The organism is Mesorhizobium sp. BR1-1-4 (genome assembly GCF_020165375.1).
Lineage (GTDB): Bacteria > Pseudomonadota > Alphaproteobacteria > Rhizobiales > Rhizobiaceae > Mesorhizobium > Mesorhizobium australicum.
On record NZ_JAIUIB010000006.1, the window covers coordinates 56474 to 110982 of the forward strand.

At 62.5% G+C, this 54509-nt stretch carries 63 protein-coding genes (1 of these 63 cut by a window edge); 29 read left to right on the plus strand and 34 right to left on the minus strand.

Annotation, left to right across the window (positions count from 1 at the left end; translation table 11 throughout):
- The 4 genes in view from LB571_RS14385 to LB571_RS14400 are tightly spaced (at most 14 nt apart) and all read right to left on the minus strand, a layout consistent with a single transcriptional unit that may run on beyond the window.
- Window positions 1–28, minus strand: partial view of a sugar phosphate nucleotidyltransferase gene (locus LB571_RS14385; RefSeq protein WP_140724260.1) — the 5' portion only. 776 nt of this gene lie to the left of the window's left edge; the window shows 28 of its 804 coding nt (coding positions 1–28); its start codon is at window positions 26–28; its stop codon lies off the left edge, out of view.
- Window positions 28–1128, minus strand: coding sequence for a glycosyltransferase (locus tag LB571_RS14390; RefSeq protein ID WP_224595330.1), 1101 nt, complete (start codon window positions 1126–1128; stop codon window positions 28–30). Before LB571_RS14390 ends, LB571_RS14385 begins: the two co-directional genes overlap by 1 nt.
- 14 nt (window positions 1129–1142) lie before the next feature.
- Window positions 1143–1739, minus strand: a complete 597-nt coding sequence (locus LB571_RS14395) for a histidine phosphatase family protein (protein WP_140617543.1) — start codon at window positions 1737–1739, stop codon at window positions 1143–1145.
- On the minus strand, window positions 1736–2839 hold the full coding sequence (locus LB571_RS14400) for an inositol-3-phosphate synthase (RefSeq protein WP_140665740.1): 1104 nt from the start codon (window positions 2837–2839) through the stop codon (window positions 1736–1738). The genes LB571_RS14395 and LB571_RS14400 overlap by 4 nt, the downstream gene beginning before the upstream one ends.
- Before the next feature lie 156 nt (window positions 2840–2995).
- Here LB571_RS14400 and LB571_RS14405 point away from each other — a divergent pair, with 156 nt between their 5' ends.
- Complete coding sequence (locus LB571_RS14405; protein ID WP_224595334.1) at window positions 2996–4753, plus strand: hypothetical protein; 1758 nt, start codon at window positions 2996–2998, stop codon at window positions 4751–4753.
- Window positions 4754–4759: 6 nt separating this feature from the next.
- On the opposite strand, the gene LB571_RS14410 is transcribed toward LB571_RS14405, so the two are convergent.
- The 9 genes from LB571_RS14410 to LB571_RS14450 form a co-directional block, all read right to left on the minus strand.
- On the minus strand, window positions 4760–4960 hold the full coding sequence (locus tag LB571_RS14410) for a hypothetical protein (protein WP_015319152.1): 201 nt from the start codon (window positions 4958–4960) through the stop codon (window positions 4760–4762).
- Between the two features lie 80 nt (window positions 4961–5040).
- Window positions 5041–6087, minus strand: a complete 1047-nt coding sequence (locus tag LB571_RS14415) for a UDP-glucuronic acid decarboxylase family protein (RefSeq protein WP_015319151.1) — start codon at window positions 6085–6087, stop codon at window positions 5041–5043.
- A 23-nt stretch (window positions 6088–6110) separates the two neighbouring features.
- Complete coding sequence (locus tag LB571_RS14420; protein ID WP_015319150.1) at window positions 6111–7214, minus strand: glycosyltransferase; 1104 nt, start codon at window positions 7212–7214, stop codon at window positions 6111–6113.
- Window positions 7211–8305, minus strand: a complete 1095-nt coding sequence (locus tag LB571_RS14425) for a glycosyltransferase (protein ID WP_015319149.1) — start codon at window positions 8303–8305, stop codon at window positions 7211–7213. The genes LB571_RS14420 and LB571_RS14425 overlap by 4 nt, the downstream gene beginning before the upstream one ends.
- Entirely contained in the window at window positions 8302–9432 is a 1131-nt protein-coding gene (locus tag LB571_RS14430) for a glycosyltransferase (RefSeq protein WP_015319148.1), read from the minus strand. Before LB571_RS14430 ends, LB571_RS14425 begins: the two co-directional genes overlap by 4 nt.
- Window positions 9433–9434: 2 nt before the next feature.
- Window positions 9435–10535, minus strand: a complete 1101-nt coding sequence (locus LB571_RS14435; protein WP_224595337.1) for a glycosyltransferase family 4 protein — start codon at window positions 10533–10535, stop codon at window positions 9435–9437.
- On the minus strand, window positions 10520–11812 hold the full coding sequence (locus tag LB571_RS14440) for a TIGR04295 family B12-binding domain-containing radical SAM protein (protein ID WP_224595339.1): 1293 nt from the start codon (window positions 11810–11812) through the stop codon (window positions 10520–10522). Before LB571_RS14440 ends, LB571_RS14435 begins: the two co-directional genes overlap by 16 nt.
- Window positions 11809–12888 carry an NAD-dependent epimerase/dehydratase family protein gene (locus LB571_RS14445; protein WP_224595343.1) on the minus strand — a complete coding sequence of 360 codons (1080 nt, stop codon included), beginning with the start codon at window positions 12886–12888 and terminating at the stop codon, window positions 11809–11811. The genes LB571_RS14440 and LB571_RS14445 overlap by 4 nt, the downstream gene beginning before the upstream one ends.
- Complete coding sequence (locus LB571_RS14450; protein ID WP_224595345.1) at window positions 12885–13991, minus strand: NAD-dependent epimerase/dehydratase family protein; 1107 nt, start codon at window positions 13989–13991, stop codon at window positions 12885–12887. The genes LB571_RS14445 and LB571_RS14450 overlap by 4 nt, the downstream gene beginning before the upstream one ends.
- 215 nt (window positions 13992–14206) lie before the next feature.
- On the opposite strand from LB571_RS14450, the gene LB571_RS14455 reads away from it, so the two are divergent.
- The gene (locus LB571_RS14455; RefSeq protein WP_224595347.1) at window positions 14207–14479 is read left to right on the plus strand and encodes a hypothetical protein; all 273 of its coding nucleotides are present in this window, start codon (window positions 14207–14209) and stop codon (window positions 14477–14479) included.
- Between the two features lie 135 nt (window positions 14480–14614).
- On the opposite strand, the gene LB571_RS14460 is transcribed toward LB571_RS14455, so the two are convergent.
- Entirely contained in the window at window positions 14615–15211 is a 597-nt protein-coding gene (locus tag LB571_RS14460; protein WP_015319142.1) for a response regulator, read from the minus strand.
- A 4-nt stretch (window positions 15212–15215) separates the two neighbouring features.
- Complete coding sequence (locus tag LB571_RS14465; RefSeq protein WP_157163671.1) at window positions 15216–15443, minus strand: hypothetical protein; 228 nt, start codon at window positions 15441–15443, stop codon at window positions 15216–15218.
- A gap of 69 nt (window positions 15444–15512) precedes the next feature.
- Here LB571_RS14465 and LB571_RS14470 point away from each other — a divergent pair, with 69 nt between their 5' ends.
- On the plus strand, window positions 15513–18653 hold the full coding sequence (locus LB571_RS14470; protein WP_224595349.1) for a CheR family methyltransferase: 3141 nt from the start codon (window positions 15513–15515) through the stop codon (window positions 18651–18653).
- Window positions 18650–19021 carry a response regulator gene (locus tag LB571_RS14475; protein WP_015319140.1) on the plus strand — a complete coding sequence of 124 codons (372 nt, stop codon included), beginning with the start codon at window positions 18650–18652 and terminating at the stop codon, window positions 19019–19021. Before LB571_RS14470 ends, LB571_RS14475 begins: the two co-directional genes overlap by 4 nt.
- 23 nt (window positions 19022–19044) lie before the next feature.
- Here the strand turns inward: LB571_RS14475 and LB571_RS14480 are convergent, their stop codons facing one another.
- From LB571_RS14480 to LB571_RS14490, 3 genes are all read right to left on the minus strand, one after another.
- Entirely contained in the window at window positions 19045–19284 is a 240-nt protein-coding gene (locus LB571_RS14480) for a hypothetical protein (protein WP_224595351.1), read from the minus strand.
- A 126-nt stretch (window positions 19285–19410) separates the two neighbouring features.
- On the minus strand, window positions 19411–20589 hold the full coding sequence (locus LB571_RS14485; RefSeq protein WP_140617532.1) for a zinc-dependent alcohol dehydrogenase: 1179 nt from the start codon (window positions 20587–20589) through the stop codon (window positions 19411–19413).
- Window positions 20590–20715: 126 nt separating this feature from the next.
- Window positions 20716–21501 (minus strand): SDR family NAD(P)-dependent oxidoreductase, encoded by a 786-nt coding sequence (locus LB571_RS14490; RefSeq protein ID WP_140715363.1) that lies wholly within the window; start codon window positions 21499–21501, stop codon window positions 20716–20718.
- 354 nt (window positions 21502–21855) lie between these two features.
- Here LB571_RS14490 and LB571_RS14495 point away from each other — a divergent pair, with 354 nt between their 5' ends.
- The 4 genes from LB571_RS14495 to LB571_RS14510 all read left to right on the plus strand — a co-directional run bounded on the left by LB571_RS14495 (window position 21856) and on the right by LB571_RS14510 (window position 23359).
- Entirely contained in the window at window positions 21856–22122 is a 267-nt protein-coding gene (locus LB571_RS14495; RefSeq protein WP_015319136.1) for a hypothetical protein, read from the plus strand.
- A complete protein-coding gene (locus tag LB571_RS14500) occupies window positions 22119–22343 on the plus strand; it encodes a hypothetical protein (protein ID WP_224595353.1) in 225 nt (74 codons plus the stop codon). Before LB571_RS14495 ends, LB571_RS14500 begins: the two co-directional genes overlap by 4 nt.
- Window positions 22344–22657: 314 nt before the next feature.
- The gene (locus tag LB571_RS14505) at window positions 22658–22876 is read left to right on the plus strand and encodes a hypothetical protein (protein ID WP_015319134.1); all 219 of its coding nucleotides are present in this window, start codon (window positions 22658–22660) and stop codon (window positions 22874–22876) included.
- A gap of 255 nt (window positions 22877–23131) precedes the next feature.
- On the plus strand, window positions 23132–23359 hold the full coding sequence (locus tag LB571_RS14510; RefSeq protein ID WP_181174592.1) for a hypothetical protein: 228 nt from the start codon (window positions 23132–23134) through the stop codon (window positions 23357–23359).
- A gap of 4 nt (window positions 23360–23363) precedes the next feature.
- On the opposite strand, the gene LB571_RS28790 is transcribed toward LB571_RS14510, so the two are convergent.
- Window positions 23364–23498 carry a hypothetical protein gene (locus tag LB571_RS28790; protein WP_263484678.1) on the minus strand — a complete coding sequence of 45 codons (135 nt, stop codon included), beginning with the start codon at window positions 23496–23498 and terminating at the stop codon, window positions 23364–23366.
- Between the two features lie 310 nt (window positions 23499–23808).
- Here LB571_RS28790 and LB571_RS14515 point away from each other — a divergent pair, with 310 nt between their 5' ends.
- The 4 genes from LB571_RS14515 to LB571_RS14530 all read left to right on the plus strand — a co-directional run bounded on the left by LB571_RS14515 (window position 23809) and on the right by LB571_RS14530 (window position 26123).
- On the plus strand, window positions 23809–24213 hold the full coding sequence (locus LB571_RS14515) for a hypothetical protein (protein WP_224595355.1): 405 nt from the start codon (window positions 23809–23811) through the stop codon (window positions 24211–24213).
- Window positions 24210–25430, plus strand: coding sequence for an NRAMP family divalent metal transporter (locus LB571_RS14520; protein WP_015319131.1), 1221 nt, complete (start codon window positions 24210–24212; stop codon window positions 25428–25430). The genes LB571_RS14515 and LB571_RS14520 overlap by 4 nt, the downstream gene beginning before the upstream one ends.
- An 85-nt stretch (window positions 25431–25515) precedes the next feature.
- Window positions 25516–25788 carry a hypothetical protein gene (locus LB571_RS14525; RefSeq protein ID WP_318012398.1) on the plus strand — a complete coding sequence of 91 codons (273 nt, stop codon included), beginning with the start codon at window positions 25516–25518 and terminating at the stop codon, window positions 25786–25788.
- A gap of 2 nt (window positions 25789–25790) precedes the next feature.
- The gene (locus LB571_RS14530) at window positions 25791–26123 is read left to right on the plus strand and encodes a hypothetical protein (RefSeq protein WP_015319129.1); all 333 of its coding nucleotides are present in this window, start codon (window positions 25791–25793) and stop codon (window positions 26121–26123) included.
- 29 nt (window positions 26124–26152) lie between these two features.
- Here LB571_RS14530 and LB571_RS14535 read toward each other — a convergent pair whose 3' ends face one another.
- Both LB571_RS14535 and LB571_RS14540 read right to left on the minus strand, forming a co-directional pair.
- The gene (locus LB571_RS14535) at window positions 26153–26470 is read right to left on the minus strand and encodes a hypothetical protein (protein ID WP_224582907.1); all 318 of its coding nucleotides are present in this window, start codon (window positions 26468–26470) and stop codon (window positions 26153–26155) included.
- 72 nt (window positions 26471–26542) lie between these two features.
- Window positions 26543–26830 (minus strand): DUF982 domain-containing protein, encoded by a 288-nt coding sequence (locus LB571_RS14540; protein WP_224595357.1) that lies wholly within the window; start codon window positions 26828–26830, stop codon window positions 26543–26545.
- A 218-nt stretch (window positions 26831–27048) separates the two neighbouring features.
- Here LB571_RS14540 and LB571_RS14545 point away from each other — a divergent pair, with 218 nt between their 5' ends.
- The 5 genes from LB571_RS14545 to LB571_RS14565 all read left to right on the plus strand — a co-directional run bounded on the left by LB571_RS14545 (window position 27049) and on the right by LB571_RS14565 (window position 30899).
- A complete protein-coding gene (locus LB571_RS14545; protein WP_015319126.1) occupies window positions 27049–27792 on the plus strand; it encodes a DUF4142 domain-containing protein in 744 nt (247 codons plus the stop codon).
- 21 nt (window positions 27793–27813) lie between these two features.
- The gene (locus tag LB571_RS14550) at window positions 27814–28416 is read left to right on the plus strand and encodes a general stress protein (protein WP_015319125.1); all 603 of its coding nucleotides are present in this window, start codon (window positions 27814–27816) and stop codon (window positions 28414–28416) included.
- A gap of 287 nt (window positions 28417–28703) precedes the next feature.
- Window positions 28704–29513, plus strand: a complete 810-nt coding sequence (locus tag LB571_RS14555) for a hypothetical protein (protein WP_015319124.1) — start codon at window positions 28704–28706, stop codon at window positions 29511–29513.
- Window positions 29506–30255: a metallophosphoesterase gene (locus tag LB571_RS14560; protein ID WP_140617525.1), complete on the plus strand. Its 750-nt coding sequence runs from the start codon at window positions 29506–29508 to the stop codon at window positions 30253–30255. The genes LB571_RS14555 and LB571_RS14560 overlap by 8 nt, the downstream gene beginning before the upstream one ends.
- Before the next feature lie 212 nt (window positions 30256–30467).
- On the plus strand, window positions 30468–30899 hold the full coding sequence (locus tag LB571_RS14565) for a hypothetical protein (RefSeq protein WP_023771244.1): 432 nt from the start codon (window positions 30468–30470) through the stop codon (window positions 30897–30899).
- A 57-nt stretch (window positions 30900–30956) separates the two neighbouring features.
- On the opposite strand, the gene LB571_RS14570 is transcribed toward LB571_RS14565, so the two are convergent.
- From LB571_RS14570 to LB571_RS14585, 4 genes are all read right to left on the minus strand, one after another.
- Window positions 30957–31121: a hypothetical protein gene (locus LB571_RS14570; protein WP_015319121.1), complete on the minus strand. Its 165-nt coding sequence runs from the start codon at window positions 31119–31121 to the stop codon at window positions 30957–30959.
- A 91-nt stretch (window positions 31122–31212) separates the two neighbouring features.
- Window positions 31213–32838 carry a DHA2 family efflux MFS transporter permease subunit gene (locus LB571_RS14575; protein ID WP_015319120.1) on the minus strand — a complete coding sequence of 542 codons (1626 nt, stop codon included), beginning with the start codon at window positions 32836–32838 and terminating at the stop codon, window positions 31213–31215.
- The gene (locus LB571_RS14580) at window positions 32835–33887 is read right to left on the minus strand and encodes an HlyD family secretion protein (RefSeq protein WP_140617523.1); all 1053 of its coding nucleotides are present in this window, start codon (window positions 33885–33887) and stop codon (window positions 32835–32837) included. The genes LB571_RS14575 and LB571_RS14580 overlap by 4 nt, the downstream gene beginning before the upstream one ends.
- A 424-nt stretch (window positions 33888–34311) precedes the next feature.
- Window positions 34312–35382 carry a YihY/virulence factor BrkB family protein gene (locus tag LB571_RS14585; RefSeq protein WP_140617522.1) on the minus strand — a complete coding sequence of 357 codons (1071 nt, stop codon included), beginning with the start codon at window positions 35380–35382 and terminating at the stop codon, window positions 34312–34314.
- Window positions 35383–35531: 149 nt separating this feature from the next.
- On the opposite strand from LB571_RS14585, the gene LB571_RS14590 reads away from it, so the two are divergent.
- The 7 genes from LB571_RS14590 to LB571_RS14620 all read left to right on the plus strand — a co-directional run bounded on the left by LB571_RS14590 (window position 35532) and on the right by LB571_RS14620 (window position 41221).
- Window positions 35532–35891, plus strand: a complete 360-nt coding sequence (locus LB571_RS14590; RefSeq protein ID WP_140823489.1) for a DUF768 domain-containing protein — start codon at window positions 35532–35534, stop codon at window positions 35889–35891.
- Complete coding sequence (locus LB571_RS14595) at window positions 35888–36070, plus strand: hypothetical protein (RefSeq protein WP_015319116.1); 183 nt, start codon at window positions 35888–35890, stop codon at window positions 36068–36070. The genes LB571_RS14590 and LB571_RS14595 overlap by 4 nt, the downstream gene beginning before the upstream one ends.
- Before the next feature lie 213 nt (window positions 36071–36283).
- On the plus strand, window positions 36284–36694 hold the full coding sequence (locus LB571_RS14600; protein WP_140877846.1) for a DUF427 domain-containing protein: 411 nt from the start codon (window positions 36284–36286) through the stop codon (window positions 36692–36694).
- Between the two features lie 277 nt (window positions 36695–36971).
- Complete coding sequence (locus LB571_RS14605; protein ID WP_015319114.1) at window positions 36972–37592, plus strand: (2Fe-2S)-binding protein; 621 nt, start codon at window positions 36972–36974, stop codon at window positions 37590–37592.
- Window position 37593: 1 nt separating this feature from the next.
- Window positions 37594–38616, plus strand: a complete 1023-nt coding sequence (locus LB571_RS14610) for an FAD binding domain-containing protein (protein WP_224595359.1) — start codon at window positions 37594–37596, stop codon at window positions 38614–38616.
- Between the two features lie 2 nt (window positions 38617–38618).
- Window positions 38619–40898, plus strand: a complete 2280-nt coding sequence (locus LB571_RS14615; protein WP_224595361.1) for a xanthine dehydrogenase family protein molybdopterin-binding subunit — start codon at window positions 38619–38621, stop codon at window positions 40896–40898.
- A 119-nt stretch (window positions 40899–41017) separates the two neighbouring features.
- The gene (locus LB571_RS14620; RefSeq protein WP_140661611.1) at window positions 41018–41221 is read left to right on the plus strand and encodes a hypothetical protein; all 204 of its coding nucleotides are present in this window, start codon (window positions 41018–41020) and stop codon (window positions 41219–41221) included.
- A gap of 291 nt (window positions 41222–41512) precedes the next feature.
- On the opposite strand, the gene LB571_RS14625 is transcribed toward LB571_RS14620, so the two are convergent.
- From LB571_RS14625 to LB571_RS14660, 8 genes are all read right to left on the minus strand, one after another.
- Complete coding sequence (locus LB571_RS14625; RefSeq protein ID WP_015319109.1) at window positions 41513–41788, minus strand: hypothetical protein; 276 nt, start codon at window positions 41786–41788, stop codon at window positions 41513–41515.
- Window positions 41789–41856: 68 nt separating this feature from the next.
- A complete protein-coding gene (locus tag LB571_RS14630; RefSeq protein WP_015319108.1) occupies window positions 41857–42375 on the minus strand; it encodes a ferritin-like domain-containing protein in 519 nt (172 codons plus the stop codon).
- A 157-nt stretch (window positions 42376–42532) separates the two neighbouring features.
- Entirely contained in the window at window positions 42533–43534 is a 1002-nt protein-coding gene (locus LB571_RS14635) for an ATP-dependent DNA ligase (RefSeq protein ID WP_224595363.1), read from the minus strand.
- Between the two features lie 66 nt (window positions 43535–43600).
- The gene (locus LB571_RS14640) at window positions 43601–44044 is read right to left on the minus strand and encodes a PPC domain-containing DNA-binding protein (RefSeq protein WP_015319106.1); all 444 of its coding nucleotides are present in this window, start codon (window positions 44042–44044) and stop codon (window positions 43601–43603) included.
- A 25-nt stretch (window positions 44045–44069) separates the two neighbouring features.
- Window positions 44070–44387, minus strand: a complete 318-nt coding sequence (locus LB571_RS14645; protein WP_015319105.1) for a hypothetical protein — start codon at window positions 44385–44387, stop codon at window positions 44070–44072.
- Window positions 44388–44498: 111 nt separating this feature from the next.
- Entirely contained in the window at window positions 44499–44684 is a 186-nt protein-coding gene (locus tag LB571_RS14650; RefSeq protein ID WP_140617515.1) for a hypothetical protein, read from the minus strand.
- 20 nt (window positions 44685–44704) lie between these two features.
- Window positions 44705–46417 carry an HAD-IIB family hydrolase gene (locus LB571_RS14655; protein WP_224595364.1) on the minus strand — a complete coding sequence of 571 codons (1713 nt, stop codon included), beginning with the start codon at window positions 46415–46417 and terminating at the stop codon, window positions 44705–44707.
- Between the two features lie 10 nt (window positions 46418–46427).
- The gene (locus LB571_RS14660) at window positions 46428–47399 is read right to left on the minus strand and encodes an SDR family oxidoreductase (RefSeq protein ID WP_224595366.1); all 972 of its coding nucleotides are present in this window, start codon (window positions 47397–47399) and stop codon (window positions 46428–46430) included.
- A gap of 707 nt (window positions 47400–48106) precedes the next feature.
- Between LB571_RS14660 and msuE the strand changes: the two genes are divergently transcribed.
- Window positions 48107–48667 carry an FMN reductase gene (gene msuE / locus LB571_RS14665; RefSeq protein ID WP_140617612.1) on the plus strand — a complete coding sequence of 187 codons (561 nt, stop codon included), beginning with the start codon at window positions 48107–48109 and terminating at the stop codon, window positions 48665–48667.
- A 201-nt stretch (window positions 48668–48868) separates the two neighbouring features.
- Here the strand turns inward: msuE and LB571_RS14670 are convergent, their stop codons facing one another.
- A complete protein-coding gene (locus LB571_RS14670; RefSeq protein WP_224595368.1) occupies window positions 48869–50152 on the minus strand; it encodes an NAD(P)/FAD-dependent oxidoreductase in 1284 nt (427 codons plus the stop codon).
- 304 nt (window positions 50153–50456) lie between these two features.
- On the opposite strand from LB571_RS14670, the gene LB571_RS14675 reads away from it, so the two are divergent.
- From LB571_RS14675 to hutC, 4 genes are all read left to right on the plus strand, one after another.
- A complete protein-coding gene (locus tag LB571_RS14675; RefSeq protein ID WP_224595369.1) occupies window positions 50457–51230 on the plus strand; it encodes an SDR family NAD(P)-dependent oxidoreductase in 774 nt (257 codons plus the stop codon).
- Window positions 51231–51308: 78 nt separating this feature from the next.
- Window positions 51309–52631 (plus strand): histidinol dehydrogenase, encoded by a 1323-nt coding sequence (gene hisD, locus LB571_RS14680; protein ID WP_224595371.1) that lies wholly within the window; start codon window positions 51309–51311, stop codon window positions 52629–52631.
- Between the two features lie 15 nt (window positions 52632–52646).
- Window positions 52647–53675 carry a zinc-dependent alcohol dehydrogenase gene (locus LB571_RS14685; protein ID WP_224595373.1) on the plus strand — a complete coding sequence of 343 codons (1029 nt, stop codon included), beginning with the start codon at window positions 52647–52649 and terminating at the stop codon, window positions 53673–53675.
- A gap of 1 nt (window position 53676) precedes the next feature.
- Window positions 53677–54408, plus strand: coding sequence for a histidine utilization repressor (hutC, locus tag LB571_RS14690; RefSeq protein WP_224595375.1), 732 nt, complete (start codon window positions 53677–53679; stop codon window positions 54406–54408).
- Window positions 54409–54509: the final 101 nt, after the last annotated feature.

Consider the following 54509-nt stretch of genomic DNA (forward strand, 5'->3'; position numbering starts at 1 on the left):
GTCCGGCAGCAGGCACGATGCCCAACATCAGACTGCTTCCTTCATCGGTTCACCGACTGGGTTTCGCAAGGCATCGGCCAGGATTTTGTCCAGTTCCGCTGCGCGCTTGGCGGAAGTGTGCTCGCCCAAGACCCGTTCGCGGGCTCGCCTTCGAATGCCGTCGAGCTCGAACTCCGGCAATTGCAGTGCCGCGACCACATCATCCGTGTCGCGCGCCAACAGCACTTCGCGGCCGGGTTCGAAGAATTCCGCGAGGCCTGGCCATGCGTCGGTGACGATGGCAGCTCCACACGCGGCCGCTTCGAAGAGCCGTCCCGACGGGCACCAGCCCTTTTGCGCCATCGCTTCGCGGGTGACGTTCAGTGTCAGCCGCGACGAGGAGAAGAACGCCGGATGGTCGGCGGGCGGCAGATGCCTGACGAAGAAGATGTTGTCGCTCCATGGGAATTCCTGCGGATATTGTGCGCCGCCGATGATGAAGCGCTGGTCGGGCAGGCGCGCGGCCGGGCGGACCAGAAGCTTTTCGACGCCGGCCTGGCGATCCGCCGCGTAGGTCCCGAGATAGGACAGATCACCGGCGAATTCGGCCCGCTTCTCTGCCGGCCGGTGCTGGTCCGGATCGACATGCCCGTAGAGCGGCATCACGCGGCGCGCGCCCAGCACCGTCTTCAGCGCCTCGATCGCCGGGCCGCCGGTGTAGCTCAGGACGAGGTCGTAGTCGGCAAGGCCTTCAGGTCCGAAATAGGGCGGCCGCTCACCTTGTTCGACGCGGGCAAGCGTGACTGGAGTATCGAGATCGTAAAAGACAGGCAGTCCGCGGCATGCCTGCTGCGCGAGGCGCGAAGCCTCGACGGCGTCGGGACAATAAGAGGTGACGACCACGACATCCGCTTGCTTCATCGCCCGTTCCGCGACGCGGCGGATGTCCTCCCAGTCCGGATAGATGACGACGTTGCCTCCATCGAGTTGATCCAGATCGCGGGTCCCGGCATAATAGGGGGTGTCGCGTTCGAAAAAGGTGATCGACCAGCCCAGCCGGGCGAGGGCGCGGATCAGCCCACGCCACAGCGTGGCATGGCCGTTTCCCCATGAAGACGTGACGGTAAGACCGAAAATGACCATCCGCATGGGGAATTTCCTCGTCAGGCAGCTTCGTTCAATCGCAGGAGCTTCGAGCCCCAGTCGCCCGATACGATCGTCGTGATCGAGGCGGGATCGATGTCGAAGCGAAAGCAGTCGCCTACCGGCAAGCCAAGCACCTTGCAGACGGCGGCCTTAATCACATCGGCGTGGCTGATCAGGGCGACACATTGGTTCTGATGCAGCTCGCGGACGCCGTTCATCAGCGAGACGATGCGCTCCTGGACATCCAGCATGGTCTCGCCGCTCGGTGTCCGGGCCTCCTGCCGCTGATCGTTCCACGCGCGCCAACTGGCATCGCCGTTCAATTCGTCGAAAGTCTTCCCCGACCAGTCGCCGAAGTCGATCTCGTCGAGTTCGGCGCGGATCGCGATTTCGCCGACACCGCAAGCGAGAGCGATCGGAACCGCCGTCTCCTGCGTGCGCTCGCGCGGGCTGCATAGAATGGCTGCAATCGTCTCACGGGCCATGCGGCCGCCAAGCTGCTCCGCTTGAGCCTTGCCGGCCTCGCCGAGACATACACCGGCCATGCGGCCCGCAAGGTACGAGCCGACATTGTCGTGCGCCGCATGGCGGATCAAAAAGAACGTCGTCGTCATTCCGCGGCATCCAGCAATGGCTCGTCCTTGCCGGCGATGAAAGCGAGCGTGCGCTGGCGCGCTTCGGCGTCGGTGAACTGTTCGGGTGGCGATTTCATGAAATAGCTGCAAGGACCCGTCAGCGCCCCGGCAATGCCGCGGTCGAGCGCGAGCTTGGCGCAGCGCACCGCATCGATCACCACGCCGGCTGAATTGGGCGAATCCCACACTTCCAACTTGAGCTCGGCATTCAGCGGCACGCCGCCGAAGGTCGTGCCTTCGACGCGGATGTAGGCCCATTTGCGGTCGGTGAGCCAAGGCACGTGGTCGCTGGGGCCGACATGGATGTTGCCCGGCTCCAGGGGAACATCGAGCTGGCTGGTTACCGATTGCGTCTTGGAGATCTTCTTCGATTCCAGCCGCTCGCGTTCGAGCATGTTGAGAAAATCGGTGTTGCCGCCGAAATTCAGCTGATAGGTGCGATCGATGCGCACGCCGCGCTCGCGAAAGAGATTGGCCAGCAACCGGTGCACGATGGTGGCGCCGACCTGGCTCTTGATATCGTCGCCGACCAGCGGCAGCCCGCGTTGCTCGAAGCGCCGGCGCCATTCCGGACGCGAGGCGATGAAGACCGGTATGCAATTGACGAAGGCACAGCCGGCCTCGAGCGCGCATTCAGCGTAGAAGTGCGTCGCCTCTTCCGAACCCACCGGCAGGTAGGAGACCAACACATCGGCTCCGCTGTCGCGCAGGATCTCGCTGACATTGGCAACCGGTTCGGGCGCTTCTTCGATTTCGTCGCGCAGATATTTGCCGATCCCGTCAAGCGTCGGCCCGCGTTCGACGAGAACGCCGGTCGTCGGCGCGTCGGCAAAGCGGAACGTGTTGTTGGGGGGAGCGTAGATCGCATCCGCGACGTCACGGCCGACCTTGCTTTTGGCGACATCGAACGCACAGACAATTTCGATGTCGTCGACGTGATAGCCACCGAGATCGGCATGCATGAGCCCCGGGATCGGTTCGTTGCTTTTGGCATGACGATAATAGGAGAGGCCCTGCACCAGGGAGGATGCGCAATTGCCCACTCCAACGATACCAACACGAACTTTTTTCGATCCCACGAAACTGCCGCCCTATGCTGTTCAAAGGTAAGTTCCTTGCGCCGAACCGCCACCGTGCCGGAATGTTCCTTGGCTTGGTCAAAAATTGCGCGAAGCAGCATGGATCGAAGCTGGGCGCGCCGCGTTGCCCGCACGGCAAGCACCGGAAATCGACCAATGATCGTCTACGGCGACTACAAGCGGACCGAGAATGCACGACAGCTTCAGGAGGCGGCGATCGAAATGGCCCAAGGCCTCGATCGCATGCCTTGCGGCATCCGGCGCCATGCCGCATTGGTCGGGCTGTTCGTCAGCGTGTCGGAACTGGTCCAAGGGCTCGCGGATGTCGACTTCAAGGCCCGGGGCGTCGACACCAATTCGCCTTCGCAACGGCAAGGCGCCAGGCTACTGGTCGGGCTTGCGGCAGAGGTGGCGAGGTCGTGGCGAAGCGGGTTCGCCGTAGACGGTGGCATCGACCCGCGACTTCTCCAAATGCTGGCCGGGCTCGATTGCAAGGCAGAGGTTTTGACCGGCTCGGCCGAGGGCTACGCGCACTATGCCCTTTATCCAGAGAGTTATCTCGGCGCGGCGCGGATATCAGGTCTCGATGCGAACACATGCGTCATCGGCATCCGCAGCATCGGCCTGGGGCTCGCGGCCATGGTGGCGGCCGCGATCGGTGCGCCGGCGCCCATTAGCGTGCGCCCGATCGGGCATCCTTTCGATCGGCGCCTCAATGCCGATCCGCGTTTGGTCGCGGCCTGGAGGAACGAGCCGTCGGCTCGTTTCGCGGTCGTCGACGAAGGTCCCGGCCTGTCGGGAAGTTCGGTCCACGCCGTCGTCGCGTGGCTGAGAAAACAGGGCATCGATACGGACCGCATTCACCTGTTCCCCAGCCATTCGGGCGATCCGGGCGCCGAAGCGTCGCCGGATGTTCGGGAGACATGGGGGCGCTGCCGCAGGCATGTGGCGATGACGTTCGAACGCACCTTCCCCGAAAGCTCGCAAAGTCCAACGCTGCGCGATTGGGTAGCCGAGGCGGTTGGCAGTCCGAAATTGCGCTTGACCGAAATATCCGGGGGCGCGTGGCGCTCCCTTCACTACGCCGACGAAAAGCGCTGGCCACCGAGCACACGCGGCACCGAACGGCGAAAGTTCCTGGCCTCCGCGGGTCAAGGTCGCTGGCTTGTCAAATTTGTCGGCCTCGGCGAAACCGGGCTGCGCAAGATGCAAGCCGCCAGGGTGTTGCATCAAGCCGGATTCGGACCGCAAGTCATCGGGGTCTGCCACGGTTTTCTGGTCGAACGGTGGACCGATGGAACCACGATGGATCAGCTGCCGCTGTCCAGGCAGAGACTTGTCGCGGCGTTCACACGCTATCTGGCCTGGCGTGCGACCAATCTGCGGACCTGCGAAGCCGGCGCATCATTGCTCGCCCTCGCGGAGATGGCGGTTCACAATGCTTCCGAAGCTTTGGGCGAAAGCCAGGCGGCTAGACTGCGGACCTGGTTCTCGAAGCAGACGCCCGCAAAGGTGTTGGAACGGGTCGAGATCGACGGCAGGCTTCACCCCTGGGAGTTTCTGGTCGGTTCCGATGGTACGCTGATTAAGACGGATGCAGTCGACCATTGCCGGGGACACGATCTGATCGGCTGCCAGCCGATAGAATGGGATATTGCCGGCGCCTGCGTAGAATATGACTTGTCCGAAGCCGAGGCGGCGACGTTGATCGGCGGCATGGATAACCGCATGGATGGCCGCATCGACACCAGGCTCATCGATTATTTCAAACCTTGCTATTTGGCGTTTCAGCTCGGGCTGTGGACCATGGCCGCCCAATCCGAGAATGGCTGGGAAAGAGCAAGGCTGGAGGAGACGGCAAACCGATATGAGGCAGGGCTGACACGGTTCCTGGGCCAGGCCAGGGCCGATTAGTCTGCGTCAATCCAGCCTGCGCAGCATGTCTGCTTCCTGCTCGAGAATACTGGCCACCTCCTCCCGCTGCAGATGCGTCATCATCAGGCTGACACAGCACTCCAGATAGGTGATTGAGGCTCGCCGCAAATACGCAGCCGTCTCTCGTTCCGCCATCTTGTCGATATCGGTCCGAGATCGCTTGGGGTGCATGAGGAGGTCCTCCATATGTGGTCCTCCTGTCAAACCAAAAGCTTGCCTGGATGTTCCCGCGGGAATCGATGCGAAGATGTGACCGCGGTCCGGCATCAGGCAGGGAGGTTCTGCAGCCCGCCTGACGTGGGTCTCGCCCTTGTGGAGCGTCCTGCCATTTGATCGCCGATCGAGCCGCCTTCAAGCGTGGCGAAATAGCTGATCGTCCGCGCGAGCCCCTCGGTGAGAGGCACTCTTGGCGTCCAGCCGAGCAGCGTTTTTGCGCGCGAGATGTCGGGCTGCCGGCGTCGAGGATCATCCTGCGGCAGCGGCAGGAACGTCATGTCCGATTTGGTGCCGGTCATGGCCTTCACCAATGCCGCCAGTCGCACAATGGTGAATTCGCCGGGGTTGCCCAGATTGACGGGCTTGCCCGGATTGGGATTGATATCCATAAGGCCCATCAACCCATCCATCAGATCGGAGACGTAGCAGAAGGATCGCGTCTGCATGCCGTCGCCGAAAATCGTCAGCGGGCGCTTCTCGAGCGCCTGCATGATCAGGTTCGAGACGATGCGGCCGTCCGCCGGATCCATTCTCGGCCCGTAGGTGTTGAAGATGCGCGCGACACGAACGTCGGCCTTGCCGGCTCGCAGATAGTCGAAGCAAAGTGTTTCGGCGGTGCGTTTGCCTTCGTCGTAGCAGGCGCGTGGGCCGGTGCAGTTCACATGGCCGACATAATCTTCCCTCTGCGGATGTTGCTCCGGATCGCCATACACTTCACTCGTGGAGGCCTGCAGCAATCGCGCGTCGTTGCGGGCGGCGAGTTCGAGCAGGTTCAACGTTCCGATGACGCAGGTTCGCGTGGTGTGGATCGGATCGGCCTGGTAACGCGGCGGCGAGGCGGCGCAGGCCATGTTGAAAATGCGATCCACCGGCTCGCCCAGGTCCAATGGCCGGCAGATATCCTGCTCGATCAGCCGGAAACCCGGCTGGTCCATGATCGCGTTGATGTTCTCCATGCGACCGGTAAGAAAATTGTCGGCGCAGATCACACGCCAGCCATCGCGTAACAATGCTTCGCAAAGATGCGAACCGAGGAAGCCCGCGCCACCGGCGACGAGCACCGTCTTTGCCCTTTGCGCTTTTTTTGTTTGTCGCATCGCGATTTTCTCCTGTCTGCCAGTCATGCTGCACTTCCGATATCGAGATCGACGACCACCGCCCCCTTTTGCGTAAGCGCCGTGATGAATTCGCGAGCCCTGGCCGCACCGGTGTGGGAGGCAAGGACGAGTTCGCGTGCCCGGTCGGCCATCGCGAGACGTGTACGAGCCGATTCCCGGGACAGGATCGCGACGACCTCGTCCGCCATCCTGGCCGTGTGGATCGTCGATGCGGGAAAGAAGCTGTCGAGGCCTGGCCAGCGGTCGCTGATGATCGGCGTGCCGCAAGCCGCGGCTTCGAAAAGGCGCACGCTGGGCGACCATCCCGCGGCAATCATGGAACTGCGTGTGACGTTCAGGGTGTAGCGCTGACGGCTATAGAATGCGGCATGATCGGCCGGCGGCAAGTGTTCGATGCGCTCGACATTGTCGGGCCAGTCGATGTCGGACGGATATTGCGAGCCGGCCACGACGAAACGCCGATCCGGCATGCGCCGTGCAGGCTCGAGCAGAAGCGCGTTGAGCGTGGCTTGCCGGTCGGCGCTGTAGGTGCCGAGATAACCGAGATCCCAGCCGATCGGATCGGCGGTGCGGTGATGCCGTTCCGGATCGACCGAACAGTAGAGCGGCTCGGCGCGGCGTGCGCCGAAGGTCTGCGTCAGATCGGCAAGCATCGGGCCGCCGGCAAAAGAGAAATAGATGTCGAAGTAGGGGATTTGGCGCCAGCTCAGATAGTCGCAATCGTCCGCCGACAGCTTCGCCAGGGTCACCGGCGTGTCGATGTCGTAAAAGCAGAGTTGTCCTTTGCAAAGTGAAGCGACGGTGTCGATCACCGCGCGCCCTTCCGGTACGAAGGAGCCGATCACCACGACATCGGCCTGTTGCAGACACCGCGCGTAGTCGCGTTGCAGTTCCTGCACGGTTTCGTAGTAGCGCAAGGCGCAGAAATCCGGATCGCGCAAATCGCGGTGATTGGCGTACCACGGCACATCGCGCTCCAGAAAAGTTACGCGATGGCCGAGTTGGTGGAGGCCTTTCAACAGACCTCGAAAAGTGGTGGCATGGCCGTTTCCCCAGGACGAGGAAAGCGACAGGCCGAGAAAGACGATGTCCAACTGCCTGGTCATTCGGCTGCCTCCACGGTCCCGTGCGTCAAATGCCGTTTGAAGACCGCATCAGCCACGGCCGCCCGCAATGCGTAGGTATGATCGGCGAGAACGCGTCGAAGTGCGGCCTGGCCGATCGCCTTTGCCCGAACGGGGGTCAGCGCCTGCATGATCTCGGCGACATCACCGCCGTCGCGCGCCACAAGGATCTCCTCGTCGGGTTTCAGGAACAGCTCGACGCCGAGCCAGGCATCGGTGATCAGGCAGGCGCCCGCGCCGGCCGCCTCGAAGACACGCGTGGCGGGTGAAAAACCGTTCGCGGCCATGCTGTCGCGGCTGATGTTCAGCACCGCCTTTGGCGTGACATTGAAGGCGTTGTGATCGCGGGTGCCGACATGGCCGAGCCAGCCGACATTGGCGGGGAGCGGCTTGTCGCCCCACCCAGATCCGCCGAGCAGAAAACGTTGTTCCGGCAGCTGGGCCGCGGGATCGAGGAAGAACGATCCCACCCGCGCTTCACGATCCGGCAGCCTGTTTCCGAGGAACGCCAGGTCGCAGGCAAAACGCGCATTGCTGGCGACCGGGTGGTGCGTTTCGGGATCGAGCGCATTGTAGATTGGCACGCACTCGTTCGCGCCCATGGCACGATAGGCCCAGACTACGGGATCGCCGCCACCATAGGTCAGCACAAGGTCGATTTCTTGCAGCGCACGATGCAGCGGGTGGTCCGGCTCGTCGCGCAGCTGGGCGAGTGTGGCCGGCGCGTCGACGTCCCAGAATACAATGAGCGCATCGCTGCGGGCGTGGTCGAGCACGGCGCGAAGCAGCGCCTCGTCCTCGAAGCCGACGCCACTCGCCTTGACGACGATATCGGCTTCGGCGGCACGCGCCGCCACCTGCATCAGGGCATGGTGGGTTGCCTCGTAGACGACGACAGAGCACCAGTCCGGCGCCTCGATGTCGCGGTTCTTCTGCCGGTCATAGACGTCAGGCTCATAGAAGGTGATTTCGTAGCCCAGTTGCGAAAGCGCCTTCAGCAATCCTCGGTAATAGGTCGCGGCGCCGTTCCAGTAGGACGACAAAAGGCTCGATCCATAGAATGCGATCTTCATGCTGCGGCTTCCTTTGCGGCGGTCAGCTCGGCGGTGTGCAGGGTCGTGCATTGCCAGAGCACGTCGAACAACTCGTCGACGCGGTGACGACAGGTGTGCCGCGAGCGGATGGTCTCAAGACCCGAGGTCACCAGGGAGGCCGCAAAATCGGGATCGGCCAACACCGCCTGGAGATGTTGCCGCATTTGCGATCCATCCTCGGCAAACAGGAAGTCGATGCCGGGCCTGAAAAGCTGCTCGACGTCGGACCAAGGCGCTGAAATCAGCGGGATGCCGCAGGCAAGTGCCTCGAACATGCGGATCGTCGGAATTCCGGGCAAGCCTTCACGATAAGGACGCCGCGGGATGTGCACGGTGACACGATGCGCGGCGAACACCTTCGGCACGTCGGCATTGGCGATCCACCCTTCGTAGCGCAGACCGGCGGCTGCCAGATCGGCAAGTGCCGGCTCGGGATAGCGGACCCCGTGAACAGTGGCCTGAAGACCGAGATCGCGCACTGGTTCGATCAGGAATTCCTGGATTTCGGCCGTCCGCTCGTCGTCGCCCCAGTTTCCGATCCAGACCAGGTCGGACGTCGCGTGGATTTCCGGGTGCGGTTTGAACAGCCGATCGTCCGCCGCTTCATGCCAGGTGAAGACGCGCTTGCCCCAGCCGGCGCGCAGATAGCTCTCGCGCAGCGCTTCGCCAAAGGCGAGAACGCCATCATAATGTTCCAGGCGGAGCGCCGAGATTGCCTCGGTGGCCGACACGGCGCGGTGATGGGTGTCGTGAAACAGCAAGGTGAATTTGCCGCCATCGGCCCGGGCACGGCCGATGCGAGCGACAAGCTCCGGGTCGGTCCATTCGTGGACGATCACCACGTCGGCCTCGGCGATCCAGGCTTCATGGTCGAACCCGGCATCGTAGGTCACCGGCATCAATTCGGGGAAATCCTTGCGAAAACGTTCGATCGCGAAGGATCCCCTCTCGGCCAGTAGGTTCGATCGGCTCCAGCCGTCCGCCGGCTCCAGAGCGATGGCCTGATGCCGGCGCGCCACCAGTTCGCGCATGACGCCGCGAAGGAAATGGGCATTGCCGTGGTTCCAGTCGGAGACGAGCGAGTGAGTGTAGAACAAGAAGCGCATGATCAGCGCTCCGCCACGGCCAGCGCCGCCTTTTCGTAGACATCGCGCATGGCCGCTGCCTGTCTCGCCAGCGTGAACCCGCGGCTTCGGCGGAGGGCGGCGTGGCCGAGCTCTCGCCTATGCCCCGCATCGCTGGAAAGACGATTGATGCAGGCTGCAAGATCATGCGGGTCGCGACCGTCAAAGAACATCGCGGCCCCGTCCCATAACTCGCGATAGGTCGGGATGTCCGAGAGCACCAGGGGCGTTGCCGACATGGCCGCTTCCAGAGCCGCCAGACCGAACGGTTCGTAGAGCGACGGGGACACGAAAATACCGGCGCGGGCCATCAGGGAGCGCACCTCGCCATGCGGCAGTGCTCCGAGAGGAACGGCATGGTTGACGGTGGCGCGCTCGCCGTTCGGGCCGTGAAGCGAACCGGCTGTAAAGAGAGGCCATTGCGTCAACGAGGCGGCCTGGTCGACCACCACCACATTCTTTCCCTCGTCCCACCAGCGGGCGGCGGCGAAGACGAGCGGCTGGCGGGTTTCTGCTGTCGGGACGGGGCGTGCGGCATTTCCGACGACGTGAAGGCGTGCGATCGGGCCATAGCAGGTCTCGAGCATCTCGGCATGGCTGCGGCTTGGGGCGATGACTGCGTCGGCCCTGTCGAAGCCGCGCCTGTTGCGCTCTTTCTGCCAGCTCCATGCGCTATCCAACGCCTGTCCCTTGACGGAATGGAACCATGTCGTCACGCATGAATGCGAGACGACTATGACTGGGCAAGGCGCGTCCAACCCCACGGCCTGCGTCGGTCCGTTGAGATGGACAAGGTCGATGGCGTAGTCGCGTATCGGCGCACGCAATTCCAGCGGCAGACGGTCGAGGTCGCCGGCGCTGCGGGTCATCCAGTCCAGTGGCGTATTCAACCAGATGAGCGTCGCGAAGGACCGTGCCTCTTCGGCCTGTTGCCTGGATGGTTGCGGCCCCAGCCCGGCGAACACAACGCTGTCGCCGCCATTGACCAGTTCTCGGCCGAGATCAAGCGCATAGCGCCATACTCCGCCCATGGCGTCGACGGTCATCAGGATGCGGCGCTTGCGTGGCGTCAGTGTCCGCAACATGCCGCCTCCAGTTCCGCCAGCGGGCGCGGGCGCTTTTCCTGGATGTCGCTGAACTTCTGGAACGATGCGAGGTAATGATCATGGGCGCGCTCCCAGGCGAGGTCGTCGGGTTCGCCCCAAAGCTCGCGATAGCTGGGCGAACTCGGATATGGATAAAGCGGCACGGGTTCATTGGCCCACACGCCATTGTCGATCAGGTGGGTGCGCCAGTGATCGACAAGGGCAGGATCGTCCTCGACGACGCCGATCAGATTGGCCTGGACGAAGGGAACGTGGCGTCTGGCCTTGACCAGCAGCGCGGCAAGCTCCTCGGTGCCCAGCCGGCAGCGCTTCGCCAGCATGGCCCGCCCTTCCACCGTCAGGCTTTCGAGGCCGGCTTCGATGGACACGCAGCCTGCCGCGCCCAGCAGTTCCAGCAGCTCGGGTTTCCACAGATCGATGCGGGTCTGGACGCCGAATTTCACATCGCGGCCGACCAACGCCTCCAGCAACGCTTTTTGGGGCAGGAAGATTTCGTCGATGAAGTAGATGTAGCCGACACCCTGGGCGATCAGCCTATCGATTTCAGTCACCACCGCTTCGTGGTTGCGGCGGCGATAGGCATCGCGGAAATCGATCTTGGCGCAGAAGCTGCAATTGTAGGGACAGCCGCGCGACGCCTCGACCTCGGCGCCGAATCCAAGCTGTTGGTCATCGAACCGGTGATGGTGATGCGAATGGGCGGCAATCCAGTCGGATGGCCATTCCAGCGGCGGGTGATCGACAAACGAACTGGAATGGACGCCGCCGTTCGACACCAGCTTGGAGTCCCGCAGATAGGCGGTTGAGGGTACCGCGCTCCAATCGTCGCGTCGTGCAAGTTCCGCGACGACTTCCTCGCATTCGCCGCGCACGACAATGTCGACGCCCAGCTTGCGCAAGGTCGGCGCCGGCGTCGCCGAACCATGTGGCCCGACCGCGACCGTGCGTCCGCCACGCCCGGCCAGGCGATTGAGGAAATCGGCCGGCACCCGCAATTCCGGCGGTGCGCAGCGCCAGAACAGATAGGTCGGCGCGGTGCTGACAACCGTCATTGCCGGCGCGAAATCAACCACGCGTTTGCAGAGCCCGGAATTGTCGAGCTTCTGCAATTGTCCGTCCAGCATCAGCACCTCATGGCCGGCCGCCTCGAGCAGGGCTTTCGAATAGCCGAGTTCCAGGGGCAGATGCGGTTGGCGGCAGCCGAAATAGATGCTGTCGTCATATGTCCAGGACGGGTTGACCAGGGCTATTCTCATGCGACGTACCTCACGGCTTCGGGGCGGGGCTCAAGCCGGTGGCGCTGCAGCCAGTCGGCGAGATCGCGAATGCCCTCGCGCCACGCAACCTGCGCCTTCCAGCCAAGCGCGGTTTCGATCTTGCGGGTATCGGCGACGAAGAAGGGCTGGTCGCCGGTCCGTTCCCCATCATGGCGGACCGAGAGCTCGCGACCGGTCAAGCTGCGGATCTCGCTCAACAGCATACGCAGGCTGAGCGCGTTTTCAGGTCCGCCGCCAAGATTGAATGCCTGGCCCTTGGTGATCTCGATCTCGTCCAGCACGGCCCTGTAGGCGGCGACCGCATCGGAGACGTGCAGGATGTCGCGCACCTGCCTGCCGTCGCCGTAGATGGTGATTTCCCGTCCCGTCAGGGCGCTGAGCAGGAAGTGCGCTACCCAACCCTGGTCCTCGGTTCCAAACTGGCGCGGTCCGTAGATGCAGCTCATCCGCAGCACCGCCGTCGGCATGCCGTAGGACTTGGCATAATCGAGCACATATTGGTCCGCCGCGCCCTTGGAGCAGCCATAGGGTGTGCAGAAATCGAGGCCGCGAGCCTCGTCGATCCCGCCGGCCTGGATCGCGCTATCGCAAGGTATGTAGCGGTCGTCGTCCGCGCGAACCGCGACGTCGGGGAGGCTGCCGTAAACCTTGTTGGTGCTGGCGAAAATCACCGGGATGCGCTCGCCGCTCAGCCGCGCCGCTTCCAGCACGTTGAACGTTCCGCGAAGATTGATGTCGAAATCCTCGTCCGGCCGGACCAGGCTCGTGGTGACGGCCGTCTGCGCGGCCAGATGGAAAATCGCCTTGCATCTCATCAGGGCCGGCGCCAAGGCATTGGCGTCCCGCACATCGATGGTCTCGACCGTAAGGCGGCCACCGTGTTTCTGGGCAAGCCATTGCAGGTTCTGTTCGACGCCGGGACGGCTGAGATTGTCGACCACCAGCACCGGCTCGCCATCCGACAACAGGCTGTCGGCCAGGTTTGATCCTATGAAGCCGCTGCCGCCGACGATGGCGACCGGCGCTTCGCGTCGGTTGCGTGCGCCCGGGCTCATGACACCAACCCGCGCTCTTCGAGTTCGCGCTTCATTTCGGCGCCGCGATCGACGGCGGCCGTGTTGCGCACCCAGGAAACGAAATCCCCGAGAGAGTTCTCCAATTGCAGGCCGGGTTCGAAACCGAGCAGCTCACGAGCCTTGGAGATATCGGCGAAGCAGTTGCGAATGTCGCCGGAGCGCGCCTTGCCGAGCAGCTCGGGCGAACGGTTCGGGGTTCCCATGGCTTCGGCCAGCAATCGCGCGACTTCGCTGATCGCATAGGCGCGGCCGCTGCCGATGTTGATGACGTGGCCCTTTGCCTGACGTTGCTGCAGCGCAAGGCGAAAGGCGCGGGCGACGTCATGCACATGAACGAAATCGCGCTTCTGTTCGCCATCCTCGAAGATCATCGGCCGTTGGCCATTGGCGAGACGTGAAGCGAAATTGGCCAGCACGCCGGTATAGGGATTTGATAGCGCCTGGCCGGCACCGAAGACATTGAACAGGCGCAACGCGACCGCATCGATGTTGTACGCTTCGCCAAAGATCAGCACGGCGCGTTCCTGGGCGTATTTCGTCAGCGCGTAGATCGAGGCGAGGTCGACCGGCTTTTCTTCATCCGTCGGCAGCGGCGAAAGGGGGGCGCCTTCCGGCGACAGCGGATTCCACTGTCCGCTTTTGATGTCGCTTGACTTGCGCCTTGCATTGTCGATGCGCCGGCCGTCGGGCGTGGCATAGAGGCCCTCGCCATAGACGCTCATCGAGGAGGCGACGACGATCCGTTCCACCGGATGCTTGATCAGCGCTTCAAGCAATGTCGCCGTGCCGAGATCGTTGGTGCCGACGTAGCGCGCGATCTCGTACATTGATTGTCCGACGCCGACTTCCGACGCCAGATGAATGACGGCGTCGACGCCTTCCAGCGCCTCGGCAACGGCCTCCCGGTCGCGAATGTCGCCCTTGATCAGTTCGGCACCTGCGGGAAGCGCGACCGCTTCACCCGCATGCACCTGCTCCAGCAGGGCGTCGAGAATGCGAACTGAATAATCCTGAGCGATGAGTTCTTGTGTGACGTGGCGGCCGATGAAGCCGCAGCCTCCTGTAACCAATATGCGTTTCACGACGACTCCTCGGATAAGTGACCTCGGCGCCCCGAACTTTTCGGCAAAAGGTTTGTTCCCTGTGCTTCAACAAAGTTCCCTTCGCGGGCTTCGCCTGAAAGCAAGCGCAACACCATCGGCCCGCGATGCGGGAACATTGCCGCCGGTATGCTGTTAGGGCGCTCGACAGCCGCCGTGACGCCGAAAGGCGAAGCCGATGATCAAGGGAGATTTCAATGTCGCAGTCCCAGACGACAACCAATCACGACGAAATTCGCAAATGGGCCGAGGAGCGGCAGGGCCGGCCGGCGGTGGTCCGCACCAAGGGCGAGGGCGGCATCCTGCGGATCGACTTTGGCGAGCCCGAGGAAGCATTCGACCCCATCGATTGGGACGAGTTCTTCCGGATATTCGACGAGAACGATCTGGCCTTCCTTTATCAGGTCAAGACCAGCGACGGAAAATCCAGCCGTTTCAACAAATTCGTCGAGCGCGATCGCAAGGGTTGAGAGGGCTGGCTGGCGGCCGATGCAGCGGGCCTCAGAAAATCTCGAAAGTCGCTGGAACAATCGACGGCCCCATTGCTTCGGCGCTGATCCAGAAAGGTGATCCAGCGAAGCGTCTTGGCCTCGGCCCAGGAGAATTCAATGCATCAGCTTTGCGCCGCGGGCTTTGGCCACTTCTCGCATGACGTCGTTGAGCCAGTTTTCGGTGGACTGGCCAAGCTGCCGGTGGTCGACGTCCCGGATCGCTTGCTCGAGTGTCCTCTCGACCAGCCGGTCCGATGCGTTGACGTCTCCCAGCAGAAGACGCGCCGCGAGGCGCAGTTTGGGCAAAAGGGTGAAAACGTCGTCTGGCGGGGAGGGCACGGAGATGTCCGCTTGTTCGGATGCCTGCGGCGGAAAAAGGGCATTGAACACAGCCTTGCTGCCCGAGGATTTCCGCAAATTGCTGGCGTAACGGAGATGCTCGGGGATGGCGATGTCGTTGTCGCCGCTGAAGAATACGAAGGGGATACCGCGGCGCATCAACTTGTCGGCGATCGGAAACACACGTCGGCCGTTGAGATTGACGTCCAGGATTGCAGCTTCGGCTTGATCGGTATGTTCAGACGCCTGCTCGACGGTAGCGGCGGGCCCGAGAATGATAGCACCCATGTTGCTGAAAAACCTCGCAAGATCTCCAGCCATCGACCATTCGTCTTCGACAATCAGAAGATGCAACCCCCGCAGATCGCGCACGTCGTCATCCTTTCTTCGAACGGAGTTTAGGATGCAAAGAAGGCACTTCCACTTTCCTGTCATCCAGCGCCGCCTGCAACCGTTTCGCAAGCACCAGCATGCGATCCGGGATGGGCCCATCGAGACCTTCGATTAATTCAGGCGCCCCCGGCACCATTGGCGCCAGGACTTTCAGGCCAGCAGAGCGTTTTGTCATTGAACCACCATGGATATCGGGTTCAACGTCATCCATGCTGACTTGTTCCATCCTCCCTGCGCGCTATATGGTTGTGTCCTGTCCGATCCGACGTTGAGAGACTTCATGTCGGTCGGGCGAAAGGGGGGACATGCCGTGACAGCCCGATCAATCAAGTTCCCCATCGTCGGCATCGGTGCGTCCGCTGGTGGCATTCCCGCAATGGAAGGGCTTTTCAAGGGCATCACCGACCGGCCCGGCATGGCGTTCGTGATCATCACGCACCTCAGTCCCAAGCGCAACAGCCTGCTTCACGAGGTCATCGACCGCTACACCGAGATGCCTGTCGTGGTGGTCGAGGACGGCGTGGCCGTCGAACCCGACCACGTCTATGTGATGCCGGAAAACGTCACTCTGGTCATCGAGAATGGCGTGCTGCACCTGCGGCGCCCCAATGGGCTTACCCAAGAGCGCAAACCTGTCGATATCTTCTTCAGCGCACTGGCCGACGACCAGGGCGAATACTCGGTCGGCGTGATTCTGTCGGGCGGTGATTCCGATGGCACCCTGGGCGTGAAGGCGATCAAGGAGCGGGGCGGGCTCACCGTCGCGCAAGCGCCGGACGGCTATGGTCCGCGCAATCCCGACATGCCGCAGAGCGCCATTGCCAGCGGGCTCATCGATGTTGCCGTGCCCGCCGAGGAGATTGGGGCGAAGCTCGAGGCTTACGCCAGGGGCTTCGACACGCTGGACGGGCTGACGAACGAAGAGGACGACCATGCGGCCGACATAGATAAGGTCCGCGAACAGATATACGGCATTTTGCGCAGCCACTCCGGCCACGACTTTTCAGGCTATAAAACCAAGACATTCCTGCGCCGCATCAAGCGGCGCATGCAGATCGCCCAGATACAGTCCATCAATGGCTATATCGACTGGCTGAAGAAGGACCCTCGCGAGGTGATGAACCTGTTTCGCGATCTGCTGATCAATGTCACCAACTTCTTCCGCGATCCCGATGCCTTCGAATTGCTGGAGCAAAAGATCATCCCGCGGCTGTTCGAGGGCAAGACCGCGACCGATACGGTCAGGGTCTGGGTTCCCGGCTGCGCCACCGGCGAGGAGGTGTTCTCCATCGGCATCCTGCTGCGTGAACACATGGAAACGCTTTCAGCCGTTCCGCGCGTCCAGATATTCGCCACCGACATAGACGAGCCGGCCCTGGCCGTGGCGCGCGCCGCACGCTATCCCGAGGCCTTGATGCAGGGTCTTTCCCCGGAGCGCAAACAGCGGTTTTTCAACGGCGATGGCGAAAGCTACGTCATCAGCAACGAGATCCGGGAACTGTGCATCTTCTCGCCGCACAGCGTCATCCGCGATCCGCCCTTCTCGCGCATGGATCTGGTTTCGTGCCGCAATCTGCTGATCTATTTCGGCCCAGCCATTCAAAGCCGCGTTCTTCCTGTCTTCCACTATTCGCTGAAGCCGGGTGGCTATCTTTTCCTCGGCACGTCCGAAAGCGTCGGGCAGCACGAAAATCTGTTCGCCACCGTCGACAAGAAGCATCGCCTCTTCCAAGCACGGGAGCATGCCTCGCCACATATCAGGCTGCCGGCGCTGATCGGGGATGTCCATTCCGGCGTCTTTCCCGCCGAAACCGCCGGCTTAAAGAAGGGCACGGTCGGCTATCCGCTGCGCCAGGCTGTCGAGGCGCAGGTGCTGGAGCGGTTCGCGCCGCCGCATGTCCTCGTCAACGCCGAAGGCGACGTCGTCTACTATTCGGCGAGGACCGGAAGATACCTCGAAGCGCCGCAAGGCATCCCCAGCCGGCAGTTGCTGACGATGGCGCGCCGCGGGCTTCGCCTGGACCTGCGCGCCGCATTGAGGGAGGCGACGACGACACGCCGCACTGTTGTGCGGGACAATCTCGCCGTCGAGGAAGACGACGAACGCGTCCAACCGATCAGGCTGACCATCGAACCCCTGGCCGAGAGGGGCAATGGTGAGCCGCTTTACCTTGTCCTCTTCGAGCCGTCGGGCCCGACCCAGGCCCGATCCGATGAGGACGGGGGCGGCCGTGACAGCGACAGCACCGCCGATCTTGAGCGGGAACTGCGCGACACAAGAGAGCGCCTTCAATCCACCATAGAGGAATACGAGACGGCCCTCGAAGAGGTGAAATCGTCGAACGAGGAACTCGTCTCCGTCAACGAAGAGGCGCAATCCACCAACGAGGAACTTGAAGCGTCCAAGGAAGAGATGCAGTCGCTCAACGAAGAGCTCAACACGATCAACGCGGAGTTGACCAGCAAGATAGAAGAGCTCGATCACGCCAACAGCGATCTGCGCAATCTGTTCGAAAGCACCGACATCGCGACCATTTTTCTCGACCGCAGTCTTGTGGTGCGGACCTTCACGCCGGCGGCCTCGTCCTTCTTCAGTCTGCGCCCCTCCGACGTCGGCCGACCGCTGACGGATCTGTCGAGCCAACTCGATTATCCCGAGTTGAAGCAGCACATCGACAAGGTGTTCGAGACAGGCGAGACCCTGAACCACCATCTTGCGCGCGATTCCAGGGGCCTGTTTCACATGGTCCGCATCAATCCCTATCGGGACAAGGGCAACAGGATACAGGGCGTCGTGGTGACACTGGTCGACGTCACCACCCTGGCGCGGGCGGAAGAGCATCAGCAGGTGCTCATCTCGGAGCTCAACCATCGCGTCAAGAACATGCTGGCGGTGATCGCCAGCATCGCCAACCGGACGCGGGACAGTTCGGATACGAAAGAAGAGTTCGCGGAGGCCTTGATCGGCCGGCTGCATGCCATGTCCCGGGCCTACGGATTGCTGACCCGCGAGAGGTGGAAAGAAGCTTCGGTCAAGGAACTGCTCCACCAGGAACTCGAGCCGTTCGGCATCGAACGGATCGAACTCGATGGCGACGATGTTAGACTCGGCCCGCAACAGGGGCTTTCCCTCAGTATGGCCATCCATGAACTGGCAACCAACGCGGCCAAGTATGGCGCCCTGTCCAAGCCTCGAGGCAGGATTGGTGTCAGATGGGCGATGGACGGCGATAATTTCACGCTTGGCTGGCGCGAAAAGGACGGCCCTCCGGTCAAGGAGCCGTTGAACAACGGCTTTGGCCTGAACCTGTTGAAGGGGGAAATCGGCTACAGGCTCGGGGGCCAGGTCGACACCTCCTTCCACAAGGAAGGTCTTGAGGTCCAGATCGCTTTTTCGGCAAACCACAAGGACGCGCCGTGAGCGACAGACCGCGCGTTCTGGTGGTTGAGGACGAGTGGCTGATCGCGGAGGACGTCGCGTCTGATCTGCGTGCGGCGGGCTATCCCGTGGTCGGGCCTGTTTCGTCCGTTGCCGCAGCACTTCGGCTGGTCGAGGCCGATAAGGTCGACATGGCGTTGCTGGACGTTCAACTGAACGCCGAAACGAGCCTGCCGATCGCGGAGATATTGCTGACTCGCGGCACTCCTTTCGCGTTCGTAACGGGATATGGGCGGGGCGATCTTCCCGCCCGGTTCCGAAACTGCAAATTCGTGGCAAAACCCGCAAGCGAAGCGGCCATCCTCACTGCCGTGGCCGACCTGGCATCGCTTCGCGCCAAGAAACCGTGATCCAAAGAGCTAGCCTGTCGCGATCAATCCAGCGGCTTGTCGGTGGGCCGGGGCGTGGTGCTCGCCTGGCGCGGCCGACCGGCATTTCGGTTGGCGACCGGATTGTCCAATGGAACGCTTGACGGGCGCGACGCGCCCGCGGTCTTTGGCGTCAGCGGTTTTGCACCGGCATCCGTGTCGCTGGCATCCCTCCTTGGGTGCGGCAGGCCCACGGCGTTGGGTGACCGGACGGCGGGTTTCGAGGCACAATCTTCCTTGGCCATGATGGTTCCTTTCCTTGCACGAAACGATTTCAATCATCGGCACGATTGAAAGTTCCGCGACCGCGACGGCGCCATGAAGCGGAGGGCACGAGCGAAGACGAAACGATTCTCGTGCCGATGAACGGCTCACCCATGCGGCCGCATGACCACCTTGATGCAGCCGTCCTGCTTGTCGCGAAACGTCTTGTAGAGATCGGGCCCGGCTTCAAGGCCGGCCCTGTGCGTGATCACGAAGGACGGGTCGATCTCGCCGGTCTGGACCTTGGCCAGAAGCGGTTCGAGATACCGCTGCGTGTGGGTCTGGCCCATACGGAACGTCAGGCCCTTGTTCATCGCGGCGCCAAAGGGGATATGATCGACGAGGCCGATATACACGCCGGGGATCGAAATGGTGCCGCCCTTGCGGCAACAGTAGATTGCTTCGCGCAGCACATGTGGCCTGTCGGTGCCGAGGAAGGCAGCCGCCTTGACCTTGTCGAGCATGGAGTCTGCACTGGCGCCGGCATCGGCTTCGGTACCCACGCAATCGATGCAGCGATCCGGCCCTCGGCCGTCGGTCATCGCCATCAGGGCGTCGTAGATATTTGAATTGCTGAAATCGAGTGTCTCGGCCTTGCCATGTTCGCGAGCCATGGCCAGTCGTTCCGGAACCTTGTCGATCGCGATGACGCGACCGGCGCCGAGCATCCATGCGCTCTGGATGGCGAACTGGCCGACCGGACCGCAGCCCCAGATCGCGACCGTGTCGCCGGGCTCGATGCCGGCGTTTTCCGCAGCCATGTAGCCGGTCGGAAAGATGTCGGAAAGAAACAGCACCTGCTCGTCATCCATGCCTTCCGGCACCTTGATCGGGCCGACATCGGCGAATGGTACGCGCAGATATTCGGCCTGGCCGCCCCAATAGCCGCCAACCAGATGCGAATAGCCGAACAGGCCGGCCGGCGATTGTCCCATCACCTCGGCCGCTTGCTTGGCATTGGGATTGGACCGGTCGCAAAGCGAGAACAGCCCCTTCTGGCAAAACCAGCATTCGCCGCACGAAATGTTGAACGGCACCACGATGCGGTCGCCCTTCTTGAACTTGGAATGACCGCGGCCGACCTCCACGACCTCTCCCATGGTCTCGTGTCCAAGCACGTCGCCCGATTCCATGGTCGGCATGTAGCCGTCCATCAGATGCAGGTCCGAGCCGCAAATGGCGCAGCAGGTGACCTTGATGATGACGTCACGGTCATCCTCGATGGCCGGATCCTGCACCTGATCGCAGCGTATATCGCCTTTGCCGTGCCATGTGAGGGCTTTCATCCTGTTGCTCCTGCGTTGACTATTTTGAGGTATCGGCAAATGCAGCTTTCATTCAGCCGAAGTGGGCGCCACCGACGATTACCTTGCGATACTCGCAAAGGGTCTGCGTCCGCAGACAGGAAGAGATCAGTCCCTGGACGCTGAACCCGGCTCGGCCATTTTGCGGTGCTGTTCGGCCAGCGTACCTGCCGGAGTGATATGCGCGGCGGCGACCTGCAGCTTGTTCTTCCAGCCGCTGATCACTTGTTCCTCTCCCGCCATCATCGCCTCATAACCGGTTCTGGCGACATCTGCCGGATCGTCCTTCTCGTCGGTGCCGACCTTGGTATCCATCATTTCGGCGCGTTCGAAGAACCGCGTCTGCGTCGCCCCGGGCATCAGCACCGTGACTGTGACGCCGGTGTCCCGCATCTCATGGCGCAGCGCGATCGAGAAGGAATCGATGAACGCCTTGGTGCCGTTGTAGACGGCCTGGAAAGTGCCGGGCATGAAGCCGGCAATCGATCCGGTGAACAGAATTCGGCCACGGCCGCGGCGTGCCATCCTGGCGCCGAGCTCATGCGCAAGGTAGACCGTGCCGGTGATGTTGGTGTCGATGACCCGGCGAACCTTCTGCCAGTCCTGGTCGAGAAAGCCGTCGCCGAGGCCGCGTCCGGCGTTCAGGAACAGAAGGTCGATGTCGCGATCGCCGACCCGCGCAATGAGTTGATCGACGCCTTCGACGGATGCCAGATCTGCCTCGACGGCTTCAACGGTCACATCATGCGAAGCCAGAGCCTCGGCCGCCTGTTGGACCGCGGGCTCGTCGGCGGCTATGACCAGGTTATAGCCGTCCTTGGCGCATAGTTTGGCAAGTTCCCTCCCGATGCCGCTCGATGCGCCCGTCACCACGGCCAGCTTTGCGTTGGTCATCATGTCCTCCGAAGTTCGTTCCGGCCGAACCAGCGGGGTCCCTGATTGTTCCGCGTGGACCGGATCGAATGCCGGGCTGCCGAAGGGCCATGCCAGTCGACCCCTTGGCGCGTTCAGGCACGAACAACGCGAAGATGACGAAGTGGAACAACTGAGGCCGATCCAGGTTCGGTGTCGTGCGGCGTCGTCGCTCCCCTTGTTTGGCGCCGCGCGATCGGGTTCCCCTCAGCCTGATCAGCCCGCGCGCTCCCCGGCCGGGAGGCGCGGGCTTTCTCATGAGCTTGGCGGTCGTGTTTCGAGTTCAGCTGGGAACAACCCACACACTCGGCAGTTCGGCGCGCAGGAGAAACGAAAATGCAATATGCCGATGAAATCGCGCTCAGGCGCGTGAAGATGCTGGTCGAACAATATGTATCCGCCAGAAGCAGGAGATATGACTTCGTCTCGACCGAATTGGCGTGCAAGGCCATTCGTCAGCTGGTTCGCAGCCCCATCGACGATAGCGAGCTGGATCATTTGCTGGCTAAAAGTGCCGTCAAACAAGGGCTTTCCATCCGGTTCGATCGAATAGGTCCCTTGCAGGTTGCTTCACCCGAACTCATCCAGGAAAAGTCAGTATGAAAGCGATGTGGTTGATTTGGTCGGCATCGGCGTTGCTCGCCTTGGCGGCGTGCAACAACAATGCCGACCCCGTCAAATCCAAGACGGATACGATGAACAGCCAGCCGGTCGACAAGAATCCAACAACGGATACCAATCCGACACCGCAGTCCAGTACCGGCGGGGACCAGCAAGGCACGCAGCCGACGCAGCCGGCATCACCGAAGCCAACTGGTGGTTAGGGTTGCGCCGTTGCTTGCCCGGGTAATGACGCCGGCGAGAGTCGTGAGACGCGCATGAGTTGCAAAGTGACGCCGCGTCTGGTTTCGATATGATCGGCAACGGCAGTTTCATGATGCCCTCGCGAATGTGAATGCCAAACCTCGCCCTTCCTTGTTCCGGAGTCCGCGAGGCGCACGGCGCTGGCGCGACCCGGTCGCGCTCGATCCGTTGCGTTGCCACGCTGCTGTGGGACGGCCGGCGCCCGGCCTCGGTGCCACCTGGCTGTGGAACTATTTTCGTCAGTGGCTGTTCGGCAGGCGAAGGGAGCCGCAGGATGGAACGACGCAACGCACTACTCTCGCTGGTGATAGCCGCTGTCATCATTGTCGGTTTCCTGATCGGCTTTCTCTACGTCGATGTGGGGTGGCGCACCTCGCCCCTGAAACGAGCGCCTGAGCAGAACCAGGGCGGCAACGCTCCGGCGGACACCTCACCGGCTGCAGGGGTCAAGAAAGACCCCAAGGAAAATACCGAGATGCCGGGGCAGCAGTGATTCTCGGCTCGCCAACAGCCGCAACTTGGTTACCAGTGGCGCCGTCTTTAATTTCAGCCGAGGGCGTTGTCTGTCCTCCACCGTGTTGTGCCTGACGTTCCTTCTGCTCCCGGCCTGGTTGGTCGCTGGTTTCCCGACTGGCTCTGCCATCGCGCTTCGAATATCGAAACGGCGCCGGGCGCTTGCGTGCTTCTCGGAACATCTCCGCTGGACTGACCATTATCAGGATGGAGAGCAAAGCTATGGAGCTTGGTGATGGGTATCCTTTCCGATCTGGACAAGAAGCTGACGGACAACCTGTATGAACACGGCAGTGAGCTCACCGACGCGGTAGCGGACCTGCCGCGGCCGGTCGTTGAAACCGTCGACCGGCTGATGCTTTTCATTCAGCCCGAAGCGCGCGAGACAGTGAGAAATCAGGTTCTTGGCCTGGTTCACGAATACCGGATTGAGAACCCTACAGACCCAACAGAGCAGGATTGAACACCTAGCCGTTCTGGTCGATCGCGTGGGGCGCGGGCTGGCTGCCGCTATCGTTGCTCGTTCTATGGCTGCCGAGCCACAGCCAAGCCGCGATGATTACGACCGCCACGATGGCTATCCAGACTATGAGACGAGGCATTGCCGAATCCTCTGTGCAGCAGTCCATCACGTCGATGATCAGGACGGGTCGCCACCTTCCCGTGTTCCAATCCCACAATCGATGCTTTGTTCCGCTTGAATTGGGTCTCGTGGCCGGCGGGCCTCTGTCGTTGGTCCTTATGTCTCGCGGTCGGCGCCTGTCCGAGCGGTGGCGTTTGATTGACCGGCACACCGGGCGCTCTAGATCAATTCACGCCGACCGCGACTTCCATCGGCTCGGGGAGACCAGTCTCGTGGCGCACCAAACGCCGGCTTTGACCTTTAGTGGCCCTTATCCCAGGCTGAGTTGTATGTGCGTGCTGTTGCTCACGAGCGTCTTGGCGGGATGCTCGTCCTCCGACCAGATCGAGCAGCAATCACAAACGGCGGCCTCCGCGGCACAGACCGTATCGGTAATGCTCGATGCTTGGATGGATGGGGCGGCGCCGTTCGCATACACAGCCGGCACGCTGCGGTCGACCGGCAAGACTCTGGCCGACGCCGAGGCACAAATCCGATCGGTCGGGACGGCTGAACCCGCCGAGCAATCTGCTTTGGCGGCAGCGGTCAAGGATCTGTCAGCCGCGGTGGCTCGCGCCGAAGCGGGATTGCAGGCGGACAATCGAGCGGAGGTCCAAAACGCAAAGCAGGATCTTCGACGGGGCTCGCGCACGCTGGCGACCGCCTATGCCAGATATTTCGCGCCGAAGCCATGAAGAAGCTCGTGGAGATATCGCTCGGCGTGGTTACCAGCGTTGGCGGCTTCCTCGAAGTCGGATCGATGGCGACGGCGGCGCAGGCGGGCGCAACCTTCGGTTTCCAGTTGATCTGGGCCGTGGTCCTCGGCACCATCTGCATCATCTTTCTGGTGGAAATGGCCGGCCGGTTCGCCGCGGTGAGCCATCACACGATCTGCGACGGCATCCGCGAGAGATTTGGTTTCAACGTCTTTGTGTGGCCGTTGCTTGCCACCTTGCTGCTCAGTCTCATGGTGCTCTCCGCCGAGATCGGCGGCGTTGCCATCGCACTCGAACTTGCCACGGGCATAGGCTTCCAGTGGTGGGCTCTGCCGGTGGCTTTTCTGGCATGGCTGCTGCTCTGGAAAGGCACGTTCGGTTTCATCGAGAAAGGCGTGTCGATGCTCGGCTTGGTGACGTTGTGTTTCGTCGTCGCGGCCGTGATGCTGAAACCCGATTGGACGGCGGTCGCGGCTGGCGCAGTGCCTTCGCTGCCAGCCCACGATACCGCCAATTACTGGTTCATGGCGGTCAGCATTCTCGGCGCCTCGATATCGCCCTACCTGTTCATGTTCTATTCCTCGGGGGCTATCGAGGACCAGTGGGACAAGAGCTACCTCGGCGCCAACCGGGCCATAGCGGGACTGGGGATGACCTTCGGCGGCACTATTTCGATCGGCGTGTTGATCGTGGCCGCTCTCGTGCTGGCCACGCACGGCATCAACCAGGTCGACGACTATCACCAAATGCCATTGATGCTGATCCCGGTATTCGGCTTCTGGGGTTTCATCCTGTTCGTAGCCTCTCTCGCCATTGCCTGCTTCGGCGCTGCACTCGAAGTCGCGCTGCAACAGGCTTACCTCGTGGCGCAAGGTTTCGGCTGGACCTGGGGCGAGGACCGCAAGCCGCGCGACAATCCAGGCTTCAGCGCCGTGTATACGGTATCGTTGTTGCTTGCGGCCATCCCGATCATGCTTGGTGTCGATCCGTTGAGGCTCACCATATTTTCCATGGCGCTGACGGCGGCCAGCCTGCCGTTGACGGTGGTTCCATTCCTGTTTCTGCTGAACGACGAACGCTACGTCGGCGAGCATCGCAACGGCATTCTCTCGAATGCCGCGGTCATCTTCATCATCGCGCTCGGCTTTGTGCTGGCCGTGGTGACGATCCCGCTGCAGATATTCGGAGGCACATGATGGAGTTGCTGCGTGATCTCCTGGACAAGCAGGTGGTCGACCGCCCCAGGTCAAAATCGGCAAGGTCGATGGGCTGGTGGCCGAATTGCGGCAGGGCAAGCCCCCAAGGATCGTCGCGATCGAACTCGGCTCCATCACTTTGGCGCGTCGCCTTGGCACGTGGCCGGGGCGATGGATGGCGCAACTCGCGGCAAAGCTGGGTGGCAAGCGCCACGGCGAGCCGCATCGGATCGCCTGGCACAAGGTGAAGGATATCGGCGTCGACATCGAGTTCGATATCGATGTGCGTCGCACGACGATCTTCGCCTGGCAGGACTGGTTGCGCGATCATGTCATCGGACGCATTCCGGGAGCTTGATGATGACCATCGTCAATCTTGAACATCTGGCTGGGCGACGCGTGCTTTCGCAGCGGGGCAAGAGCATCGGCTACATCGAGGAAATCCGCGCCGAACCGGATGGCGACGATTTTGTCGTTACCGAATTCCATGTCGGCGTCTACGCCGCTTTCGAGCGTCTTTCGACCTCGGCCATAGGCGTGGCCGTGCTCGATCTCTTTCGGCTCCGCCGCCGCGATGGCCTATACCGCATCCCTTGGGACAAGCTCGACATTTCTAACCCGGCGCGGCCGCGGCTGCTGTGTCCGATGACCGAACTTTCGGGCATGAAGAGCGCACCCGATCTTCGCGAATAGGCCGTCGCCGCGCTTTCTCGCAGACGTCTTCACCGAAGCATGCTCGCCGCCAGAAAAACCGCGGCCGCTACCAAAACGACGGCTGCAACGACCAACAGCGGCCAGTTGCTGCGAGGTCGTAGTTCCGGCTCGCCTTCGACCGGCCGCATCGCATTGGCGAAGCTGGCGTCATTTTCGAATTTCGGCCGGCGGGAAGGTGGCGGCTCCGTAGGGATCGGATTTTGTGTGTCCGCCGCCTCGGCATCGGTCTCCATCGGAGCAACGGCAGGATCGAAGCCCGGCGTTTTGTCCTGCGTCTCTCCCCCCTGGATCTCGCCTCTGGCAGAGGCCGGTGTAGGAATTGACATCTTGGCACTCACCTCTCTCGTTCCAACCGGGCTCTGCCAAATCCGCAGCGGTGGTGCGCATGGCGCCAACGACTAGATTTGATCGCCGAGCAGAATCCTGGCGTCCTTGGCCGCAACAATGAACGCCTGTCGTGCAACCCTTGGAGGCTTTTCGCCACGCATCACCGCAAGGCAGGCCCTGATCGCGGCAAGACGCCTTTCCGACGTCGGCTTTGGCCAGTCCCGCAGCAGCACTTCGGCGGCATCGGACACAGAGACCACAACCCTGTCGCGGTCTATGCGGCCAGGTTGAATAACGATCGGTTTTCTGAAATGGCCTGTACGCACCCGCCCCTCCAAGACCTTCGCCTGTTGCTCCACGGAGCCTTCCGCGGACGGCCTCTAACGCCGCGACAGTCGATTTGTTCCAGTGCACCTGGCGTTTGGAATTTGGAATAACGACGCCTGAGCCGCTCGTCTCCACCCATGGTTTTCTGGCGCTGCCGGGTTTAGCGGCATGGGGCCTGGAGAGAGGAACAAAGCGCATCTTGGCTTGTTAGGACGCAGCGCAAATTCGCTCACCGACAAGGACAAAGCCGATGAAAACACGACACCTTCTCGCATCCCTCGCGGTTGCTTCCACGGTTCTCGCAATGCCTGCCTTCGCGGCCGACAGCGCCCAGGATTTTGTCGACAAGGCTGCCGTCGGCGGCAAGTTCGAAGTGGACTCGAGTCAGATTGCCTTGGGCAAGGCCCAGGACCAGCGCATCAAGGATTTTGCCCAGATGATGATCCGGGACCACGGCGCCGCCAACACCAAGCTGCAAGCGGTCGCCGGCGAACAAAAACTGAAGGTGCCCTCAGCGCTCGACGCTCAGCATCAGGGCGATCTGGATAAGCTCAAGAACGCGCAGGGGCCGATTGATCCGGCCTATGTCGACGCGCAGCGCAAGGCGCATGACGAAGCCGTCAAGCTGTTCGAGGATTATGCCAGCGGGGGTGACAACGCCGCGCTCAAGACTTTTGCCCAGCAAACGGTCGGCACACTGAAGATGCACCAGCAGGCGATCGAAAAGATCGCCGCCGGGCAAGATTCCGTTACGGGAGCGACAACGCCGGCGGTGAAGACCGACAATACTCCCAACGCCGCCGCCCTCGTTCCTGGTGCAAACAGCTTCACCGAAGCCCAGGCCAAGAGCCGTATCGAGAACGCCGGATATTCGAACGTGTCGAAGCTGACCAAGGACGATCAGGGCATCTGGCGCGGCCAGGCGGCCAAGGGAGGCGAAAACCTCAACGTTGGCGTCGACTACCAGGGCAACGTGGTTGCCGCAAGCAAGTGAGCGTGGATCAGGAGAAATCACATGAAAACCGTAACTGGACTGTTCGATAATTATGACGACGCGGCCGATGCGGTCGGCGAGCTTGAGGCGACGGGAGTCCCGCATTCCAACATCAGCATCGTCGCCAACAACTCGGATGACTGGTACGATGCAAATCGTTCCGAGGCCGCTGAAGACGCTGGCAGTGGTGCCGGAATCGGAGCCGTGATCGGCGGCGCCGGGGGGTTGCTCACGGGACTTGGCGTCATGGCCATCCCGGGTGTTGGCCCGGTGGTCGCGGCCGGATGGCTCGCCGCCACCGCCGCCGGTGCGGTTGCCGGTGCCGTGGCCGGTGGAGCGGCCGGCGGCATCATTGGCGCTCTGACGGAATCGGGCGTGCCCGAGCGCGATGCGCACGTCTATGCGGAAGGTGTACGCCGCGGCGGTACCTTGGTGACGGCCAAGGTGGAGGACGAACTCGTGCCGAATGCCGAGCAGATTTTGGGGCAATCCCGATCGGTGGACCTGGCCGAACGCCGCAGATCGTACGAGGCCGACGGCTGGACCGGCTTCGATGCCAATGCAGGCGAATACGTGCCGGGCGAGATCGATCGCGACGGCGGACGTGCAATCAATCGACCCTGAAAGCGGCTCACGTTCCTCTGACTGGCACGCAGCGACGAGGTCGCGGAAATCGATCTTGCCGCGCTATGCTGGGGCGCTTTGCGGCGTTTAAGCACCATCGAATCCATCTCGAGGGCATCGGGCTGGGTTCGATTGCGTTTGAAGCCATGTTCCCAGCGGAATCTCCGCCGCTCAGAACAGATCGCTCCATGACGAAACTGACCCCGCCCGCAAGGCGGAACCATGGAGGGGTCGACGTTGTTGTCCCAGCGGCCAACTTGTCGGTTGGCGGCTAGGAGCCATCATTGATGACCACCGATCGATCACGCGAAGACGTCTTGGTTTCGCTCCCGTTGATCAATGCAAAGGCGGCGCCGACGCTTAAGCACGCCGGCGCGGAGGTGTTCTACATGGAAGCCGTCCGCGAGCTCACCGCCACGGACATTCCCTTTCTGGTCGCTGGAACCTATGCGGTAAGCGCCTATACCGGCGTCACTCGCCAGACCAAGGATCTCGATATCTTCTGCAAGGCCGGTGACTACGCGCGGATCCTCGCCCATTTCAAGGAGCTTGGATATGCCGTCGAAATCGTGGACGACCGGTGGCTTGGCAAGGTGTTCAAGGGCAGGCATTTCTTCGACGTCATCTTCGGATCGGCCAACGGCATGATGCCTGTTGGCGATCGATGGCTGGAGCACGCCAGACAGACCGAGTTGCTGGGCAGCCGTGTGCGGATCATCGGGCCGACCGAACTCATCTGGTCCAAATGCTTCATTCAAGACAGGGGCCGGCACGATGGCGCCGATATCGCCCACACGATCCTCAAGGCACACGACCAGATAGATTGGCACCGGCTGCTTTCCTATCTGGAGGTTCATTGGGAGGTCCTGCTGATGCAGCTCATCAACTTCAGATGGATTTACCCAAGCGAGCGCGATCACATCCCGGCATGGCTCCTCGATGAACTGCTCGACCGCCTCGCCAAGCAACGGCAATTGCCGTCCCCCAGGATGAAGATCTGCCGCGGGCGGCTGCTGTCGCAAACCGACTACGAGATCGATGTCAAGGAATGGGGCTTCGCCGGCGTCGGCGGCGTGGGAGATTTTCGTGATGCCTGACCGCCTGGAGAACGTCGCGCCGAAGGATAACGCAGGGACGCTCAGAGTTGCTGCCATGGGGGATTTGCATGTCAGGGAAGATCCCCGAACCTCGTATCGCGATCTCTTCGGCGAGATATCGAGGGAAGCCGAGATTCTCGTCCTGACGGGAGATCTCACCAATCTCGGCAAGCCTCGTGAGGCGGAGATGCTCGCCGAGGACCTGCGCAACTGCTCGATCCCCGTGGTGGCGGTGCTCGGCAACCACGACTACGAATCCGGCGCGGTGGACGACGTCGCAAACATCCTGCGCCAGGCGCATGTTCACCTTCTCGATGGCCATGCGGTCGAAATCGAGGAGGTCGGCTTCGTCGGCGTGAAAGGGTTCGTCGGTGGCTTCGGATCGCGCATGCTCGGCTCCTTCGGCGAACCCGCGATCAAGGCGATGGTCTCGGAAAGTGTCAACGAGGCAATGCGCCTCGAAAACGCGATGCGCCAGGTACGGGCGAAGCGGACGCTCGTGGTCCTCCACTACGCGCCGATCGCTGAGACCGTCGAGGGAGAACCGCTGGAGATATTTCCGTTTCTTGGCTCTTCACGCCTTGCCGAGACGATCGATCGGTTCAAGGTCAGCGCCGTTGTGCACGGTCACGCGCATCGCGGCTCCTATGAAGGCCAAACGCCCGGCGGCGCCAAGGTTTACAACGTCGCCATGCACGTGGCCAAACCGAACGGCCGCCCCTATGCCCTGCTGGAACTCTGACGCCACGGCATCGTGCGAGCATTCAGTTGGAACGCTCTGCCAGGAAGTGGCGGCGCGATAGTGCGAGCTGATCACGGTTGTTGGCCCGCGATATTATTTTGGAGTTCGTCGCCAGCGGCGAATTCGTCAAACCTCCGTCTTGTCGAAGCCCTGCCGGGCGATAATTTCTTCAGAAGGCGTGGGTGCTTCTCCCTCTCAGACAGGAGCCGACCATGAAACATCAGACACTCGACCAGCTCCAAACCGTCGCCAGGATTGAGCCGCTGGCGCCGTTTTCGGTAATGACACGTAATGAACGCATCGCGCGTTGGGCTGAACTTCTCGAGCAAAATCCCGAACGATGCCTCGGTGCGCTAACCGGCACGGAACATTTGCGTCCTGAAGCACGGGCCATCGCACGTGGGGAAGGATCGGCACTCGCGGTTGCCTTCGAAGACCCGATCTTGCGTGCATCGGGGCTGGGGGACGACACATACGGCGAGGCAAAGCGCTTCTTCGAATTGAGCGACTGGCAACTCCACGACATTGTCTGTGATTGCCACGTCGGTGCCACCATGAAAGCCCGATGGGCCGCGGCTCGGGTCCGTGCAACGATCAGCGGGAACAGGCTCTTTGCGTTCCTGAGGCGGTGCTTGATGCGGTGAGACCAAGGGGAGGTCGTTGCATGTCCGCGACGACCTCCTACACCGCCAATGCGCAAGCTATCGCCGATCGTCCTCGCGATAGAGCTGGTCGGTAGCGCGGTCGCTTTCCCTGCGTTCAACCGGACCACGGTTACGGCGGGTTACCAGGACATAGGCAATCAGTATGACCAGCAACGCTGGCCCGCCGGCGACGACGATTAGCCACATGATACCGTCTGACATGGGAAATCTCCTTTCCTTCACAACCGGCAAGAAGACGATCCGTTCCGCTTGGAGCGGTTCGCGGTGCGGACCGGCCGGCGATCGGCTCCTGTCATCCAGGAGGTCCAGACGCCTCCCCGCTATTGCCGGTCGGGTTTCCTTGCGAAGACCGCAGCAGAAGGGCGAGAGGAACCAGCAGCGCCGTTGCCACCGCGCAGTAACGAAAGACGTCGATATAGGCGAGCAGTGAAGCCTGGCGGGCGATCAACTGCCCGATCCAGCCAATGGCCTGCTGCTTGGCCTGGAGCATCGAGGAACCCTCGGCGACGAAGTGCTCGGTCGCCTGCCGTACCACCTGCTGGTAGGCGGGCGACGATTGCGCGGTGTGGCCGACAAGGTTCGCCTGATGGAGTTGTGCGTTCTGGGCGATCACAGTGTTGGAGAGCGACACGCCGATGCTGCCGCCGATATTGCGGGCAACATTGATCAAGGCCGAGGCCTGGTTGGTCTTTTGCGGCGCCAGACCGACATATGCCGCAGTCGAAATCGGGATAAACAGGAACGGCAATCCGATCATCAGGAAGATGCGGGCAAAGGCAAAGAAGCTGAAGCTGGCGTCGGGCGTAAGCGAAGTCATATGCCACAGGCCGATCGCCACCACCGCCATGCCCGCCATGATCAGGTATTTTGGCTGGACGATGCCGGCGGCAAATCCCGAAATCGGCATGAGCATCAGCATGGCGATGCCGCCTGGCATCATCGACAGGCCCGATAGCGTCGCCGTGTAGTCGAAGGCGGTCTGCTGCAGCTGGGGCATCAGCTGCGTGGTGCTGAACAGCACCGCACCGACCGCCATCATCACCAGGAAGGATGTACCGAACTGGCGGGTGAACAGCAGGCGCATGTCGACGATCGGATCGCGGTGGCGGAATTCCCATGGGATCAGCAGGGCGAAGGAGATCGCCGAGATAATGGCGAAAGTCGTGATGAAGCTCGACGCGAACCAGTCGTTGCGCTGGCCCTCGTCGAGAAAGATTTCGAGGCAGCCGAGCGCGGTCGCCACCAGGATGAATCCGACCCAGTCGATCCTGAGACCTCCTTTCAGCCGCTGCTGGCGTTCGCGTTCGAGTACCTCCGGTTCGACCAGCAGCCACTGCACCAACGCCAGCGACATGATGCCGAACGGCACGTTGATGAAGAAGATCCAGTGCCACGAAAAATTGTCGGTCAGCCAGCCGCCGATGGTCGGCCCGACCGTCGGCGCGACGATGACGGCGATGCCGTAGAGGGCAAATGCCTGCGAGCGCTTTTCAGGCGGAAAGGTGTCGGCCAGGATGGATTGCTCGCTTGGCGCCATGCCGCCGCCGCCGAGGCCCTGCAGGATCCTGAAGACGATGAGCATCTCGAGATTGGGCGCCAGCCCGCACAGCAGCGATGCCAGGGTAAACGTCGCGACGCAAAGCATGTAGTAGCGCTTGCGGCCGATCACGCTGGCCAGCCACCCACTGATTGGAATGATCACGGAGTTGGCGACCAGATAGGTGGTGATGACCCAGGTACTTTCATCCATGCCGGCAGCCAGGCTGCCGGCGATGTTGCGCAGCGCCACATTGGCGATCGAGGTGTCGAGCACCAGCATGAAGGTGGCAATGGAGACAATGATGGCGATGAGCCAGGGATTGCGCTCACCGGCCGCGGATCGGCTTTCGCCCTGGTCGCTGGCGTTGTCGCGGCTCATCGCACCTTGACCGTCGGCACCACCGACAGGCCTGGGCCGAGCAGCACATCGGGCGGGTTGTCGAAGACGATCTTGACCGGCACACGCTGCACCACCTTGACGAAATTGCCGGTGGCATTTTCGGCGGGCAGCAGGCTGAAGGCGGTGCCGCTGCCGGCCTGCAGGCTGTCGACATGGCCATGAAAGGTCTTGTCCGGATAGGCGTCGATATCGATGTCGACCGGCTGTCCGGTTCGCATCCTGTCGAGTTGGGTTTCCTTGAAGTTCGCCTTTACCCAGACTTCGTTGGGAACGAACATCATGAGCACCTGACCCGGCTGGGTGTAGGTGCCGATGGCGGCCGAAATGCTTGTCGCGCGGCCGGCGACAGGGGCTGTAATAGTGGTACGTGTCAGTGCCGTGCGGGCTTGATCCCGGCTGGCCTGTGCCTGGTGAAGCTTGGCTTCGCCGCTTTTGGTCTGTGCCTGCAGCACTGTCACCTGGCTCTTCGCCGCGGCCACGTCCGCCTCGGCGCTGTCCAGGGTTGCCTGGTCTTGTCGAAGGGTCGATGCAGCCTGCTGCGCCTGCTGCTGCGTCACCGTGCCCTTCGTCAGCAATTCGCGATTGCGCTGGTCTTCGGCCTTGGCGAAGTCGAGCGCTGCCTGGGCCAGCGCCACCTGCTTCTGGGCGGCGTCGATCTTGGCATTTTGCGCCTCGATCTGGGCCGCCACATTGGTGATGTCGGCCTGAGCGGCGGCTACGCCGGCATCCGCTTGGCTGAGCGATGCCCGGTAGTCGCTGTCGTCGATGCGCAAGAGAACGTCACCCTTGCGCACCGGCTGGTTGTCGGTGACGGCCACATCGGTGATACGCCCGGCAATCTCGGCGCTCACCGTTACCGTGCGGGCATCGATGAAGGCATCATCGGTGGATTCATACTGACGCGTATTCAGCCACCAGATCGCTACACCCATCGCAACAAGCAGAAGCAGGAGGACAATTGCCGCTGTCCAATAGGGATGGCGCCTGGGAAAGCCCAGCAGGTTCGATTTCTGCGGCCTGTCGTCCATTTGCCGATCGTCCGATTTGTCGTGCCGCGAACTTGGCTGGCTGGCGAGACGCTTGCTTTGCCCGGCCCTGTCGTCGGATGGGTCCGGCTCGCTTTTCTGAGGCTTCGTATCCACGGAACTGGCTTTCAGCAGACTGAAGGGTGATGTCCGCGATGGCGAACGCGGTTTCAACGGCAAAGCCTTGGCAAAGGTTCCTGTTTTGACTTCCCGCCAGCGCCATGGGCAGCGACGCCCTTCAGCCAGTCGGTGTGTGGCTGCTCATCCTCTTTGGCCTGCCCGATTGGGCAATAGGACCGCCCTCCCATCAACCTGGGGCGCTGAGTACCAGCATTCCCGTTTTATAGACGATAGCCGCACTTGGTGAGAGTGGCTCGAACCTTGTCGCTCGTGCAGGTGACGATGGGACATCTACCTGAAAGTTTCATCAGTCCGCAGTCTTGCCCAATGTGTCGGCGACGACCGCGCCGCGCTCACCCATGGGAACCGCCGGGCCTGTGGTCGAGTCACAGGCTGTCTGATGTTCCATTTCCGCGTTGATGGCGGCGCCGGCGATCAGGATGATGACTGAAATCCATGTCCACATCATCAGGCCGACCACGGCACCGAGCGAGCCGTATGTCGCGTTATAGTTGGCAAAATGCTGGAGGTAGAACGAGAACAGCCACGACGCGATAATCCATGCCGCGGTTGCCGCAAGCGCTCCCCAGCTCAACCATCGCCATTTCGCATGTTCCCGGCTCGGCCCGAAGCGGTAGAGCAAGGAAATGCCGGTTAGGATCGACACTACCAGGATGGGCCATCGAGATACCGCAACCACGGTTTCTGTCCAGGCATCAAGGTAGAAAAAGCGCAACAGCGCCGGGACAACACCCACCGTAAGCAGCAGCACGATGCCGATGAGCAGGGCTCCGACCGTGAACAGGATCGACATCAGATTGAGGGTAATGAACGAGCGTTTCTCACGCTCTTCGTAGGCGATGTTCATCGCGTCGAAGAGCGCCTTCATGCCGCTGTTGGCGCTCCAGAGGGCGATTGTCAGGCCTATGAAAAAGCCTGTGCCGAGAGCGCCTGCTTTCTGGCGGGCCAAGGCCTGCAACTGATCGCGGATAAGATCGAGCCCGCCCTGCGGTAGCAATCCCTGGAGGTAAGCGACATGGTCGGCGACCGTGACCGGGTCCGCGACGAAGCCATAGATCGAGATGAAGGCTGCCAGGGCGGGAAACAAGGCGAGCAGGAGATAGAAGGTTGCGCCGGCAGCCACCAGCAGAACCCGGTCCTTGTTGAACTCTTCCCAAAGTCGCCAGAAGATGTCCTTCCACCCCAGCCCAGTGATTTGAGATGGCCACGTGGCGTCGCGCCCACGGCTTCCTGGCTCCCGCCCTGCCGCGGCGTTGCTGTCCTTCGTTGTCGAGGCCGCGCGGCCGGCTGCTTCCTCATCGATCAGCGAGGGCTGCTTGTCGTTCGGCGGAGAGCCTCGTTGTGGTTTCAAAGCCATTACCGGGTTCGCTGATGTCCAAAGCGTGGCTGACAACGCGGGATGAAGACACCCGTTCCCGATGCGCGGCCGATCACGATTTTCCTCCTTCCCTGCATCTTTTGCGGCCGATCGGCGTTTGAAATTGGTCAAGTGAACGGGTGTGTCAGATGAGAACGACAACCAGGGATAAGCTCAGGGGCGAAGCGGAGTTGTCCGAGGACGCCGACCTGATCGTCAATCGAACAGCCCACTTCATTTCGGATTGGATCGAAGAACACGTCGTTGACGAGCCTATCCCTATGTCCGGCATCGATGCCGCGGAGGAACTCGCAAATCAGTGCGTGGCGGATGCGCAGGATGAGGGGATCGCGGCGCAGGACATCCAGGATGAGGTGGGCGATCTTACTGAATACATCGCGGAAACGATCGATGAAGGGAACGGCTCCCCCTTGGAAGAGGTGGCCACGGCGGCAACCAAAATCGCGGAACCTCGTTTGTCGAGTGTCAACCCGAGGAGATGGCGATGACGAGGTTCCTATCCTTTCTGATCCTGGCAACGGGTCTTGCGCTCACCGCATGTGACAACAACACCGAGCCGACGAAGGCCAACACCGACACCGTCACCAAGAACCCACCAGTCGACCAGGACGCCAGACCGAAGTCGACGACCGGTGGCGATCAGCCAACTGCCCCGGCGACCAAATGAACGTGATTTCCTATTGCTATACGCCGCTGCCGCTTGCGTGGCTGGCCTGACGGATGAGGCTCCGGTCATTCCCCTGGCGCGGCTAGGCTGATGACTGCGGACGCCAGGATTTCCGGAGGGACCGGAACCTCAATCCACTGCCGCGCATTTCGACTTCACGCGTGGAAGACAAATGTCATCCAACCATCAAGACGCTGGCCAAGGAGAATTCAGATGCAAGGTTCAGAAGCGATTTCCAGGCGCCCTATCGGCGGCATGAGCATAGAACCATTCCTCGGCACGGTGACGGTCCGGTTCTCCGACGCGATAGTCGCCGCAAGCGACCGTGCGAAAATTCTTCGGGAGGAGGGCCATGAGCCGGTCTTCTATATCCCCTTCGAGGATATCTATTTCGACCTCCTCGAGAAGACCAACACCACCAGCGAGTGCCCGTTGAAGGGAACAGCGAGCTATTGGCGTGTTCATGCTGTCGGCGGCTCGGCCGATGACTTCATGTGGGCGTATGAGACGCCGGATACCGCGGCCCTGGCCATCGCGCGTCATGGCGCCTTCGATCCGAAAAGGGCACGTATTGACGTCGATCCGAAGGAGGATAAGCGGCATACTCCACATGTCATGGAGTAGGATGCCGCCTCGACCGTCGTTCTTCTTGCTTGTCGCCATGCCGGCAAGTGGCCGCCGCCAGGGTCAGCGGCACCGGTGCGAGTCCGAGCCTTCCCCTCATCGATCCACCCTCCACCAAGAAGCCTCGTTGCGGCCGCTTCGATCGGGTTTAGCCGCGCCTCACCGCCATGCCGGAGCAAAATCACTCTTTCGCGATCAGGCAGGGTTTTGTCGCACTGCTTTCGGAACAATGCCCGGAGTGAAAGGTTAGCGGCGAAAGCCAGCCCAGGAGCGAGCCATGTCCGAAACCCTCGTCCCAAAGCCAATTAGCCTCAGCCGGAGACGTTTCATGACGGGCACGGTTTCGGCCGCTGCGGTCGCACCGCTCCTGTCTCCTGAGGCCAAGGCGGAGGAAGTGGCCGCGTCCCGTTCCAAGCTCCGGGAGCCGGTCGTCACCTCGCTTCGTATCAACAGGCAAGCTTACGAGCTTTCGCTCGACACCAGGACCAGCCTGCTCGACGCCTTGCGTGACCACGTTGGGCTGACCGGGACGAAAAAAGGCTGCGACCATGGGCAATGCGGTGCATGCACCGTGCTCGTCGACGGAAAACGGGTCCTCTCCTGCCTGAGCTTCGCGGTGATGATGCAGGGCAAGGATGTGACGACCGTGGAGGGGCTCGCCTCGCGCGACGGCGCCCTGCATCCGATGCAGCAGGCCTTTATCGACCATGACGCCTTCCAGTGCGGCTATTGCACGCCGGGCCAGATTCTGTCGGCCATCGGCTGCGTCAACGAAGGCCACGCCGGTTCCGAGGCCGATATCCGGGAATACATGAGCGGCAACATCTGCCGGTGCGCCGCATACCCCAACATCGTGGCCGCGATCGTGCAGGCTCGCGACGAAACCGGGAGAGCCTGACATGCGTCCTTTCGTTCTCGAGCAACCGGCCAACATCCCGGCGGCTATCGCCCTCGCTTCGAACTTTGCCGCGCCGGATCGGCCGCCGACCCAGTCAGACATGCAATTCATCGCTGGCGGCACCAATCTGGCCGACTACATGAAGCTCGACGTTGCCCGGCCGAACCGCCTGCTCGATCTCAATCGTCTCTCCGAGCCGGCGCTTCGGCAAATCCGCGTCACCACCGAAGGGGTTCGTTTCGGCGCGCTGGTGCGGATGGGCGAGGCGGCTGACGATAAAGACGTCAAGCTCCACTATCCGGTCATTGCCGACAGCCTCAGGCTGGCAGCCAGCGGCCAACTCCGCAACATGGCCAGCCTTGCCGGCAACGTGCTGCAACGGACGCGGTGCGAGTATTTCAGGGAGATCTCATGGGCCTGCAACAAGCGCCAGCCGGGTTCGGGCTGCGCGGCAATGGACGGTTTCAATAGGCAACACGCGGTGCTGGGCGTCAGTGATGCCTGCATCGCCACCTATCATGGTGATTTCGCCCAGGCACTGATTGCCCTTGACGCCAACCTCCATGTCGAGGGTTCTGGCGGCGCGCGCGAAATCCGGTTCGCCAACCTGCATCGCCTGCCCGGCGATACCCCTCATGTCGAGACCGGCCTCGCCGCTGACGAGATCATCACCGCCATCGATGTGCCCGCGGGTCCTTGGACCCGCCGTTCCCGCTACCTTAAGGTTCGTGACCGCGAATCCTATGCCTTCGCCCTGGCTTCCGCGGCGGTCGCTCTCGACCTCGACGGCAACAACGTCCGCGAGGCACGCATAGCCTTTGGCGGCGTCGCCACGGTGCCGTGGCGGGCGAGGGAAGCGGAAGCGGTCCTGCACGGCAAGATGCTGGACGAGGCAATGGCGCGGGCGGCCGCGGAGACGGCTTTCGCCGATGCCAGGCCGCGCGGCCACAATGCGTTCAAGATCGAGCTTGGCAAACGGACGCTGGTGCGGGCGCTCCTCGAAACCCGTGACATGAAGGTGTGATCATGAACGCAGCCGCTCCGCAGCCCAAGGAGAACATGGGTGCCCCGCTGCCGCGCATAGACGGGCGGCTGAAGGTGACCGGCCAGGCGAGTTATCCGGCGGACCTCGCGGCGGCCAATGTCGCCTATGGCGTGCTGGCCACCAGCAGTATCGCCAGGGGCACGGTGACGGCACTTCACCTGGACAATGCCCGAGCGGTGCCGGGCGTGCTCGACATCGTGACCTATGGCGACATGGACGCGGTGGACAAGCCGAAATTCGGCAATACCGCCGCCGCCTCGATCGCGCCGCTGCATGACCGGAAGGTCTTTCACGATGGGCAGATCATTGCCTTGGTGGTCGCCGAGACCTTCGAGGCGGCGGAGGAGGCTGCGCTGCTGATCCGTGCCGACTACGCCGAGGAGAAACCGAGTGCGGGCTTCGACAGCCCTGGAGCAACGACCATTGCCGCCGCGGGCAAAAGCCCGATGTTCAAGGAAGACGTCAAGGTCGGCGATTTCGATGTTGCCTATGCCGCTGCTCCGGTCAGGATCGATGCACGCTATTCGACACCAACGCAGCACCACAATCCGATCGAACTGTTTTCGACGACGGCAATGTGGCAGGGCGATCAACTCACCATTCATGAGCCGTCCCAGAACGTCACCGGCTGGAAGGCCGAACTTGCCAGGCAGTTGAAGATCGATCCGGCGAAGGTTCGCATTGTCAGCCCATACATCGGCGGCGCATTCGGCTCGAAGGGACCGATGACGGCCCGCACGGCGATCGTCGCGGTTGCGGCAAGGCGTCTCGGCCGGCCGGTGCGTTGCGTGGTCAGCCGCATGCAGGCGTTTGGTACACAGACCTATCGCGCCGAGACCAGGCACCGGATCCGCATGGGCGCCGACAAGGACGGCCGCATAACCGCTTTCGCGCATGAGGGCTGGGAGGTGACATCGCGCCCCGATCCCTACGTGGTCGGGGGAACGTCGGCGACCGGCCGCATGTATGATTACGGCGCGGTGCTTACGCACGTGTCGCTGGTCCAGGCGGACCGCAACACGCCCGGCTACATGCGTTCGCCTCCCGAGACGCCTTACGTCTATGCGCTGGAGAACGCCATGGACGAGATGGCGGTGGCCCTGGCCATGGACCCGGTGGAGTTCCGGAGGGTGAACGAGCCAAAAGCCGAGCCGATCGGGAGAAAGCCGTTCTCGAGCCGCTCGCTGATGCAATGCTACGATCAGGCGGCGGACGCGTTCGGCTGGACGAAACGGGACGCCAAGGTCGGATCGATGCACGACGGCGACTGGTTGATCGGCATGGGTTGCGCGACGGCAGTCTATCCGACCTCGTCGGCTCCCTGCGCTGCGCGCGTATGGCTGACCGTCGACGGCGATGTGCGCGTCCAGAGCGGCTCGCATGAAATCGGCACCGGCGTGCGCACGGTCGCCGGCCAGATGGCAGCAGAGCGCCTCGGTGTCGCCATGGACAGGGTGAGCGTCGAGATGGGCGACAGCACCTTGCCCCCGGCGCCCGTGTCGGGAGGGTCTATCTCCACGGCAAGCGTCTGTTCGGCGGTGCTCAAGGCCTGCAATGCGATCAGGACGAAGCTGTTTGCCGCGGCGAGCGGCGAAGGTGGTGCGCTTGCCGGCGCCCACAATGAGGAACTGGATATCCTCGATGGCAAAATCATTGCCAAGGGCGGCGCTTCGGCAAAAGTCGGGGACGTCTTGAAAGCCATGCGGGTGGGGGCGATCGAGGAGTATGCCGAGTATGCGCCCAAGGGGGCGAGCCCCGAAGCGCTCAAGAAGCTCTATGCCGGCCAGCCGGAGTTTCACGGCGGCGAGCAGGACGAGGATTCGGTGAAATATGCATTCGGCGCGGAATTCGTCGAAGTTCGCATCAATCGCCTTACCAGGGAAATCCGCGTGCCGCGCATTGTCGGGGCCTTTGCCGCCGGCCGCATCATGAACACGCGCACGGCGCGCAGCCAGCTGATGGGCGGAATGATCTGGGGCATCGGCCAGGCGCTGCATGAGGCGACCGAGGTCGACAGCCGCTATGCCCGCTACGTCAATCGAGATCTGCAGGACTACCTCGTGCCGGTCAATGCCGACATCAAGGATCTCCAGGTGATTCTGGTTCCGGAGATTGACCACGAGGTCAATCCGGCCGGCGTCAAAGGCCTCGGAGAACTGGGCAATGTCGGCACGGCGGCCGCCGTTGCCAGCGCGGTCTACCATGCGACTGGCAAACGCATCCGCGATCTTCCGATCAGGATCGAGCAGCTTATCGTCTGATCTGGCCTACCCCATAGGCGGTCCGATTCACGAAATATTACGTGAGGGAACGTCCGGGCCGCCAGCGTCTTTGACCCTTGAGGCGGTTGATCGCCTCGCATAACTCAAAGGAGAAGAAGATGCCCAATCAAGGTGGTAGCCATGAGCAACATGTGAAAGCAGGCCAGCAGAGCCACAAGAACATGGACGATAAGAACCGCCGTCAGCAGCAGGCGGCCGGTGACAACCATCGCCAACAAGGCGGCGACAGCGCCGGCACGACGCGTGGCGGAACCCATGAACAGCATGTGAGAGCTGGCGAGCAAAGCCACAAGAATCGCTAGCAAACCTGTGTGGCTCCGTGCCCGTCCCGAGCGCTCGGGACGGGCTCTGCATGCGACCGTGCTGGGCAGAGCCGACCCGCACAGCCGAAAGAGAGACAGATTTGATGCCCGATCCGAGAGAACCCGACCCCAACCGCGACGTACCCATGCCGGCTCCCAATTGGAAGCCCAAGCCGATCGGCGAACCGGAGCCGGAAGGATTGCCCGATGAGGCGCCGTTACCCAATCCTGACGAGAACGAAGAGCCCCCAATGCACGCGGTCGGCTGAGCGGAATCCGCCCGTAGTTTGGTCACTCCTCGTCGAAGCGGCCGCCTTCCCTTGAAGGATCGCGTGACAGGACCGCTTCCTCGACATCGTCGGGCAATGCCTCGTCGCTTTCCTGGTAGGCGTTGTCGTCATCTTCCTCGGGCAATTCGCCGTCGGCCTCGTCTTCCACCTCGACGTCATCCGGAAGGATTTTCGCGCCTGCTAGCGCGTCCCAGTCCTGCTGCTCTACCGTGGGACCTTCAGTCTCCGTCGGGTCTTCCGTCTGAACTGCGGGTTGCTCTCTTTTGCGGGGGTCCATTGTCGTCCTCCGAAATCCGGGGAGTTTGCCCCGGATCGCCTGAAGCGCCCGGGGCAACAACTCGCCAGCTAGGCGGCCTGTTCCAGGGCACGCTCGTTGACGCCACCCTCGCCAAGGCTGGAAAGTGCCTCGTCGGTCGCCGTCTCCTCCTCGAGGGTCTCGTTCAGGAGTTTGACCACGTCGCTCTTGCCTAGCTGTTCAGCCCAGGCGATCAGCGTCCCGTAGCGCGCGATCTCGTAGTGTTCGACGGCCTGCGCCGCCCCGACCAGCCCAGCATCCAGCGCGGGGTCGCCCTTGTATTCCTGGAGGATTTCCGAACCCTCCTCGATGATGCCGTCGATGGCCGGACAGGTCTTGCCCCGGGCCGGCTTGTCGAGGAGTTCGAAGATCTGTTCGAGGCGGTCGACCTGGCCCTCAGTCTCCTGCAGGTGTTTCTCGAATGCTGCCGAAACATCTTCGGATTCGGCGCCTTTTGCCATTTTCGGCAGCGCCTTCAGGATTTTCTTCTCGGCGTAGTAGATGTCCTTCAGCCCGTCGAGGAACAGGGCTTCAAGCCCTTTCGTTGCCGCTTTCTTCGCAGTCGCCATGATTGTCATCTCCAATTGTCGTGAAGCCCACCAGCGGTGTAGCTGGAGCACAACTTGCCGTGAGGACGGTTGTTCCAGCCATCTCGCAAAGAGGCGACCGTTGCGTCGGCTCTCATCGCGACCGGGCTTCGCAAGCGCGTCCGCGGCACGAACTCCATCACTGGATCTGTTGCATGGTGCATTGACGCGGCGCCTTGTCCGGCCGCCAGCGCAACAGTTTGGTGCCATGCCGGAACCTGTCGCCGGTGACATGGTCGAAGCGGACCTCGACCACCAGTTCCGGCCGCAGGGGCTCCCATTCGCCGCTGCGCTGCGTGCTCCAGCGGCTAGGCCCGCCCGGCGCCTTGCCGGTGAAGCCGGGTCCGCCACGCAGCTTTTCCAGCTTTCGGGTGACGCCAGCCCGGTCATCCCTGCCGATGGTCGAGGTAAAGCCGACATGGTCGAGCTTGCCCCTATCATCGTAAAGGCCGAGCAGGAGCGAGCCGACCTCCTTGCTGCCGGTCAGATAGCGGAATCCTCCAACCACGCAGTCGGCCGTACGCAACCGTTTGACCTTGACCATCGCGCGTTCCCCTGGACGGTAGGGGTCGGCCAGCAATTTGGCGACCACGCCGTCGGTGGAACCATGACCGGCTTCCTCGAGCCAGCGTCTGGCGGCCGCCGGATCGGTCGTGCTGGGCGAGAGCCGCAAGCCAGGCTCGGCGTAGTCCTGAACGAAGCCCTCGATCGCCCGGCGTCGTTGCGACAACGGCTCGCCGAGCAGGATCGTGCCGCCCGGCGCGACCGGCATGTCGAACAGGATCAGCAGGGCAGGCGTTTGCGCGCTCAGCTTGCGGATGCGGCTTTCGGCTGGGTGAAGCCGCATCTGCAGCGCGTCGAAAGAAAGCTGGCCCTCGAGCTCGATGACGATCTCGCCATCGACCACGAAATTGCGGGCCTCGACTTGCCGCAGCATGGCGACGAGCTCCGGGAAGTAACGACCGAGCGGTTTGCCGGATTTGGCGCGCAAGTCGACATCCGTGTCGCCTTTGAAGGCGAGGCAGCGAAACCCGTCCCATTTGGGCTCGTATTGCCAAAAGCCTTCCCTATCCGGTAGAGCGTCGGCTGCCTTGGCCTCCATGGGGGGCGTGTTCAGGGGTAGGGCAAAGCTGTCCGTCATTGCCTTTCGTCGCTTTCTGGGGCACGCGCCAGCGGCGAAGCCCGCCAACCGACACCCGCGGCAGCTTCAGGCACCGAGATCGATCAAAGCCACGCCGAATTCGGCTCGCTTGCGGCGGCGCAGGTGACCCGGCGCTTCCACCACGGTGATTTCCAATGTCGGCCGAACGGTGCCTTCGAGCAGATGGCCGCCTTTGGTCGTGCCGTCGCTCAAGCCAAGCACCGCGTGGACATGAAGGCTCGGCTTGCCATCATCGCCCGTCGCGACATCACCGATCGCGCTCAGGACCTCGCATTGTTCGTCGATCGGGATTTTTCGATAGCTCTTCGCCTCCAGGTCGAACCAACCGACGGTGGCCCGTTGGAACGCGCCGATCGCCGTCAGGGAGGCGCTGCCGATCTTCTGCTCGACCGCGAAGCTGGTCAGTGCCGCGAACGCTTCCTCGCCCGGGTCGAGCACCACGACAAATGTCCGTTGGCCATTGGCCTCGTTGACGAGTCGCGATTTCATGCCGGCGTCCAATCCTCGCGGTCGGTCAGTGGGCGTGGTGTTCGGCGTTCCTCTTGCGGGTCGCCGCCGCCTTCTTTGCCGATTCGGACCGGCTGGCGGCCGATCGGGAAGCGGACGCCTTTCCGCCGCTTTTGCCGCCCTTGTGCGCCGCTGGGTGACCTGTGTGCTTGCCACGCCCGGAGCCGCCTTCCTTCTTGCCGCCACCATCGTCCTTGTTGACCGTCGCCCATGCGCGCCGCTCGGCTTCCTTGTCGGAGACGCCACGCTTCTCGTAGCCTTCGGCAATATGGTCGGCCTTGCGTTCCTGCTTGTCGGTGTATTTGGATTTATCGCCTCGGGGCATGATCGTTTCTCCTTCTCGATGGAGGTTGAACGCCAAGTCGGCGCCCGGGTTCCAATCGCGGTCAGCCTTGCCCGACACACCCTGTCGCGGGGCTGTTGCAACAAGGCAGGTTCAACCGATCGCGAACCTGACCACCGCCGCCAGGATCAGGATGCCGACCAGTCCTGCCACGAAGATGATCCGGCGCGTGCGGGTTCGCAGGATGATCTCGCCTTGCGAAGCCTGGCGCGCGGAGAAGACAGGTCCATTTTCGCCGCGTCCGTCTTTGTCGTCTTTGCCATGCCGGTCGTCGCTCATGACCGCCTCCTGTCGGGCTGTTACGCCTCTGGCGCCGTCGCGGGTGCCGTGTAGCGCCGCCGAACGGCATCGAGCACCCGTTTGCGGCTCTCGTCCGCCGAAAGCTTGCTGTCCTTTTCCGCCTCGGCGGTTTCGCGGGCGAGGTCCTTGTCCCTGATCTGGTGGCGGAACCATTTCGAATAGTCGCCCGCGCGCAAATGGAACTCCCAGGTCTTGTCGTCTATGCCTTCGGCCATCTGAGCAAAGATCATCAGATTATGGGCCCTGAGGTTCATCGCGTCGTCGGGACCGCGGAAATAGAAGCTGCCTGTCTCATCGAGTTGACCCTCGGCATATTTGCGGCTGTGGCGCTTGAGCGACTGGCGAGGTTCTATGACCTTGACCGTTGTGAGTTTTTTGCGCGCCCCCGGCCGCCAGAACAGAACCCGATCGCCCTTGGGCGTGGGAATGTCCTTCGGCGGCTCGATGCCGGTCTCATGGCAGAAGGTCTTCACCACGTCCTTCGCCTTCGGGCCAAGGGCGATGACGGCCGTCATCAGGCGCAGGGCGTCGGTCGAAATCGCCTCGGGATGGACGGTGATCAGGATCGTGCCCGGCAGTTCCAGGGAGAGCACGGCGCGGGTGTCGTCGCGCCGCTTCGGAAGAAGATGGTGCGCTTCGTCGATGACCAGCCAATGCGGCCTTGCGGTGCGGCGACGGAAACTGCCAAGGCCAGGCAGCAGGTCGGCAAAGAAGTCTGGCCGTTCGTTGACACGCAGCGCCAGCCCGTTGACGACGACATTGCTGTCGGCCTTGGCGATCAGGTCGAGCACCTGCGCCTTTGTCGGCGCGCTCGATGCATCCCCCAGCCGAACGGCGCCCTCGAGGCCGTCATAGTCACCCTCTGGATCGAAGACGCAAAATTGAAATTGGCTGTCGACGAAGCGTTCCGTCAGTGCGGTGGCCAAAGTGGATTTGCCGATGCCCGAACTGCCGGCGATGAGCACGCTTTCGGTCGGCGACAGATAGATGTCATCGCCACCGGACGATCCCAGAACAATCCCGCCATGGCGCTTCGGCACGATCCCGTGGTCGCTTTTTATCAGCTTGGCGATCAGTTCCTCGACGCCTTTGCCGCGTGCGCCGCGCGTGACCAGGTCCGCGGTGCTTTTGACCGCGGGAATGGCATTGTCGACCGCAACGCTGCAGCCGCAGGCCTTCAGGAAGGCGTGATCGTTCTCGGCGTCGCCGATACCCACAACATTGTGCGGCGACAGGTGAAGGTCCTCGAGCGCGGCCGCCAGACCGGTGGCCTTGTTGACGCCGCTCGGCAGGATCATCACCGCGCCCTTGTTGAAGATGATTTCGAGTTCGAGCCCCATCTTCTTGATGACCTCGAGCACGGTCGCCTGATGCGGTTCCCAGGTGGCGACGATCGACCGTCCCACGGAAAGTGGCTTCACCCCCTGCTTTTTCAGCCTGGCGACGAATTCGGGCTCCGGCGATGGTGAGATCGCCCGCTCTTCCTCGCTGGCCGGTGTGTAGATCAGGGCGCCGTTTTCGGCGACGACCTTGTCGAACAGGCCGACATCGGGAAACACGCGCTTGAGGTCGGGCAACTCGCGGCCGGTGACCAGAAGCAGTTTACGTCCACTTTTCTTGAACCGCTCCAGTGCCGCGACCGTCTTGTTGGAGACCGTCCCGTCATGTGCGAGGGTCCCGTCATAGTCGGTCGCCAGGGCAATGAAATACATTGCGCTGACCTCAGTAGCCGCCGACGATCGGCAGGATCTCGCCGGTGATGTAACTCGAACAGTGCGGGGAGGCGAGGAAAACATAGGCGGGAGCCAGTTCCTCCGGTTGGGCCGGCCGTTTCATCGGCGTGTCGGCGCCAAATTTCGAGACGTCGTCGGCTTCCTTGTCGGACGGATTGAGCGGTGTCCAAACCGGGCCAGGCGCGACCGCGTTCACCCTGATGCCCTTGGCGATGAGGTTGCCCGAAAGCGCGCGCGTGAAAGCATGGATGCCGCCCTTGGTCATCGAATAGTCGACCAGCTGCTTCGAGCCTTCTATGCCGGTAACCGAACCCGTGTTGACGATCGCCGAGCCCGGCTTCATGTGGGGCACGGCTTCCTGCGCCATATGGAAATAGCCATAGAGATTGGTCTTCAGCGTCGTGTCGAAATGTTCTTCGGTCAGGTCGCCGAAGTCGCTGGAATGGATCTGGAAGGCGGCGTTGTTGACCAGCACGTCGATGCGGCCGAATGTTTCGACCGTGGTCGCCACGGCATCGTGGCAGTCCTGGCGTTCACTGACGTCGGCCTTCAACAGGATGCAGCGTCGGCCTTCTTTTTCGACAGCGGATTTTGTCTCCTCGGCGTCCCTGTCCTCGGCCAGGTAGACGACCGCGATGTCGGCGCCTTCGCGGGCGAACAAAACCGCGACCGCGCGGCCGATACCCGAATCGCCACCAGTGATGAGAGCCACCTTCCCTTCGAGTTTCTTTGATCCGACATAGTAGGGTGCATCGTAGAGCGGAGCAGGCTCGATCGTCGCTTCATGCCCGGGTTTCGCCTGATGTTGCTTGGGGAAGGGCGGCTCGGGATAGGGGCGCGCGCCTGCCTGCATGGCGTGCTCCGCCTTTCCGTTGCGCTTCGATTTGTCCTTGGCATCGATCCCGCGCTGGATATGGCGCTGCTTGGCGACTTCACCGGCCGTTTGTGACTTCGTCTGCATGGTCGTCTCCTCGGCTGAAGAAAGTTCAACGCGCGGCAGACCGGCGGTCTGCGCGGCGCATGGCTTGTCAGAAGGTATCGCCCCCGTCCGCGTCAGTCCTTGACATAGGCGCCGGGTTGGCGGCCCGACCTTGGAGCCTTCGCGTCCTTCGAGTGCTCGGAGATCGCCGGGCCCGCGCCGGATGTCTTCTCCGTTGCGGGGCTGGGCGTCGCCTTGCGAGGCGGGTTCTGTCCTTCTGACTGGTGTGTCTCTTCATTTGTCTGATCCGCCGGTCGCGTAAGCCCCATTCCGCCTGCCGGCGGCTTGTTGCCCGCTGCGTCAACCGAGAAATCATCGTTCGGATCCGGGCCGGTCCTGGCGGGATACTTCCGTGCGCCCGTTTCATATTCGGTTCTGTCGCGTGCCATGGCTTCCTCCGTATTTGGCTGAACGGAAAACAGCCGCCGGGCGATCAGGTTCCGAACAAACGGTGATGGTCCCCCTTTTCGCCACCGGTCGCATCGCCCTTCGCGTGCGACGGCTGCCAAGTGCATCTGGATCGGGTGACGTCATCATCCGGCATGCAGGCGGGCGATCTGGCTCCCCGGGAGAAAAATCTTTTCCGATTTCCTCCCACGGCGACCGTGAATTCCTTTTGTTCGGCAGCAATGTCTATAAAAACTATGGACATTGGCAAACTGGTTCGAAAAGATCACAGGGCATCCATCATGACCAATCCGGCCATTGTCGGCTTCTCCGGCAATTTCACGCGGCCCTCCAAGACCCGTGGCTTCGTGGACCATATCGTGACGGAGATCGCCGGACGATACGGCCTCGCCGCCAGCACCCATGACATCGTCGATCTCGGTCCCAGCCTTGGCAATGCCAAAGCCACTCGGGACCTGGACGAGCAGGCCCGCGCCGTCCTCGAGCGGATCCTGACCGCCGATGTCCTGGTGGTCGGCTCGCCCACCTACAAAGGCAGCTATACCGGGCTGTTCAAGCATTTCTTCGATCTCGTCGATCCGGCGGCCCTCAGGGGCAAGCCGGTGCTGCTGGCGGCGACCGGCGGCGGCGATCGCCATGCATTGATCGTCGAGCATCAGCTGCGGCCGCTGTTCGGCTTTTTCGAAGCCTTTGCGCTGCCGACGGCCATATACGCCTCGGAGAAAGATTTCGCTGATGGCGTGCTGGCATCCGAAGCGATCCAGGCCCGCATTGGCCTCGCCGTGGACGATGTCGGTCTGGCGCTCTTCGGCCGGCAGCACGCCAGGATAGCCGCCGAGTAGCGTGCTCGGAACATATCCCGCTCCGACCGCTGGCGCGCTGAGGCGCTTGGCTGAAGCCGGCCGTTGAACGCGCCTGCGCGCCGCAGGGCGACTTGCAGTGCACGGTCGCAAATCAGCGGGCGCTGATGCTCCGCATGCATGGACGACCACGCCCGAAGATTGTCCGCTGCCAAGACCGGAGCATAGCGGCGTGCTTTTCCGTTACCGGCCGAACCGGTCCTTCACCCGGCCCGAAAGGATCGCCGCTCTGACGCCAAGCGGCCAGAAGCGGTGGAGCCGGATCGGCTTCAGCCCCGATATCGGCATCGGGAAGGGAATGGTCTCGTCGCCGCGAAGGCGGTTTGCCAGCGCATTGCCCATCGCCGAGGCCATGGCAACACCGCGGCCATTGTAGCCAAGGCAGATCAGCACGCCGTCTTCCGGCTCGTGAACGTGTAGAAGATGGTCCTTGGTGACCGCGACCCGGCCGTTCCAGCCATGTGTCCACCCAGCTCCAGCAAGCGCCGGCCAGAGCCGTAGCGCATAGTCGGTGAGATAGCGGATGGCGGAAGCATCGCCGATGGGCCTCATCGGTCCCCGTCCGCCCATGAGGAGCCGGTTCTGGACGTCGATGCGGTAATAGACGGTGATGTTGCCGGCTTCGTAGACGACCGGCCTTTCGGAAAGAATTGCGGCCGCGACCGTGGGCGACAGCGGTTCGGTCGCCGCGATGGCGCTGAACACCGGAACCAGCGACTGCTCCAGGCCAGGCCACAAGTTTCCCGTGTAGCCGTTTGTCGCCACAAGGACCTTCTCGGCGCTGACGGATCCGTTTGCGGTCTCGAGGAGCCAGCGCCCGGCCTGCCTGCTGAGCGAGAGAACCTCGCTGCCGCCAAATATCCGCGCGCCGGCCTTCCGCGCGGCGGCCGCCAGGCCACGCGCGTATTTCAAGGGATGGAGGTCGCCGCCGCGAGCATCGAACATGCCGAACATGTATCTGTCCGTGCCGGTTCGCGCCGCCATCGCTTTTGCGTCAAGCAAGCCGACCGGCATCCCCCGCCGCTCGCATTGGTTGGCCGTGGCCCGCACCACGGCTGCCGGCTGCGGCCGGATGGCCGCGCGTATGGTGCCGTTCTGCCGTACCTCGCAATCGATCGACAGGCGCTTGATGAGGCTGAAGGTGAAATCCGGAGCACCGTAGGAGAAGTCGATCATCCGCGCCCCCAGCTCGGGCCCGAACATGGCTTCGATCGTGTCGGGATCGTATTTGAGGCCGGGATTGACCTGGCCGCCATTCCTGCCCGAGGCTCCCCATCCCGGCTGATAGGCCTCGAGCACGCAGACGTCGTCGCCGGCTTCCGCCAGATGCAAGGCCGTCGACAGGCCGCTGAAGCCAGCGCCGACAATGGCGACCCTTGCCCGCTGCGCGCCGGCAAGGGAGGGGTAGTTGCCGGTGCCGCCAGCCGTATCGCGATAGAGGCTCCGGGGCGGGCTGCTTTCGTTCATGGACGAGGCTCTCACGACAAGGCGGCCGGCTTGAGGGGCACCATAGCTTTCAATGGCCGATATCCCGCAGGCGTGGCAGACCCAGACTTTCGTGTCGGGTACGCCAGGCAATTCTGCATGCTTTCGGGAGGTCACGACATTTGCGACAGGGCTGCCGCCCGTGGCACCTCGTATGAAGAGCCAACCACGCGATCCCGGTGCGGCGGATGACGTCCCGTTATCGCGATCAGCTTTGTTTGTATATGCTTGTATATGTAAGTCGATCTGGTAGTCTCTGGGCTATGGAGCGGCCAAGGAGGATCACATGCGCAACGCTTCTCTTTTCGACCTCTCTGGCAGGAAGGCGCTTGTCACCGGCGCCAGCCGTGGCATTGGCCGCAGCATCGCCGAGGCGCTGAGCGCGGCTGGCGCCGACGTCGCGGTCACGGCGCGTAGCCTGGACTCGCTTGACGAGACGAGGGCGGCCATCCGCGCGGCCGGCGGGGTTGCGCACGCCATTGCGCTTGACGTGACCGATGTCGACCAGTGCCGCACGGCCACCGCCGAGGCAGATCGCCTGCTGGGCGGCCTCGACATTCTCGTCAACAATGCAGGAGTGGAAGAGGTCCGGCCCTCGCTCGATGTCGATGAGGCGCTATGGGACCGGATCGTCGACACCAATCTCAAAGGGGCGTTCTTCTGCGCCCAGGCGGCGGCACGGCAGATGCGGGACGCCGGGCGGCCCGGCGCCATCATCAACCTCTGCTCGTTGACTTCAGAAGTCGGCATTCCAACGGCTGTGCCATACGGCTCGTCCAAGTCGGGCCTGCTTGGCATGACCCGGGCGCTGGCAGCGGAATGGGCGCAGCTTGGCATCAGGGTCAACGCCATCGCCCCAGGCTATTTCAGGACGGCGATGACGGAGGTGTTCTACGCCGACGAGGCGTGGCGGCAATCCATGCTCGCCAAGATCCCGCAGCATCGTCTCGGCGATCTGCGCGATCTGCACGGCGTCGCCGTGTTCCTTGCCTCGGATGCCTCAGCTTACATAACCGGCCAGTCCATTCCCGTGGATGGCGGTTTCCTCGCATCGATCTGAGGCGGCTCGCCCAGGTTCGAGAACAAGTCTTCCGCAATGTGACCGGCCGGCACATTGCTTTGAACAGAAGGAGCACCCATGCCCGACATCAGCTTCCACGATCTGTCATCCCTCGATGCCACGCAACGGGCCGGTCTGCTGAAACGCGCCGAGGGCGATCTGTCGGCCTTCGTCGAAAAGGTCCGTCCGATCATCCAGGCCGTCAGGGAAGAGGGTGACGCCGCCCTGATCCGCTTCGCCAGGGAGTTCGACAAGGCCAATGTGAGGGAAGGCGGATTGAAAGTGTCGGAAGCGGAGTTCGATGCGGCCTTCGACAAGGTCGAGAAGGAAGTCGTGGAGAGCATCAGGTTCGGCATCGAGAATATCAGGCATTTTCATGAGGAGCAGAAGCCGGAGACCATGTGGCTCAAGGAGATCCGGCCAGGCGCCTATGCCGGCGACCGGTATACGCCCATCGCATCGGTCGCGCTCTACGTGCCGCGCGGCAAGGGCGCCTTTCCGTCGGTGACGATGATGACATCGGTTCCGGCTGTGATTGCCGGCGTGCCGCGGATCGCGATCGTGACGCCGCCAACCTCGGATGGTTCGGTGGACGCGGCCACGCTGGTCGCCGCTCGCCTTGCCGGCGTCGGGACCGTCTACAAATGCGGCGGCGCGCAAGCCGTTGCCGCCGTCGCCTACGGCACCGAGACGGTTAAGCCGGCGCTCAAGATCGTCGGCCCGGGCAGCCCCTGGGTGGTGGCGGCCAAGAGCGTGCTGTCCTCAATGATCAATACGGGCCTGCCGGCCGGACCGTCGGAGGCCATCATCTTTGCCGACGACAGCGTCGACGGAGGCCTTGCCGCGCTCGACCTGCTGATCGAAGCCGAGCACGGGCCGGATTCTTCAGCCTATCTGGTGACGCACAGCCGAAAGGTCGCCGACGCAGCCCTTGCTGCACTTCCCGACCACTGGTCGCGGATGACCGAACAGCGTGTGGAATTCTCGCGCGCGGTGCTGACCGGAAAGCGCGGCGGCATCGTGCTGACGGCGTCGCTGGAGGAAAGCTATCGCTTCATCAACGACTACGCGCCCGAACATCTGGAAATCCTGTCGAAGGAGCCGTTCGCGCATCTCGGCCACATCACCGAGGCAGCCGAAATCCTCATGGGCCCGCATACGCCGGTGACCCTTGCCAACTTCGTCCTCGGGCCGAATGCGGTGCTGCCGACCAGCCGCTGGGCGCGAACCTACGGGCCGCTTTCGGTGACGGATTTCGTCAAGCGCTCTTCGGTCGGCTATGTCACCTCGGCCGCGTATCCGGAACTGGCGCAGCATGCCCGCAGGCTCGCCCGCTACGAGGGCTTCAGCTCGCACGAAAACGCGGTCTCGGAAATCCGCGACCGCTATCTCGCCGGCTGAGCGGAGACGATCGCGATGAGGGCGGCACGACTTTATGGACCGGGCGACCTGCGCGTCGAGGACATCGCCGCGCCAGGCATTCCCGATGCCGGCTGGGTAAAGCTCAGGGTCGATGCCGCCGGCATCTGCGGTTCGGACCTGCACAATTTCCGCACCGGCCAATGGATAAGCCGGGCGCCCTCGACGGCGGGCCACGAGTTGACCGGCACGGTGATCGCGCTGGGCGAGGGCGTCGATACCATTGCCGTCGGCGACAGGGTCGTCGCCGATTCCCGTTTCTGGTGCGGAGACTGCGCGCAATGCCGTGCCGGCAAGCGGCATCTCTGCGCTGCGCTGGGCTTCGTCGGCGAAATCTGCGATGGCGGCTTTGCCGAACAGGCGGTGTTGCCCGCACGTCTGCTGCATGTAATCGATGCGAGCCTTGACGAGCGCGTCGCGGCGATGGCCGAGCCGCTTGCCGTCGCGCTGCACGCGGTGCGGCGTCTGCCGAAGACGGCAGGTTCGGTTCTGGTCATCGGCTGCGGGCCGATCGGCGGTCTTGCCGCGCTACTGCTTTCGCGAACCTTCGCCGGCACGGTGCTTGTCGCCGACCGCAACCAGGCGCGCTGCGCCCGCGTGGCGCGGGTGACGGGCGCCACGATCGTCGATCTCGACCGCGAGGCCATTGCAGCCGCGACCGCCAATGTCCCGTTGCTGGCGGCCGTCGAGGCGACCGGCAGCATCGCGGCGTTCAGCCAGTTGCTCGGCGTTCTCGATCCAGGTGGTGCGATAGCGATGGTCGGCATCTTCCATGGCCGCCTCGACATCGACCCCAATGTTCTTGTCGAACGCGAGATCGCGTTGCTCGGCTGCCATGCTTTCGCGGACGAATTGCCCGACGCTGTCCGGATGCTGGGTGAGCTGAGTGAACCGCTGCTGGCCCTGGTCGATTGCGAGATCGGTCTGGACGACATCCCAGCCGCCTATGAGCGGCTGTTGGCGGGAAGCAGCGATGGCTTGAAAACAATCATCCGCATGCGGCAACCTGCCGGAAAGGGTTTTTGAAATGATCGATTTGCCCGACACGGCAAGCCCCCTCTACGAGAAGGTGAAGGACTATATCCTGACCAATATTGGGACGGGCCGGTGGGGCAAGGACCGCAAGCTGCCGTCCGAGAACGAGCTGGTGGCGTCACTGGGCGTGTCGCGGATGACAGTCCACCGGGCTCTGCGGGAGCTGACCTCGGCGGGATTCCTGATCCGGCTGCAGGGTGTGGGAACATTCATCGCGCCGCCCCGGCCGCAGTCGACGCTGATCGAGATCAACAATATCGCGGCGGAGATCGTCGAGCGCGGCAACAGCCACCGCTCCGAAGTCCTCGTTCTCGAAACGATGATGCCGACCAAGGAATTGGCACTGTCGTTCGAGTTTGCGAAGCGGGTTTCGATCTATCACTCCGTCGTTGTCAATTTCGAGAACGACTTGCCGGTGCAACTGGAGGAGCGTTTCGTCAATCCGGGCCTGATCCCCGACTACGACAAGCAGGACTTCACCAAGACAGCGACCTATGACTACCTGATGCAGAAGACGCCGGTGACCGAGGTCGAGCATATCATCTCCGCCATCCCGGCCGACAAGGAGGCCGCACAGCATCTCGGCATCGATGTCGGCAGTTGCTGCCTTCTCCTGCATCGCCGGACATGGACGGGGGCCATCGTGGCCACGATCAGCAAGCTGACCTATGCCGGCAGCCGCTATTCGCTCGGCAGCCGCTACTCGCCTTCCAAAGCGGGCTGAAGGCGACGGGAGTGAGCTGAAGGCGACGGGCCAATGCAAGCCGCCGAGCTGGATCAACCTGAAATTTGAGTCTCTCCAACTTGTATATGCATGTATGTATT

Coding starts and splice junctions, on each gene's coding strand:
- LB571_RS14465 (WP_157163671.1), bottom strand. CDS start 15,443: ATGGATGACGTTGAACCCGATATCCATGGTGGTTCAATGACAAAACGC.
- LB571_RS14560 (WP_140617525.1), top strand. CDS start 29,506: ATGCCTGACCGCCTGGAGAACGTCGCGCCGAAGGATAACGCAGGGACG.
- LB571_RS14660 (WP_224595366.1), bottom strand. CDS start 47,399: ATGCAGACGAAGTCACAAACGGCCGGTGAAGTCGCCAAGCAGCGCCAT.
- LB571_RS14405 (WP_224595334.1), top strand. CDS start 2,996: ATGATCGTCTACGGCGACTACAAGCGGACCGAGAATGCACGACAGCTT.
- LB571_RS14575 (WP_015319120.1), bottom strand. CDS start 32,838: ATGAGCCGCGACAACGCCAGCGACCAGGGCGAAAGCCGATCCGCGGCC.
- LB571_RS14510 (WP_181174592.1), top strand. CDS start 23,132: ATGGGTATCCTTTCCGATCTGGACAAGAAGCTGACGGACAACCTGTAT.
- LB571_RS14605 (WP_015319114.1), top strand. CDS start 36,972: ATGTCCGAAACCCTCGTCCCAAAGCCAATTAGCCTCAGCCGGAGACGT.
- LB571_RS14625 (WP_015319109.1), bottom strand. CDS start 41,788: ATGGACCCCCGCAAAAGAGAGCAACCCGCAGTTCAGACGGAAGACCCG.
- LB571_RS14585 (WP_140617522.1), bottom strand. CDS start 35,382: ATGGCTTTGAAACCACAACGAGGCTCTCCGCCGAACGACAAGCAGCCC.
- LB571_RS14495 (WP_015319136.1), top strand. CDS start 21,856: ATGCAATATGCCGATGAAATCGCGCTCAGGCGCGTGAAGATGCTGGTC.
- LB571_RS14435 (WP_224595337.1), bottom strand. CDS start 10,535: ATGTTGCGGACACTGACGCCACGCAAGCGCCGCATCCTGATGACCGTC.
- LB571_RS14610 (WP_224595359.1), top strand. CDS start 37,594: ATGCGTCCTTTCGTTCTCGAGCAACCGGCCAACATCCCGGCGGCTATC.
- hisD (WP_224595371.1), top strand. CDS start 51,309: ATGCCCGACATCAGCTTCCACGATCTGTCATCCCTCGATGCCACGCAA.
- LB571_RS14420 (WP_015319150.1), bottom strand. CDS start 7,214: ATGACCAGGCAGTTGGACATCGTCTTTCTCGGCCTGTCGCTTTCCTCG.
- LB571_RS14615 (WP_224595361.1), top strand. CDS start 38,619: ATGAACGCAGCCGCTCCGCAGCCCAAGGAGAACATGGGTGCCCCGCTG.
- LB571_RS14505 (WP_015319134.1), top strand. CDS start 22,658: ATGGAACGACGCAACGCACTACTCTCGCTGGTGATAGCCGCTGTCATC.
- LB571_RS14455 (WP_224595347.1), top strand. CDS start 14,207: ATGTCGCAGTCCCAGACGACAACCAATCACGACGAAATTCGCAAATGG.
- LB571_RS14650 (WP_140617515.1), bottom strand. CDS start 44,684: ATGAGCGACGACCGGCATGGCAAAGACGACAAAGACGGACGCGGCGAA.
- LB571_RS14545 (WP_015319126.1), top strand. CDS start 27,049: ATGAAAACACGACACCTTCTCGCATCCCTCGCGGTTGCTTCCACGGTT.
- LB571_RS14480 (WP_224595351.1), bottom strand. CDS start 19,284: ATGGCCAAGGAAGATTGTGCCTCGAAACCCGCCGTCCGGTCACCCAAC.
- LB571_RS14675 (WP_224595369.1), top strand. CDS start 50,457: ATGCGCAACGCTTCTCTTTTCGACCTCTCTGGCAGGAAGGCGCTTGTC.
- LB571_RS14515 (WP_224595355.1), top strand. CDS start 23,809: ATGTGCGTGCTGTTGCTCACGAGCGTCTTGGCGGGATGCTCGTCCTCC.
- LB571_RS14685 (WP_224595373.1), top strand. CDS start 52,647: ATGAGGGCGGCACGACTTTATGGACCGGGCGACCTGCGCGTCGAGGAC.
- LB571_RS14535 (WP_224582907.1), bottom strand. CDS start 26,470: ATGTCAATTCCTACACCGGCCTCTGCCAGAGGCGAGATCCAGGGGGGA.
- LB571_RS14655 (WP_224595364.1), bottom strand. CDS start 46,417: ATGTATTTCATTGCCCTGGCGACCGACTATGACGGGACCCTCGCACAT.
- LB571_RS14425 (WP_015319149.1), bottom strand. CDS start 8,305: ATGAAGATCGCATTCTATGGATCGAGCCTTTTGTCGTCCTACTGGAAC.
- LB571_RS14490 (WP_140715363.1), bottom strand. CDS start 21,501: ATGACCAACGCAAAGCTGGCCGTGGTGACGGGCGCATCGAGCGGCATC.
- LB571_RS14645 (WP_015319105.1), bottom strand. CDS start 44,387: ATGCCCCGAGGCGATAAATCCAAATACACCGACAAGCAGGAACGCAAG.
- LB571_RS14600 (WP_140877846.1), top strand. CDS start 36,284: ATGCAAGGTTCAGAAGCGATTTCCAGGCGCCCTATCGGCGGCATGAGC.
- LB571_RS14640 (WP_015319106.1), bottom strand. CDS start 44,044: ATGAAATCGCGACTCGTCAACGAGGCCAATGGCCAACGGACATTTGTC.
- LB571_RS14590 (WP_140823489.1), top strand. CDS start 35,532: ATGAGAACGACAACCAGGGATAAGCTCAGGGGCGAAGCGGAGTTGTCC.
- LB571_RS14670 (WP_224595368.1), bottom strand. CDS start 50,152: ATGAACGAAAGCAGCCCGCCCCGGAGCCTCTATCGCGATACGGCTGGC.
- LB571_RS14415 (WP_015319151.1), bottom strand. CDS start 6,087: ATGCGACAAACAAAAAAAGCGCAAAGGGCAAAGACGGTGCTCGTCGCC.
- LB571_RS14530 (WP_015319129.1), top strand. CDS start 25,791: ATGACCATCGTCAATCTTGAACATCTGGCTGGGCGACGCGTGCTTTCG.
- LB571_RS14445 (WP_224595343.1), bottom strand. CDS start 12,888: ATGAGCCCGGGCGCACGCAACCGACGCGAAGCGCCGGTCGCCATCGTC.
- LB571_RS14550 (WP_015319125.1), top strand. CDS start 27,814: ATGAAAACCGTAACTGGACTGTTCGATAATTATGACGACGCGGCCGAT.
- LB571_RS28790 (WP_263484678.1), bottom strand. CDS start 23,498: ATGCCTCGTCTCATAGTCTGGATAGCCATCGTGGCGGTCGTAATCATC.
- LB571_RS14470 (WP_224595349.1), top strand. CDS start 15,513: ATGTCGGTCGGGCGAAAGGGGGGACATGCCGTGACAGCCCGATCAATC.
- LB571_RS14410 (WP_015319152.1), bottom strand. CDS start 4,960: ATGGAGGACCTCCTCATGCACCCCAAGCGATCTCGGACCGATATCGAC.
- LB571_RS14580 (WP_140617523.1), bottom strand. CDS start 33,887: ATGGACGACAGGCCGCAGAAATCGAACCTGCTGGGCTTTCCCAGGCGC.
- LB571_RS14430 (WP_015319148.1), bottom strand. CDS start 9,432: ATGCGCTTCTTGTTCTACACTCACTCGCTCGTCTCCGACTGGAACCAC.
- LB571_RS14565 (WP_023771244.1), top strand. CDS start 30,468: ATGAAACATCAGACACTCGACCAGCTCCAAACCGTCGCCAGGATTGAG.
- hutC (WP_224595375.1), top strand. CDS start 53,677: ATGATCGATTTGCCCGACACGGCAAGCCCCCTCTACGAGAAGGTGAAG.
- LB571_RS14555 (WP_015319124.1), top strand. CDS start 28,704: ATGACCACCGATCGATCACGCGAAGACGTCTTGGTTTCGCTCCCGTTG.
- LB571_RS14630 (WP_015319108.1), bottom strand. CDS start 42,375: ATGGCGACTGCGAAGAAAGCGGCAACGAAAGGGCTTGAAGCCCTGTTC.
- LB571_RS14485 (WP_140617532.1), bottom strand. CDS start 20,589: ATGAAAGCCCTCACATGGCACGGCAAAGGCGATATACGCTGCGATCAG.
- LB571_RS14440 (WP_224595339.1), bottom strand. CDS start 11,812: ATGAGAATAGCCCTGGTCAACCCGTCCTGGACATATGACGACAGCATC.
- msuE (WP_140617612.1), top strand. CDS start 48,107: ATGACCAATCCGGCCATTGTCGGCTTCTCCGGCAATTTCACGCGGCCC.
- LB571_RS14520 (WP_015319131.1), top strand. CDS start 24,210: ATGAAGAAGCTCGTGGAGATATCGCTCGGCGTGGTTACCAGCGTTGGC.
- LB571_RS14570 (WP_015319121.1), bottom strand. CDS start 31,121: ATGTCAGACGGTATCATGTGGCTAATCGTCGTCGCCGGCGGGCCAGCG.
- LB571_RS14390 (WP_224595330.1), bottom strand. CDS start 1,128: ATGCGGATGGTCATTTTCGGTCTTACCGTCACGTCTTCATGGGGAAAC.
- LB571_RS14595 (WP_015319116.1), top strand. CDS start 35,888: ATGACGAGGTTCCTATCCTTTCTGATCCTGGCAACGGGTCTTGCGCTC.
- LB571_RS14635 (WP_224595363.1), bottom strand. CDS start 43,534: ATGACGGACAGCTTTGCCCTACCCCTGAACACGCCCCCCATGGAGGCC.
- LB571_RS14620 (WP_140661611.1), top strand. CDS start 41,018: ATGCCCAATCAAGGTGGTAGCCATGAGCAACATGTGAAAGCAGGCCAG.
- LB571_RS14395 (WP_140617543.1), bottom strand. CDS start 1,739: ATGACGACGACGTTCTTTTTGATCCGCCATGCGGCGCACGACAATGTC.
- LB571_RS14500 (WP_224595353.1), top strand. CDS start 22,119: ATGAAAGCGATGTGGTTGATTTGGTCGGCATCGGCGTTGCTCGCCTTG.